51 protein-coding genes are annotated in these 56,753 nt (G+C 71.1%); 18 read left to right on the forward strand and 33 right to left on the reverse strand.

Annotation, left to right across the window (positions count from 1 at the left end):
• The first annotated feature begins 33 nt into the window (after positions 1–33).
• Positions 34–1,782, forward strand: a complete 1,749-nt coding sequence (locus ACYVOM_RS26530; RefSeq protein WP_460306225.1) for an acetyl/propionyl/methylcrotonyl-CoA carboxylase subunit alpha — start codon at positions 34–36, stop codon at positions 1,780–1,782.
• 102 nt (positions 1,783–1,884) lie between these two features.
• Here ACYVOM_RS26530 and ACYVOM_RS26535 read toward each other — a convergent pair whose 3' ends face one another.
• From ACYVOM_RS26535 to ACYVOM_RS26545, 3 genes are read right to left on the reverse strand one after another with little or no spacing between them, the layout of a single operon-like run.
• The gene (locus ACYVOM_RS26535; RefSeq protein ID WP_460306226.1) at positions 1,885–2,835 is read right to left on the reverse strand and encodes an SDR family oxidoreductase; all 951 of its coding nucleotides are present in this window, start codon (positions 2,833–2,835) and stop codon (positions 1,885–1,887) included.
• Positions 2,832–3,752, reverse strand: a complete 921-nt coding sequence (locus tag ACYVOM_RS26540; protein ID WP_460306227.1) for a bile acid:sodium symporter family protein — start codon at positions 3,750–3,752, stop codon at positions 2,832–2,834. Before ACYVOM_RS26540 ends, ACYVOM_RS26535 begins: the two co-directional genes overlap by 4 nt.
• Complete coding sequence (locus tag ACYVOM_RS26545) at positions 3,752–5,050, reverse strand: flavin-containing monooxygenase (RefSeq protein ID WP_460306228.1); 1,299 nt, start codon at positions 5,048–5,050, stop codon at positions 3,752–3,754. Before ACYVOM_RS26545 ends, ACYVOM_RS26540 begins: the two co-directional genes overlap by 1 nt.
• A gap of 139 nt (positions 5,051–5,189) precedes the next feature.
• Here ACYVOM_RS26545 and ACYVOM_RS26550 point away from each other — a divergent pair, with 139 nt between their 5' ends.
• From ACYVOM_RS26550 to ACYVOM_RS26565, 4 genes are all read left to right on the forward strand, one after another.
• Positions 5,190–6,575 (forward strand): hypothetical protein, encoded by a 1,386-nt coding sequence (locus ACYVOM_RS26550; RefSeq protein WP_460306229.1) that lies wholly within the window; start codon positions 5,190–5,192, stop codon positions 6,573–6,575.
• 185 nt (positions 6,576–6,760) lie between these two features.
• Positions 6,761–7,651 (forward strand): immunity 49 family protein, encoded by an 891-nt coding sequence (locus tag ACYVOM_RS26555; protein WP_460306230.1) that lies wholly within the window; start codon positions 6,761–6,763, stop codon positions 7,649–7,651.
• A gap of 80 nt (positions 7,652–7,731) precedes the next feature.
• Entirely contained in the window at positions 7,732–8,283 is a 552-nt protein-coding gene (locus ACYVOM_RS26560; protein WP_460306231.1) for a TetR/AcrR family transcriptional regulator, read from the forward strand.
• Positions 8,284–8,402: 119 nt separating this feature from the next.
• Positions 8,403–9,812 carry a DHA2 family efflux MFS transporter permease subunit gene (locus tag ACYVOM_RS26565; protein ID WP_460306232.1) on the forward strand — a complete coding sequence of 470 codons (1,410 nt, stop codon included), beginning with the start codon at positions 8,403–8,405 and terminating at the stop codon, positions 9,810–9,812.
• Positions 9,813–9,816: 4 nt separating this feature from the next.
• Here the strand turns inward: ACYVOM_RS26565 and ACYVOM_RS26570 are convergent, their stop codons facing one another.
• From ACYVOM_RS26570 to ACYVOM_RS26580, 3 genes are all read right to left on the reverse strand, one after another.
• Complete coding sequence (locus tag ACYVOM_RS26570; protein WP_460306233.1) at positions 9,817–11,508, reverse strand: phospho-sugar mutase; 1,692 nt, start codon at positions 11,506–11,508, stop codon at positions 9,817–9,819.
• Positions 11,505–12,302: a purine-nucleoside phosphorylase gene (locus tag ACYVOM_RS26575; protein WP_460306234.1), complete on the reverse strand. Its 798-nt coding sequence runs from the start codon at positions 12,300–12,302 to the stop codon at positions 11,505–11,507. Before ACYVOM_RS26575 ends, ACYVOM_RS26570 begins: the two co-directional genes overlap by 4 nt.
• A 103-nt stretch (positions 12,303–12,405) precedes the next feature.
• Positions 12,406–12,864 (reverse strand): gamma-glutamylcyclotransferase, encoded by a 459-nt coding sequence (locus ACYVOM_RS26580; protein WP_460306235.1) that lies wholly within the window; start codon positions 12,862–12,864, stop codon positions 12,406–12,408.
• A 54-nt stretch (positions 12,865–12,918) separates the two neighbouring features.
• Between ACYVOM_RS26580 and ACYVOM_RS26585 the strand changes: the two genes are divergently transcribed.
• The gene (locus ACYVOM_RS26585) at positions 12,919–14,307 is read left to right on the forward strand and encodes an NAD(P)H-quinone dehydrogenase (protein WP_460306236.1); all 1,389 of its coding nucleotides are present in this window, start codon (positions 12,919–12,921) and stop codon (positions 14,305–14,307) included.
• 136 nt (positions 14,308–14,443) lie between these two features.
• On the opposite strand, the gene ACYVOM_RS26590 is transcribed toward ACYVOM_RS26585, so the two are convergent.
• Both ACYVOM_RS26590 and ACYVOM_RS26595 read right to left on the reverse strand, forming a co-directional pair.
• Positions 14,444–14,596, reverse strand: a complete 153-nt coding sequence (locus ACYVOM_RS26590) for a hypothetical protein (protein WP_460306237.1) — start codon at positions 14,594–14,596, stop codon at positions 14,444–14,446.
• Positions 14,590–14,808: a hypothetical protein gene (locus ACYVOM_RS26595; RefSeq protein WP_460306238.1), complete on the reverse strand. Its 219-nt coding sequence runs from the start codon at positions 14,806–14,808 to the stop codon at positions 14,590–14,592. Before ACYVOM_RS26595 ends, ACYVOM_RS26590 begins: the two co-directional genes overlap by 7 nt.
• A gap of 314 nt (positions 14,809–15,122) precedes the next feature.
• Between ACYVOM_RS26595 and ACYVOM_RS26600 the strand changes: the two genes are divergently transcribed.
• A complete protein-coding gene (locus ACYVOM_RS26600; protein ID WP_460306239.1) occupies positions 15,123–15,929 on the forward strand; it encodes a helix-turn-helix domain-containing protein in 807 nt (268 codons plus the stop codon).
• Positions 15,926–16,114, forward strand: a complete 189-nt coding sequence (locus tag ACYVOM_RS26605) for a DUF397 domain-containing protein (RefSeq protein WP_460306240.1) — start codon at positions 15,926–15,928, stop codon at positions 16,112–16,114. Before ACYVOM_RS26600 ends, ACYVOM_RS26605 begins: the two co-directional genes overlap by 4 nt.
• Before the next feature lie 48 nt (positions 16,115–16,162).
• Here ACYVOM_RS26605 and ACYVOM_RS26610 read toward each other — a convergent pair whose 3' ends face one another.
• The 6 genes from ACYVOM_RS26610 to ACYVOM_RS26635 form a co-directional block, all read right to left on the reverse strand.
• Positions 16,163–16,693, reverse strand: a complete 531-nt coding sequence (locus ACYVOM_RS26610) for a PH domain-containing protein (RefSeq protein ID WP_460306241.1) — start codon at positions 16,691–16,693, stop codon at positions 16,163–16,165.
• Between the two features lie 136 nt (positions 16,694–16,829).
• Positions 16,830–17,438, reverse strand: a complete 609-nt coding sequence (locus ACYVOM_RS26615) for a hypothetical protein (RefSeq protein WP_460306242.1) — start codon at positions 17,436–17,438, stop codon at positions 16,830–16,832.
• 177 nt (positions 17,439–17,615) lie between these two features.
• Positions 17,616–18,917 (reverse strand): ABC transporter permease, encoded by a 1,302-nt coding sequence (locus ACYVOM_RS26620; RefSeq protein WP_460306243.1) that lies wholly within the window; start codon positions 18,915–18,917, stop codon positions 17,616–17,618.
• A complete protein-coding gene (locus ACYVOM_RS26625) occupies positions 18,905–20,161 on the reverse strand; it encodes an ABC transporter permease (RefSeq protein WP_460306244.1) in 1,257 nt (418 codons plus the stop codon). The genes ACYVOM_RS26620 and ACYVOM_RS26625 overlap by 13 nt, the downstream gene beginning before the upstream one ends.
• On the reverse strand, positions 20,154–21,701 hold the full coding sequence (locus ACYVOM_RS26630) for an ABC transporter ATP-binding protein (protein WP_460306245.1): 1,548 nt from the start codon (positions 21,699–21,701) through the stop codon (positions 20,154–20,156). The genes ACYVOM_RS26625 and ACYVOM_RS26630 overlap by 8 nt, the downstream gene beginning before the upstream one ends.
• Positions 21,702–21,793: 92 nt before the next feature.
• Positions 21,794–22,867, reverse strand: coding sequence for a BMP family lipoprotein (locus tag ACYVOM_RS26635; protein WP_460306246.1), 1,074 nt, complete (start codon positions 22,865–22,867; stop codon positions 21,794–21,796).
• A 236-nt stretch (positions 22,868–23,103) separates the two neighbouring features.
• On the opposite strand from ACYVOM_RS26635, the gene ACYVOM_RS26640 reads away from it, so the two are divergent.
• From ACYVOM_RS26640 to ACYVOM_RS26655, 4 genes are all read left to right on the forward strand, one after another.
• A complete protein-coding gene (locus ACYVOM_RS26640; protein WP_460306247.1) occupies positions 23,104–23,517 on the forward strand; it encodes a cytidine deaminase in 414 nt (137 codons plus the stop codon).
• A gap of 133 nt (positions 23,518–23,650) precedes the next feature.
• Positions 23,651–24,928, forward strand: coding sequence for a thymidine phosphorylase (locus tag ACYVOM_RS26645; protein WP_460306248.1), 1,278 nt, complete (start codon positions 23,651–23,653; stop codon positions 24,926–24,928).
• Positions 24,925–25,998 carry an adenosine deaminase gene (locus tag ACYVOM_RS26650; RefSeq protein ID WP_460306249.1) on the forward strand — a complete coding sequence of 358 codons (1,074 nt, stop codon included), beginning with the start codon at positions 24,925–24,927 and terminating at the stop codon, positions 25,996–25,998. The genes ACYVOM_RS26645 and ACYVOM_RS26650 overlap by 4 nt, the downstream gene beginning before the upstream one ends.
• A gap of 47 nt (positions 25,999–26,045) precedes the next feature.
• Positions 26,046–28,268, forward strand: coding sequence for a carbohydrate binding domain-containing protein (locus ACYVOM_RS26655; RefSeq protein WP_460306250.1), 2,223 nt, complete (start codon positions 26,046–26,048; stop codon positions 28,266–28,268).
• Between the two features lie 33 nt (positions 28,269–28,301).
• Here ACYVOM_RS26655 and ACYVOM_RS26660 read toward each other — a convergent pair whose 3' ends face one another.
• The 9 genes from ACYVOM_RS26660 to ACYVOM_RS26700 all read right to left on the reverse strand — a co-directional run bounded on the left by ACYVOM_RS26660 (position 28,302) and on the right by ACYVOM_RS26700 (position 38,278).
• Positions 28,302–29,582, reverse strand: a complete 1,281-nt coding sequence (locus ACYVOM_RS26660; RefSeq protein ID WP_460306332.1) for an amidohydrolase — start codon at positions 29,580–29,582, stop codon at positions 28,302–28,304.
• Between the two features lie 61 nt (positions 29,583–29,643).
• Positions 29,644–30,810, reverse strand: a complete 1,167-nt coding sequence (locus ACYVOM_RS26665) for a glutamate--cysteine ligase (RefSeq protein WP_460306251.1) — start codon at positions 30,808–30,810, stop codon at positions 29,644–29,646.
• Positions 30,811–30,938: 128 nt separating this feature from the next.
• Positions 30,939–31,097, reverse strand: a complete 159-nt coding sequence (locus tag ACYVOM_RS26670; RefSeq protein WP_460306252.1) for a hypothetical protein — start codon at positions 31,095–31,097, stop codon at positions 30,939–30,941.
• A gap of 184 nt (positions 31,098–31,281) precedes the next feature.
• Complete coding sequence (locus ACYVOM_RS26675) at positions 31,282–32,058, reverse strand: hypothetical protein (RefSeq protein ID WP_460306253.1); 777 nt, start codon at positions 32,056–32,058, stop codon at positions 31,282–31,284.
• A 43-nt stretch (positions 32,059–32,101) separates the two neighbouring features.
• The gene (locus tag ACYVOM_RS26680) at positions 32,102–33,028 is read right to left on the reverse strand and encodes a DNA-processing protein DprA (protein WP_460306254.1); all 927 of its coding nucleotides are present in this window, start codon (positions 33,026–33,028) and stop codon (positions 32,102–32,104) included.
• Positions 33,029–33,115: 87 nt separating this feature from the next.
• Positions 33,116–34,099: a methylmalonyl Co-A mutase-associated GTPase MeaB gene (gene meaB, locus ACYVOM_RS26685; protein WP_460306255.1), complete on the reverse strand. Its 984-nt coding sequence runs from the start codon at positions 34,097–34,099 to the stop codon at positions 33,116–33,118.
• A gap of 5 nt (positions 34,100–34,104) precedes the next feature.
• Positions 34,105–36,282 (reverse strand): methylmalonyl-CoA mutase, encoded by a 2,178-nt coding sequence (gene scpA, locus ACYVOM_RS26690; RefSeq protein ID WP_460306256.1) that lies wholly within the window; start codon positions 36,280–36,282, stop codon positions 34,105–34,107.
• On the reverse strand, positions 36,279–38,024 hold the full coding sequence (locus ACYVOM_RS26695) for a methylmalonyl-CoA mutase family protein (RefSeq protein WP_460306257.1): 1,746 nt from the start codon (positions 38,022–38,024) through the stop codon (positions 36,279–36,281). The genes scpA and ACYVOM_RS26695 overlap by 4 nt, the downstream gene beginning before the upstream one ends.
• Before the next feature lie 47 nt (positions 38,025–38,071).
• Positions 38,072–38,278 carry an SCO4848 family membrane protein gene (locus ACYVOM_RS26700; RefSeq protein WP_460306258.1) on the reverse strand — a complete coding sequence of 69 codons (207 nt, stop codon included), beginning with the start codon at positions 38,276–38,278 and terminating at the stop codon, positions 38,072–38,074.
• Between the two features lie 51 nt (positions 38,279–38,329).
• On the opposite strand from ACYVOM_RS26700, the gene ACYVOM_RS26705 reads away from it, so the two are divergent.
• Entirely contained in the window at positions 38,330–39,457 is a 1,128-nt protein-coding gene (locus ACYVOM_RS26705) for a D-alanyl-D-alanine carboxypeptidase family protein (RefSeq protein ID WP_460306259.1), read from the forward strand.
• A 3-nt stretch (positions 39,458–39,460) separates the two neighbouring features.
• Here the strand turns inward: ACYVOM_RS26705 and ACYVOM_RS26710 are convergent, their stop codons facing one another.
• Positions 39,461–39,904 carry a hypothetical protein gene (locus ACYVOM_RS26710; protein WP_460306260.1) on the reverse strand — a complete coding sequence of 148 codons (444 nt, stop codon included), beginning with the start codon at positions 39,902–39,904 and terminating at the stop codon, positions 39,461–39,463.
• 152 nt (positions 39,905–40,056) lie between these two features.
• Here ACYVOM_RS26710 and ACYVOM_RS26715 point away from each other — a divergent pair, with 152 nt between their 5' ends.
• Complete coding sequence (locus ACYVOM_RS26715; protein WP_460306261.1) at positions 40,057–40,989, forward strand: YihY/virulence factor BrkB family protein; 933 nt, start codon at positions 40,057–40,059, stop codon at positions 40,987–40,989.
• A gap of 9 nt (positions 40,990–40,998) precedes the next feature.
• Here the strand turns inward: ACYVOM_RS26715 and ACYVOM_RS26720 are convergent, their stop codons facing one another.
• From ACYVOM_RS26720 to galE, 3 genes are all read right to left on the reverse strand, one after another.
• Positions 40,999–42,366: a glutamate decarboxylase gene (locus ACYVOM_RS26720; protein ID WP_460306262.1), complete on the reverse strand. Its 1,368-nt coding sequence runs from the start codon at positions 42,364–42,366 to the stop codon at positions 40,999–41,001.
• Positions 42,367–42,440: 74 nt separating this feature from the next.
• The gene (gene galK, locus ACYVOM_RS26725; RefSeq protein ID WP_460306263.1) at positions 42,441–43,571 is read right to left on the reverse strand and encodes a galactokinase; all 1,131 of its coding nucleotides are present in this window, start codon (positions 43,569–43,571) and stop codon (positions 42,441–42,443) included.
• Positions 43,568–44,515: a UDP-glucose 4-epimerase GalE gene (gene galE / locus ACYVOM_RS26730; protein ID WP_460306264.1), complete on the reverse strand. Its 948-nt coding sequence runs from the start codon at positions 44,513–44,515 to the stop codon at positions 43,568–43,570. The genes galK and galE overlap by 4 nt, the downstream gene beginning before the upstream one ends.
• 296 nt (positions 44,516–44,811) lie before the next feature.
• Here galE and trpS point away from each other — a divergent pair, with 296 nt between their 5' ends.
• Together trpS and ACYVOM_RS26740 are read left to right on the forward strand one after the other, a co-directional pair.
• Positions 44,812–45,846 carry a tryptophan--tRNA ligase gene (trpS, locus tag ACYVOM_RS26735; protein ID WP_460306265.1) on the forward strand — a complete coding sequence of 345 codons (1,035 nt, stop codon included), beginning with the start codon at positions 44,812–44,814 and terminating at the stop codon, positions 45,844–45,846.
• Entirely contained in the window at positions 45,836–46,381 is a 546-nt protein-coding gene (locus ACYVOM_RS26740; RefSeq protein WP_460306266.1) for a 2'-5' RNA ligase family protein, read from the forward strand. Before trpS ends, ACYVOM_RS26740 begins: the two co-directional genes overlap by 11 nt.
• A gap of 108 nt (positions 46,382–46,489) precedes the next feature.
• Here the strand turns inward: ACYVOM_RS26740 and ACYVOM_RS26745 are convergent, their stop codons facing one another.
• Positions 46,490–46,882: an ArsR/SmtB family transcription factor gene (locus tag ACYVOM_RS26745; RefSeq protein WP_460306267.1), complete on the reverse strand. Its 393-nt coding sequence runs from the start codon at positions 46,880–46,882 to the stop codon at positions 46,490–46,492.
• An 82-nt stretch (positions 46,883–46,964) separates the two neighbouring features.
• Here ACYVOM_RS26745 and ACYVOM_RS26750 point away from each other — a divergent pair, with 82 nt between their 5' ends.
• Positions 46,965–48,209 (forward strand): MFS transporter, encoded by a 1,245-nt coding sequence (locus ACYVOM_RS26750; protein WP_460306268.1) that lies wholly within the window; start codon positions 46,965–46,967, stop codon positions 48,207–48,209.
• 39 nt (positions 48,210–48,248) lie between these two features.
• Here the strand turns inward: ACYVOM_RS26750 and dnaE are convergent, their stop codons facing one another.
• The 3 genes from dnaE to ACYVOM_RS26765 all read right to left on the reverse strand — a co-directional run bounded on the left by dnaE (position 48,249) and on the right by ACYVOM_RS26765 (position 54,147).
• Entirely contained in the window at positions 48,249–51,839 is a 3,591-nt protein-coding gene (dnaE, locus tag ACYVOM_RS26755; protein ID WP_460306269.1) for a DNA polymerase III subunit alpha, read from the reverse strand.
• 220 nt (positions 51,840–52,059) lie between these two features.
• A complete protein-coding gene (locus ACYVOM_RS26760; RefSeq protein WP_460306270.1) occupies positions 52,060–53,259 on the reverse strand; it encodes a GH25 family lysozyme in 1,200 nt (399 codons plus the stop codon).
• A 78-nt stretch (positions 53,260–53,337) separates the two neighbouring features.
• The gene (locus tag ACYVOM_RS26765; protein WP_460306271.1) at positions 53,338–54,147 is read right to left on the reverse strand and encodes a hypothetical protein; all 810 of its coding nucleotides are present in this window, start codon (positions 54,145–54,147) and stop codon (positions 53,338–53,340) included.
• A 130-nt stretch (positions 54,148–54,277) separates the two neighbouring features.
• On the opposite strand from ACYVOM_RS26765, the gene ACYVOM_RS26770 reads away from it, so the two are divergent.
• Complete coding sequence (locus ACYVOM_RS26770; protein WP_460306272.1) at positions 54,278–55,453, forward strand: amidase family protein; 1,176 nt, start codon at positions 54,278–54,280, stop codon at positions 55,451–55,453.
• Between the two features lie 7 nt (positions 55,454–55,460).
• On the opposite strand, the gene ACYVOM_RS26775 is transcribed toward ACYVOM_RS26770, so the two are convergent.
• A complete protein-coding gene (locus ACYVOM_RS26775) occupies positions 55,461–55,655 on the reverse strand; it encodes a DUF397 domain-containing protein (RefSeq protein WP_460306273.1) in 195 nt (64 codons plus the stop codon).
• Positions 55,652–56,464 (reverse strand): helix-turn-helix domain-containing protein, encoded by an 813-nt coding sequence (locus tag ACYVOM_RS26780; protein WP_460306274.1) that lies wholly within the window; start codon positions 56,462–56,464, stop codon positions 55,652–55,654. The genes ACYVOM_RS26775 and ACYVOM_RS26780 overlap by 4 nt, the downstream gene beginning before the upstream one ends.
• Positions 56,465–56,753: the final 289 nt, after the last annotated feature.

Raw genomic sequence — 56,753 nt, forward strand, 5'->3', positions numbered from 1 at the left:
CCCTCAGACGGTTCTCACGGACGGAGTCGTACGTTGCGGAAAGTTCTCATCGCCAACCGGGGCGAGATCGCGGTGCGGGTCGCGCGTGCCTGCCGGGACGCGGGGCTCGGCAGCGTCGCGGTCTACAGCGAGCAGGACCTCGACGCGCTGCACGTGCGCGTAGCCGACGAGGCGTACGCGCTGGGCGGCCAGACCGCCGCCGAGTCGTACCTGAATGTCGAGAAGCTGCTCAAGATCGCCTCAGACTCGGGCGCCGACGCGGTCCATCCGGGCTACGGCTTCCTCTCCGAGAACGCCGATTTCGCCCAGGCCGTCACCGACGCCGGGCTCGTCTGGATCGGCCCGCCGCCGGCCGCGATCACCTCGCTCGGCGACAAGGTCCAGGCCCGGCACATCGCCCAGAAGGTCGGCGCGCCGCTCGTCGCGGGCACCGCCGACCCCGTCTCGGGCGCCGAAGAGGTCGTCGAGTTCGCCAAGGAGCACGGCCTCCCCATCGCGATCAAGGCGGCGTTCGGCGGCGGCGGGCGCGGCCTGAAGGTCGCCCGCACCCTCGAAGAGGTCCCCGAGCTGTACGAGTCGGCGGTCCGCGAGGCCGTCGGCGCGTTCGGCCGCGGCGAGTGCTTCGTCGAGCGCTACCTCGACAAGCCTCGCCACGTCGAGACCCAGTGCCTCGCCGACAAGCACGGGAACGTCGTCGTCGTCTCCACCCGCGACTGCTCGCTGCAGCGCCGCCACCAGAAGCTCGTCGAGGAGGCCCCCGCGCCGTTCCTCAGCGACGCCCAGATGGAGCTGCTGTACTCCTCCTCCAAGGCGATCCTGAAGGAGGCCGGGTACGTCGGCGCGGGCACCTGCGAGTTCCTCGTCGGCCAGGACGGCACCATCTCCTTCCTCGAGGTGAACACCCGCCTCCAGGTCGAGCACCCGGTCAGCGAGGAGGTCACCGGCATCGACCTCGTCCGTGAGATGTTCCGCATCGCCGACGGCGAGGAGCTCGGCTACGGCGACCCGGAGATCCGCGGCCACTCGATCGAGTTCCGGATCAACGCCGAGGACGCCGGGCGCGGCTTCCTCCCCGCTCCGGGCACCATCTCCGGCATGGAGATCCCGACCGGGCCGGGCGTCCGCCTCGACTCCGGCTACGTCTCGGGCCAGACCGTCCCGCAGTCGTTCGACTCGCTCGTCGCGAAGCTGATCGTCACCGGCGCGTCGCGCGAGCAGGCGATCGAGCGGGGCCGCCGGGCGCTCGCGGAGTTCTCCATCGACGGCATGCCGACGGTGATCCCGTTCCACCGGGACATCCTCACCCAGCCCGCCTACACGAGCGCGCCGTTCTCCGTGCACACCCGGTGGATCGAGACCGAGTACGACAACACGATCTCCCCCTACGGCGGCGACCAGGCCGCGGGCGAGGAGCCCGAGGAGCGGCAGAAGGTCGTCGTCGAGGTCGGCGGCAAGCGCCTTGAGGTCGTCCTCCCGGCGGGTCTCGGCGCGGGCGCGGCCCCGGCCGCCTCCGGCAAGGCCGCCCCGAAGCGCTCCGCCAAGAAGGGCGCCGCCAAGGCCGCCTCCGGCGACTCCCTCGTCTCCCCCATGCAGGGCACGATCGTCAAGATCCTCGTCGAGGACGGCGCGACCGTCGCCGAGGGCGAGACCGTCGTCGTCCTGGAGGCCATGAAGATGGAGCAGCCCCTCACCGCCCACAAGGCCGGCACCATCACCGGCCTCACCTCCGAGGTCGGCCAGACCGTCACCGCCGGAGCCCCCATCTGCGAGATCAAGGACTGACCCCTCGCACGACGTGACAAGGGCGGCCCGCTCGCATACGGGCCGCCCTTCGCGTTCCCGGGCCGGATCAGCGGACCGGACAGCTGATCCTCAGGCCGCCGTTCACGGCCGAGCGGTGCGGGTGCGCCAGGACTCGAAGGCCTCGGCGGAGGTCTTGGCGGGGGTGTAGCCGAAGACGGTTCTGAGGCGGGCGTTGTCGAGCACCGGGCGGTACTGGAGGAAGCGGGTCTGTTCCGGGCCGTAGGGGACCAGACCCAGGGGCTTGGCGACGGCCAGGGCCAGGCGGAGCACGGGTTCGGGGATGGAGAGCGTCTTCTTGCCCAGCGCGGCGGCGATCTCGTCGATGGTCAGGGTGCCGTCTCCGGCGACGTTGTAGGTGCCGGCGGGGGCGGACGTCGCGGCGCGTTCGATGATGGCGACGACGTCGGTGTCCCAGATGAAGACGAAGGGGGAGGCCGAGCCGCGGATCTTGAGGAGGCGGGGGCGGTCGAAGAGGGCGGTGATCTGGTTGTTCACGCGGTCGCCGAGGATGGTGCCGATGCGCAGGACCACCTGCTCCAACGCGGGGTGGCTCGCGCGGAGGTCGGCGAGCATGCCTTCGACGAGGGCCTTGTGGTGGCTGTAGGCGAACTCGGGGTTGCCACGGACGGGCTGGTCCTCGGTGATCCACTCCGGGTTGTCGGGGTGGTAGCCGTAGGCGGCGCCGCTGGAGGAGACGACGACGCGGCGGACCTTGTGCGTCAGGCAGGCGTCCAGGACGTGCCGGGACCCTTCGACGTCGACCCTGTACTCCAGTTCGCGCGAGGAGTCCTTGCCGGGCGTGACGATCGACGCAAGGTGCACCACCACCTCGGGGGCGGCCTCGCCGATGACGCGGTCGACGGCGGCCGCGTCCGTCACGTCCATGACGGTGTGGCTCAGCCCGGGAACCGCCGCCCCGGAGGCGTCCGGGACGCGCAGGTCGGTCCCGATGACCTCGTGGCCGGAGGCGGCGAGCCCCCGCACGACGGACGAGCCGAGGAACCCGAGGGCTCCGGTGACGAGGATCTTCACGCTTCCTCCAGGCGGGGTGCGGCGGCGGTGCGGCGGGTCCGCCAGAACTGGGCGAGCGCGAGGCCCGCGATGATGTCCCAGATCCCCCACCAGGCGGCGGCCAGGGCCATCCCGCCGAGCCCGCCGAAGTAGGTGAAGACCAGGAGCAGGCCGAGGCCCGCGTTGCGGATGCCGACCTCGAACGACATCGCCTTCGTGCCGCCTTCCGGCAGCCGGGCGAGGCGGCCGATCCCGTAGCCGAGGGCGAGGGCGAGCGCGTCGTGCAGGAAGACCGCGACGAGCACCGTGCCGATGTGCTCGGTGAAGACGTCCCAGTTCTTGGCGAGGCCGACCGCGATGACGGCGCCGAGCCCGAGGAACGACAACGGGCCGACGACCTTGTGGGCGCCCGCGGCGAAGCGCGGGAGGAAGTGCGCGATGGTGATGCCCGCGGCGAACGGCAGCGCGATGACGAGGGCGATCTCGCCGAGCATGTCGAGCGCGGACACGTCGATCTCGGTGAGCAGTTCCTTGCCGGTCGGGTGCAGGCCACCCCAGAAGGCGACGTTCAGAGGCATCAGGACGATGGCGAGGACGTTGCTCACGGCGGTCATCGACACCGACAGGGCGACGTCGCCTCCGGCCCTGTGGGTGAGGATGTTGGAGACGTTCCCAGGCGGACAGCAGGCTACGAGGATCAGCCCTAGGGCGACTGAGCCGCGCAGGTCGAGGGCGAGCGTCAGCAGGAAGGTGACGGCGGGCAGCAGCAGGAACTGGGCGAGGACGCCGACGGCGATGGCCCCGGGCCTGCGGGCCGCGGCGGCGAAGTCGGCGGGTCTGGTGTCGAGGGCGATGCCGAAGAGGATCGCGCCGACGACGATCTTGAGCGTGGTGAGGGAGCCCTCGCTGAAGGCGATGCTGATCGAGTCGACGTCCATCAGCGGCGCCCCTTCAGTTCGGCGGCGGCGGCGCGGACGGCGCCGCGGTAGGCGTCCTTGTTGACGTAGTAGGCCATCCGGTCGAGGCCGAGGTACTTGTAGCCGCCGCTGAGGTCGGGCCGGGGGCCGCTGATCTTCGCGGCGAACGCGGCGGCCCGCTCGGGCGCGTCGGTCTGCGCCCTGAGGTAGGCGGCGACGAGGTCGGCCTGCTCCGCGCGGCCCTGCCAGCCGATCCCCGACGCCTCGATCATGCCGAGGACGAACAGTCCGGGGGCTTTGTCGCTGAAGATGTTGAGGTGCAGGTCGGGGGCGGCGCCGGTCCAGCCCAGCAGGGCCGGGTCGAGGAACGGGTAGTGCAGCCGGTAGCCGGTGGCGAGGATGACGAGGTCGTAGTCGGTGCGGCTCCCGTCGCGGAACTCGACGGCGCCGCCGTCGAACCTGGCGATGTCGGGCCGGACGGACAGGTCGCCGTGGCCGAGGTGGTGCAGGATCAGCGAGTTGACGATCGGGTGCGACTCGTAGATGCGGTGGTCGGGCGCGGGGAACCCGAACCGGACGGGGTCGCCGGTGAACAGTTTGAGCAGCCGCCCGTCGATGGCCTGCTTGAGGCGCGGGGGCAGCGGCTTGCCTTGGTTGAGGGTGTCGGCGGGCTTGCCCAGCACGTATTTCGGGACGAAGTGGTAGCCGCGCCGGACGCTGATGTCGACGGAGGCGGCGTGGTGTACGGCGTCGACGGCGATGTCGCAGCCGGAGTTCCCCGCCCCGATGATGAGCACCCGCCTGCCTGCGAGCTGCTCCGCGCGCTTGTAAGCGCTGGTGTGGATGAGCTCGCCGTCGAACGCGCCAGGGAACTCCGGGAGGTTGGGCTCGCTGAGCGTCCCGTTGGCGAGGACTACGCCCGCGTGCCGCCTGGTGACGGTGCCTTCGGGCGTGTTGACGGTGACGTCCCAGCCACCGCCGTTGACGGGTTCGGCTTTCACGACTTCGCTGTGGAAGGAGAACCCCTCGCGAAGGCCGTACTCCGAGGCGTAGGCGCGAAAGTAACTCAGGAGCTCTCGGTGCCCCGGGTAGTCGGGCGCGGAGTCCGGCATGGGGAACTCGGCGAACTGGGTCGTGGTCTTGGACGAGATCAGGTGGGCCGACTCGTACACGGTGCTGCGCGGGCCGTCGACGTTCCAGAGGCCGCCGACGTCCCCGGCGAGCTCGTAGCCCGACCAGGGGAGGCCGTGCCGCTGGAGGGCGCGCGCCGCGGCGAGCCCGGACGGCCCGGCTCCGATCACCGCATAGGTCTCCGTCATGTCCGGCATTGTCCTCTAAACATACTTGGAATACGAAATTACCCCAGAAGTGGCGCAGGCCACAGTAGAGGAAAGGGCGGTGCTGAGGCTTAACAGCGACTTTGCCAGCAGGTGGAAGGGGTTCCAGCAGGATGGAGGCATGAGATCACTGCGACTGCTGATCCTGGTGTTCGTCCTGCTCGTGGCAGGCGGCATCGGGTCGGCGGGCGCCCTCGCGGGCCCGTCCTCACGGGAGACGGCCGCGCGGACGGAGACGGTGCGGACGGAGACCGTGCGGACCGAGACGGTGCCGGCGGAGACCCCGTCCCCCGAGGTGATCTCCGCGCTGCGCGCCGACCGCTTCTACGCCGCCCCCGACCAGACCTCCCTGGACGCCGCGGGGGTCGCCCGGGTGAAGGCCGCGGTGCGCGACGCGTCCTCGCCGGTCTACATGATGGTCACCAAGGATCTCGGGACGGCGCAGGAGAGCAACCAGTACCTCTCGGCGGCCGCCAACGCCGTGGGCAGCACCGGCGTGTACGCGCTGCTGTCCGGGCGGCACTTCACCGCGGGATCCCTCGGCCAGACAGGGCTGCGCCGCGGACAGGCCGCCACCCTTGCCTCCCAGGCCGCGAGCGAGCACCGCGGCGACCCGGCGGCCGGCCTCGTCGCCTTCGTGAACGACGTGGACGTCGCGACCGGCAGCAGGCCGTCGACCACGAGCAGCGTCGCCACCTACGCGTTCCTCGGGCTGATCGTCGTGCTCGGCGTCGGCGGGCTCTTCTTCGTGCGCGCCTCCCGCAAGCGCAGGCGGATCGAGGACGCGCGGCAGATGGCCGAGCTGAAGAACGGCGTGGACGAGGACGTGACCCGCCTCGGCGAGGACATCGCGGGCCTCGACCTCGATCTGTCCGATCCGAAGGTCTCGGGGGAGGCCAAGACGGACTACACCCATGCCCTGGACGCCTACGACCGCGCCAAGTCCGCCGTGGAGACCGCCGCGAGGCCGGCCGACATGCAGCGGGTCACCGAAGCCCTGGAAGACGGCCGCTACTCCATGACGGCCGTGCGCGCCCGCCTGAACGGGGAGCCCGTCCCCGAGCGCCGCGCGCCCTGCTTCTTCAACCCCCAGCACGGCCCGTCCGTCCGGGACGTCATGTGGGCGCCTCTGGGCGGGCAGCCCCGGGAGGTCCCCGCGTGCGCGGCCGACGCCGAGCGCGTGGAGCGCGGCGACGATCCCGAGGCGCGCATGGTCGAGGTCGCCGGCCAGCGCCGCCCGTACTGGGAGGCGGGCCCCCAGTGGGCGCCTTACGCGGGCGGCTACTACGCCGGGTACGGCGGGCTCGGCATGCTCAACAGCATCCTCATCGGCACCGCCATCGGCTCCATGTGGGGCGGCGGGTTCGGCGGCGGCTACGGCCACGACGGCGGCGATTGGGGCAGCGGGGGCGGAGGCGACTTCGGCGGCGGCGACTTCGGCGGGTTCGGCGGTGGCGGCGGGTTCGGCGGCGGCGGCGATTTCGGCGGCGGTGGCGGCGACTTCTGATCGCGTCGTCGGCGGCGCGTTGCAGAATGATCATTCGGGACGATGTCCAAGACGAGCCGATGTCCAGGCGACCGGTTCGACGCGTCCCCTACCGAGATCTAACCCTGACCTTTCTGACGCGGCGTTGCGCGATGATCCTTCCGGGCGCCGTTCATCACGACCCCTCTCGACGAGCAGGAGGAGCCATGACGCAGCCTGCGGTGGTCATCGAACGCCATCCCCTTCCCGCGCAGGAGCCCGACGGCGTCCAGGCCGAGCTGGAAGCGATCCTGGACTCCCTGCACCGCTACCCCGGGGACCTGCCCTTGGCGTTCGGGATCGCCCAGTCCGTCCTGGCCGCCCGGCTCGTCGGCGATCCGCGGGGCGGAGGGCTCGAGTCGTGGCAGGCGTGCGTCACGGCGATGCAGCTCGGCCATGCCCTCTTCGACGTGGCCTCGGCGGCGGGGCCGGGCGGCGACCGGCGGCCGGTCACGCATCTGATCGCCGGCCGCGAGATCACGCTGCGCGCCGACGAGCCCCTGGCCTTCGGCCCCTCCCAGTGGGTCGAGGCGCTCTGGTACGCCGTCATCTGCCGCGAGAACGACCGGATCGCGGCCCTGTGCGCGGTCTCCGAGGAGACCCTGCGCAGCGGCGGCGCGGACCCCGACGCCTACGTCTGGGAGTGGGTCGGCACCCTCAAGATCCTCTTCCAGGGCGGGCCGGGGCTGATCCCGAAGCTGACCGCGACCATGAAGGCCACCGAGCCCGAGCTGCTGCGCGAGGCGACCCGCTGGCGCGCGCTGCGCGTCGACTACCCGCCCATCGACCTCCTCCACCGCATGCTGCGCGGCGACGCCGACAGGTTCAACGAGACCCTCGGCTGGGCTCTGGAGACGCATCGCGAGCACTGGACCGACACCTCAGAAGACGCCGGCCGCCCCTCGTCGCCCCGGGGCTCCTTCGCGCTCGGCCTGCTGGCCGTGGCCTGCCTGGCGCGAGGCTCGGACATCCCGGTCACCGTCGAGTCCGGCTACCTCACGCACTACTTCCTCCAGGCCACCTGGTACGGCGAGTTCCCGACGTCGATCCGCCGCTGAGCGAGGCGTGGCCGGATCCGGCCGGGCCGGGCGGTCCGGCGGCGTTGCGAAGTTAGTTATCAGCCACTAACTTTGCCCCTATGAGCCCGAGGATGAGCGCCGACGAGCGGCGGGAGAGCGTCGTGAACGCCGCACTGACGGAGTTCGCCCGCACCGGGTACGAGGGCACGTCGACGGAGACGATCGCCCAGCGGGTCGGGGTCTCGCAGCCCTACCTGTTCCGGCTCTTCCCCAACAAGCGCGCCATCTTCCTCGCGGCCGCCCTGCGGTGCGCCGAGAGGGTGCGTGACAGGTTCGTGGCGGCGGCCGAGGGCCTGGGCCCGGACCTCGACATCGAGGGCGTCAAGGACGCGCTCGGGGCCGTCTACGTGGATCTCATCGCCGACGGCGAGCTCGTCATGATGCAGATGCAGACCCAGGTCGCGGCCTTCCAGGCCACCCAGGCCGGCGACGCCGAGTTCGGCGAGGCGATCCGCGCCGGCTGGACCGACCTCATCGACACGGTCCGCGTGATCCTCGCCGGCGACGACGCCGCCACCGGCGCGTTCATGGCCCACGGCATGCTCATCAACACCCTGTTCGCCCTGGGCTACCCCCAGGACGACCGCATCTGGTCCTGCACCGAGTACTGACCCTCCGCACTTCACATCAAGTCCCAGCACATCAAGTCCCAGCAAGACCCCCCGAAGAGGACTGAAGCGCCCTCTGACGGCCCAGAAAGTTAGTGACTGATCACTATCTAGGAGCTGAGATGCGCAGCGAACGCGCGACCCTCGTCTGGACCCTCGTCATCACCGGCCTCGCGGGCTTCATGGCCTCGCTCGACAACCTCGTCGTCACCACGGCCCTCCCCTCCATCCGCACCGACCTCGGCGGCGGCCTCGAGGACCTGGAGTGGACCGTCAACTCCTACACGCTGACCTTCGCCGTCCTGCTGCTGTTCGGCTCCGCGCTCGGCGACAGGTTCGGCCGCCGCCGGGTCTTCGGCGCGGGCGTCGCCCTGTTCACCGCGGCCTCCGCGGCGGCCGCCCTCGCCCCCGGCATCGAGGCGCTCATCGCCGCCCGGGCCGTCCAGGGCGTCGGCGCGGCGGTCATGATGCCGCTGACGCTCACCCTGCTCACCGCGGTCACCCCGGAGAACCGCCGGGGCGTCGTCTTCGGGATCTGGGGCGCGATCAACGGCCTCGCCGTGGCCTGCGGGCCGCTCGTCGGCGGCGTCCTCACCGAGCACCTGTCCTGGCAGTGGATCTTCTGGCTCAACGTCCCCGTGGGCGTCGCCCTCGTCCCGCTCGCGATCCTGCGGCTGCGCGAGTCCCGCGAACCGGCGGGCCGGCTCGACATCACCGGCACGCTCCTCGCCAGCGCCGCGCTCTTCGCCCTCGTGTACGCCCTCATCCGCGGCAACGCCGACGGCTGGACCAGCGCGGCCGTCCTCGCCGGGCTCATCTGCGGGCCGCTTCTCCTCGCCGTCTTCGTCGCGTGGGAGTTGCGCACCCCGCACCCGATGCTCCCGATGCGCCTCTTCCGGTCGCGCGCCTTCAGCGCCATGAACGCGGCGAGCCTTCTGATGTTCGTCGGGATGTTCGGCTCGATCTTCCTGCTCAGCCAGTTCCTCCAGACCGTCCTCGGGCACTCGCCCACCGAGGCGGGCCTGCGGATGCTGCCCTGGACCGCGATGCCCCTGATCGCCGCGCCCATCGCGGGGATCCTGTCGGACCGGATCGGCGGGCGGCCCGTCGTCGCGGCGGGGCTCGCCCTCCAGGCCCTCGGGCTCGCCCTGTTCGCCCTGGTCGCGGCCCCGGACGTCTCCTACGCGGCCCAGCTCCCCTCGCTGATCATCAGCGGCATCGGCATGGGCCTGTACTTCGCGCCCGCCGCCGGGATCGTCATGGCCGCGGTCCGGCCCGAGGAGCAGGGCATGGCGTCCGGCGCGAACAACGCGCTGCGCGAACTCGGCGGCGCGATCGGCGTCGCGAGCCTCGCCGCGATCTTCGCCGGGCAGGGCGGCTACACCTCCGGCCAGGCCTTCACCGACGGCCTGATCCCTGCCCTGTGGGCGGGCGCCGCGATCGTCGCCGTTGGCGCGGCGGCGGCGCTGGTGATCCCGCGCCGCAGCCGCACCCCGCAGGCCGAGCCCACCGAACTCATGGTCGCCGCCTGAGCCGCTAGGGCAGGAGCGCCGCCAGGTCCGTCCGCAGGGACACCAGGGACTCGGCGGCGCTTTCGCGTGCTCCGGCGACGTCTCCCTCGGTGACGGGCACGACGACCTCAAGGTAGGACTTCAGCTTCGGCTCCGTTCCGGAGGGCCGGATGACGACCCGGGCGCCTCCGGCAAGGGTGAGCCGCAGCCCATCCGTCGGGGGAAGGCCCCCGACCCCTTCGGCGAGGTTCTCCACCGCCAAGACGGCCCGTCCGCCCAGCGCGGTGGGCGGCGACTTGAGCAGGACCGCGACGGCGCCGTCGATGAGCGCCCGGTCCAGGACGCGGACCGAGAGCTGGCTCGTCGCGTGCACCCCGTAGCGGCGCGCCTGGTCGTCCAAGAGGTCGAGCAGCGTACGGCCCTCGGCCTTCGCCTCGGCCGCGAGAGACGCGACGGCCAGGGCCGCGCCGATCCCGTCCTTGTCCCGCACCACGAGGCCGCCGGGCCCGCCGACGCTGTAGCCCAGCGCCTCCTCGTAGCCGTAGACGAGGTTCCGCCCTGGCCCTGCCGTCTCCGCGCCATCGGCGCGCATGATCCACTTGAAGCCCGTGAGGGTCTCGGCGGAGTCCACGCCGTGGGCCTCGGCGATCTTCGCCAGCAGCGCGGACGACACGATCGTGGTCGCGACCAGCCGGTCCTCGGACCCGCCCTGCGGCGGCGGGAACGCGTTCAGCACGTACTCGGCGAGGAGGCCGCCGACCTCGTCGCCGGTGAGCGCCCGCCAGCCGCCGCCCGGGAGCGGGACCGCCACGGCGCAGCGGTCGGCGTCGGGGTCGTTGGCGATCGCCAGGTCCGCGCCGGTCCGCTCGGCGAGCGCGACCAGCAGGTCCATCGCGCCCGGCTCCTCCGGATTGGGGAAGGCGACGGTCGGGAAGTCCGGATCCGGCAGGCACTGCTCGGGCACCGTGTACGGGGCCGCGAAACCGGCCCGGAGGAACGCCCGGATCAAGGTCTCCGCACCCACCCCGTGCAGGGGCGTGTAAGCGATCGAGACGTCACGGGAGCGTCCCAGCGGCAAGCCTTGCAGCCCGGCCAGGTAGGCCTCCTCGGCGTCCGGGCCGAGGATCTCCCATGTCGGGTCTCCTTCGCGGGCCTGCTCGGGCGGCACCCCTAGCGGGAGTTCGTCGACCCGTCCCACGGCGGCGATGGCGGCGGCGATCTCTGCGTCCACCGGCGGCACGATCTGGGAGCCGTCCGACCAGTAGACCTTGTAGCCGTTGTCCTGCGGCGGGTTGTGGCTCGCCGTCACCATCACCCCGGCGTCCGCGCCCAGATGACGCACGAGGAACGCCAGCACGGGCGTCGGCAGAGGCCGCGGGAGCACTCGGCAGCGCAACCCCCTCCCGGAAAGGACCGCGGCGGTGTCGGCGGCGAACCTCGCCGAGTTGTGCCGCGCGTCGTACCCGACGACGACCCCTCCGCCCCCGCGCGGGAGCACCGCGCCGAGGCCCGCCGCCGCGCGCATGACCGTCACCCGGTTCATCCGGTTCGGGCCCGCGCCGAGCGCGCCGCGCAGCCCCGCCGTCCCGAACTCCAGGACCGCGCCGAAGCGGTCGGCGAGGGCCGCGTCGTCGTCCAGAAGCGCTTCGAGCTCGGCCCGCGTCACCGGATCGGGGTCCTGGGCCAGCCACAGCAGGGCCCGCTCGCGCAGGGTCACAGCCGCTCCACCACGGTCTTCAGCAGCACGCCCATCCGGCCCGCCGCGGCCCGGCCCGCCTCCAGCACCTCGGCGTGGTCGAGCAGCGCGTCCGACAGGCCCGCCGCGACGTTCGTCACCAGGGAGACGCCCAGGACCTCCGCGCCGCCCTCGCGGGCCGCGATGGCCTCCAGGACCGTGGACATGCCGATCAGGTCGGCGCCCAGGGTGCGCAGCATCCGGATCTCGGCGGGGGTCTCGTACGTGGGGCCGCGGAAAGCCGCGTAGACGCCTTCGGCGAGCGAGGGGTCGGCCTCCAAGGCGAGGGCGCGCAGCCGCTTCGAGTAGACCTCCGTGAGGTCCAGGAAGGACGTGCCCGTGAGCGGGTTCGCCCCGCTGAGGTTGAGGTGGTCGGCGATGAGCACCGGGTCGCCTACGGACTGCGTCTCGGGGCGCAGCCCTCCGGCCGCGTTGGTGAGCACCACCGTCGTGACGCCCGCGGCCAGCGCCGTGCGGACGCCGTGGACGACCGGGTCCACGCCCCGCCCCTCGTACAGATGGGTGCGGCCGAGGAACACCAGGACGTTCTTGTCCCCCACCCGCAGCGCCCTGACCTTGCCGCCGTGGCCCGCGACGGCCGGCGCGGCGAAGCCCGGCAGCTCGGTGAACGCGATCTCGTGCTCGGGCTCGCCGAGCGCGTCGGCGGCCGGGACCCAGCCCGAACCCGTCACCAGGGCGACGTCGAACTTCGGGTAGGTCCGCGCGGTCAGTTCGGCGGCGGCACGGGCGGCGAGCGCATAGGGGTTGTTCTCCACCCGCCCAGCCTAGGGGCGGGATCGGAACCGCACGCGGCCAGCTCGGGGGGTCTGCCCGAACCTCCCAAATTCCCCCGACCGGGGATGCCTGGTTTGTTCCGTCCTACAGCTCGGTGCCCAGCGTGTCGCAGGGCCTTTCGCGTAGTTCCTTCACATAGATCTCCGGGGCGCCGGCCTTCTCGGCCGCGTCCGCGATGAATCCGATGAAGCGCGCCGACGGAAGGCCGCCTTCGTAGGCGTCGAGCACGTAGATCCAGGCGAGCTCCTCGCCGAAGAGGGTCTGCACCCGCACCCGGATCTTCGTGTAGAGGCCCTGCTCGTGCCCCTCCCACGTGTCGAGCGCCTGCTCGTCGAGTTCCGGGACGTCGTAGAGGGCCACGAAGACCTGGGAGGTGTGATCCTCGACAACCGTCGCCAAGGCCCCGTCCCAGCCGATCTCCTCACCCCCGAACGTGAGGCGCCAGCCCTGGAGCCAGCCCGTGTCGCGCAGCGGCGAATGCGGGGCCCGCAAGGCCATCTGCTCGGGATCCATGTTGGATGCGTATGCCGCGTACAGAGCCACGCTGACCAAGACTACCGGCCCATCCATCGACGACCTTAGGAAAGAATGGGCGATGTGAGCACGCGTATCGTAATTCTGGGTGGAGGGCCGGGCGGCTACGAGGCCGCGCTGGTCGCGGCGCGACTCGGCGCCGACGTGACCGTGATCGAGAAGGACGGGCCCGGCGGAGCCAGCGTGCTCTACGACTGCGTCCCGTCCAAGACGCTGATCGCGACGTCCGTGCGGATGTCGGTGCTGAGCGAGTCGGGCGCCCTCGGGGTGAACTTCGACGGCGGCGGCGACGGCGAGGTCGGCGGCGTCAAGGCGGACCTCGCGCTGATCAACAAGCGGGTGAAGGACCTCGCCCGTGCCCAGTCCTTCGACGTGGCCGACCGCCTCGGCTACGAGGAGGTCAAGATCGTCCGCGGCGAGGGCAGGCTCGACGGGCCCCGCACCGTCGTCGTCGGCGACCGCCGCATCGAGGCCGACGTGATCATCGTCGCCACCGGCGCGACCCCCCGCGTCCTGCCCGGCGCCGAGCCCGACGGCGAGCGCATCCTCACCTGGCGCCAGCTCTACGACCTGCCGGAACTGCCCGAGGAGCTGATCGTGGTCGGCTCCGGCGTCACCGGAGCGGAGTTCGCGGGCGCCTACCTCAGCCTCGGCTCGAAGGTGACTTTGGTCTCTTCTCGCGACCGCATCCTCCCGTCGCAGGACGCCGAGGCCGCCTCGGTGCTCGAAGAGGTCTACCGGCGGCGCGGCATGAACGTCATGGGCCGCTCGCGCGCGGGCGCGGTGGAGCGTTCCGGCGACGGCGTGATCGTCACCCTTGAGGACGGCCGCAAGGTGCACGGCTCGCACTGCCTGATGACGGTCGGCATGGTGCCCAACACCCGCGGGATCGGCCTTGAGGCCGCCGGGGTGAAGCTCGGGCGCGGCGGCTACGTCGAGACCGACAAGGTCTCGCGCACCTCGGTGCCGAACATCTACGCGGCCGGCGACTGCACGGGCATCCTCGCGCTCGCGTCCGTCGCGGCGATGCAGGGCCGCATCGCGGTCTGGCACGCGCTCGGCGAGGCGGTCCAGCCGCTGAAGCTCGGCTGGGTCAGCTCCAACATCTTCACCGACCCCGAGGTCGCCGCGGTCGGCGTCACCCAGGCGATGGTCGACAACTGCGAGGTCGACGCCCGCACCGTGATGCTCCCCCTCGACACGAACGCCCGCGCCAAGATGCAGGGCTTCGAGGACGGCTTCATCAAGCTCTTCTGCCGCCGCTCCACGGGCATCGTCCTCGGCGGCGTCATCGTCGCCCCCCGCGCCAGCGAACTGATCATGACCCTCGCGGTCGCCGTCCAGCAGCACCTGACGGTCGACCAGCTCGCCCACACCTTCACCGTCTACCCGTCCCTCTCGGGCAGCATCCAGGAGGCGGCGAACCGCCTCACGGTCGACTCGGCGTACTGACCCGACGGGCGGCAAGTCCGACCGGCGCGGCCACGGCCTGCTCCGCCCCACACGCGCGGTGGGCCGATGAGCGGCGGGTGCGCGTGAGCGGGAAGGGCACCGCGGGTACCGCACGGTACGCCCGTCCGAGACGCGGTCAAAGGCGGTGGTGGCGGCCCTTGGGCTGGAAGTCCTCGTAAAGGACGGTCGCCAGGGCTGCGAAAACGCCCAAGGCCATCGTCGTGAGGGCGACGGTTCCGGCCAGCGCGCCGGGAGTCGCCGTGAGGGTGTCGTACAGGGCTCTCAGCATGTCCGCCGCTCGATCCGGGATTGGGCGGCGAGAGACGCGGCAAGGGCTTCGGGGGTCTCCTCGATGAGGGTCATGGCGAGCCCCGCCCCGAGTTCGTGCGCGGTGAGGTGGTAGCGGTCGCGCCGGGTGGCGATGACGAGCGCGCTCCGGGGATTGGGACGGATCATCCAGTCGGGGTGGCGCTGCTGGAGTTCGGTGAGATCGGGCGTCATGCCTGCTCCTCGGCGTTTATCGGCGGTTTCGGTGACGACATTGACATGACGGGGTTACTGTCGGCTACGCACCTTGGTACTACCGGATGCACCCGTCGACGCACCCACACCGGCACCCAGAAACAAGGTGCATCCGATTTGGGGGCCTTTCGCGCCGCCGTCCGACCGCGCCGACAGATCGCGAAAAGGACGTCAGGCGAACAAACGGACGATCATCGGGCTCGCGGCGCTGCGGGAACGGGCACGGAAAATGCCCTGCACCCAAAGGCACCTCGGCCCGCACCCAGCGCTGACCTGCAGGGGAAGGAGCGGCGGTGAGCAGCAACGCCGAGGCAGCGAGCTTTCAGCGTGCTTTCGTGAACGAACTGAGGGCCCGGCGCGAGAACGCCGGGCTGTCACGCGCCAAACTGGCCGACGCGCTCGGCTGCACCCGCCAGTGGCTCGACAAGGTCGAGACCCTGGAACGCCCGCCCTCCGAGCCCCTCGCAGGCGACCTAGACAGCTTCTTCCCGACAGAAGGCACCTTTCACCGCCTCTGGACGGAGATGACGGACGCTCGTCGGCGCAGTCTCATCCCACGCGGTGTCCTTCCACTCATCGAGGCAGAGCCGGACGCCCGGAAGATCTGGATTTACGAGCCGATGCTGATCACAGCGCTTTTCCAGACGGAGGCGTATGCGAGGCTGGTCATCGAGGCCGGACCACGAGCCGACCGCGTGGACGAACTCGTCTCCATACGAATGGAACGCCAGAAACTGTTCGAGAAGGAAGAACCGCCCGTCGTGATCCTCGTGATCAGGGAGGCGGTGATCCGCGATCTGCCCGCGGCCGTCCGAGTGGAACAGTGCGAGCGGCTGCTCGCCTTGGGCGGTCGCGCGAACATCTGCGTTCAAGTGCTACCCCGCGACGCGCTGGTCTTCCACCCGGCAGGTTTCCAGATTCTCCACTTTGACAGCAAGCCGAGCACCGCCTATATGGAGGGAAGCGCGGGCAAGGGGCAGTCCTTCACCTCGCCCGACGAGGTTCGGGATCTCAGCGTGCTCCACGATCTCGCCAGAGGCGAAGCGCTCTCGACCCGTGAGTCCGCTGCACTGATACGCAAGATCATGGAGGCGGGATGAACAGCGAACCCGAGCCGGCACCGTGGCGTAAGAGCTCAAGGAGCGACTCCATCGGCAACTGCGTGGAGCTCATGGGCTTGGGCGATTCGGTCGGTGTGCGGGACTCGAAGAATCCTGGGGCGGGTCTTCTCGTCGTGCGGAAGGGCGCGTTGCGGCGGCTGGTGTGGGGCGCGCGTTCGCGCTGAACGTTCTGGGCGACGTGGGCGTGCGCTGCGCCCGGGGGCGATCGGGTGTCAGACGAGGGCGGTGATCACCAGGAGGGCGAGGGGGGCGAGGACGGCGGCCAGGGCCGGGACGGACCAGGTGGAGCGGGCTTCGGTCCCGGGAATGGCGGGGGCCGCGGCACGGAGTTCTTCGAGCTCCTGCGCGGCGAAGGTGACCGGGGTGCGGGAGGCGAGGTCCTCGGGCTTGGCGCGGGAGGCCGCGGCGGCCTTGCGGGCGGACACCTGGACCGCCCAGGACTCGACGCGGGCTTCGCCGTACTCGAAGAACAGCGTGCGGCCGGTGCCGATCCTGCGCACGGCCCGCCACGGGATGGCGGTGGTCCTGAAGGGATTGTCCACGGTGACGCCGGTCTCGTCGCCGCGCACGCGGGGGCGCAGGCCGACCACGTAGGCGATGCCGCAGGTCAGCAGCAGGACCGCCGTGACCACGAGGGACGCCTTGTCGCGGCCGCGCAGCGCCAGGTCCACGAAGTTGACCGCCGCGAACACCAGCCACACCCAGCCGAGCACCCGACCGGTCCGGGACCTGAACACCTTCATCGCACCAGGCTATCGACGGCCGGGCGCGATCCGGCCCCGCCCGGCCCCGGGAGCCCGAGCGGACAGAGCCCGGCCGGGCGGGACCCGGTCAGAACGACGCCCGGCCCCGGACGAGGCCGGGCCCTGGGCCGAGCCGTCAGGCGCGGGCGAAGGTGTAGTTGAAGGTGCCCGTGTGGACGAAGCCGCCCGAGTCGCCGCTGGTCCTGCGGGTGATCTTGAACGTCTTCTTGGAGCAGGTGTAGTCGCCCCTGGTGACCGCGAGGGAGTCCCAGTAGCGGCTGGGCTTCGTGGCGGTCCTGAGCGGCTCGTCGACGTCGTAGGTGATGCCCTCGGCCATCGCGGGCGTGGTCTGGGTGTAGGTGGCCGTGGCGTCGCCCTTGGCGGTCCTGTTCGCGATGGTGAACTTGCCCTTGGTGTTGCCGGTGCGCGTCAGGCCCGCCGTGAAGGAGCCCCGGTAGATCTCGTACCCGCCCGACCCGTCGTATCCGAACGAGATGTTCTGCCTCGTCGCCTTCGCGAAGTCGAGCGTCACGGTCTTCGGCCCAATGATCATCCGGGTCCCGGTGGAACCCTCGTGCGTCGTCGTGACCTCCTTCTCCTCGAACGTCCCCTCGAAGACGACGCTCTGCGCCGTCATCGTCCAGGTCCCGACGGCACACGGCGCCGCGGCCCCCGCCGCCCCGCCTCCGGCGGCCGCCAACCCCGCGACCGCCATCCCGAAAGCCATCGCACCGGCTCGGAACATGAACCCTCCCCGTCACTCGCAGTAGTCAGGAGCACCCTGCTTACACCCCTGCTCCGCGGCCTTCGGGGCCGTCGCCGAATCGGGCACCGGAGGTTCGCCCGGCATCAACGGGAATGCCGACGCATCTTTGCGTCGGCATTCCCCTGCCTTGGGCCGCCCCGGAAGGCTCCCGCGCGGCTACGACTTCACATACGGCTGGCCGTCTGCGGCGGGAGCCCGGACGTAGCCGACGAGGCCCGCGACGGCGAAGATCGTGGCCAGGTAGGGGAGCATGCGGAGGAAGTCGGTGGGGACGGGGATCTGGGTGAGCTGGATGGCGTCGGAGAAGCCGCCGGCGAAGCCGAAGAGGAGGGCGGCCCAGAGGGCGCCGATCGGGGACCAGCGGCCGAAGATGACGGCGGCGAGGGCGATGAAGCCCTTGCCGGAGGCCATGTCCTTGTTGAAGGAGATGTTCGTGCCGATGGTCAGCCAGACGCCGCCGAGGCCCGCGATGAGGCCGCCGGCGAACATGTTGAGGTAGCGGGTCCGAATGACGTTGACGCCGACGGTGTCGGCCGCCGTCGGGTGCTCGCCGACGGCCCGGGTGCGCAGCCCCCACCGGGTCCGGAACAGCACGACGTGGACGGCGGCGATCAGCACGATCGTCGCGTAGAACAGGACGTTCTGGTGGAACAGGACGGGCCCGATCACCGGCAGTTCCGCCAGCAGCGGGATCTTGACCGGTGGGAAGGCCATCGCCTTGTTGTACTTCTCCGGGTTCGTCTGCATGACGCGCTCGTAGAAGAACCCGGTCAGGCCGGTCGCCAGCATCGTCAGGACGACGCCGAGGACGACCTGTTCGACGAGGTAGCGCTGCGCGAACACCGCGAGGAGCAGCCCGAACAGCCCGCCGATGAGCACGCCCGCGACGAGCCCCCACAGCAGCGACCCGGAGACCGACGCGACGAACACCGCGAGGCACGCGCCCAGCAGGAACTGCCCTTCGATGGCGACGTTGATGACGCCGGACCGCTCGCCGAGCACGCCCGCGAGCGCGCCCAGCACGAGCGGCACCGCGGCGATGACCGTCGCGTCGAGCACGGAGGCGATGTTGATGCTCTTGGCCGCCGCCGACCACGTGATGAACGCGGTGATGTAGAGCAGGAAGAACAGCCCGAGCACTACCGCGTTCCACCGCTTCGGCAGGTCCACCGCGATCCGCGCCACCCCGCACAGCGCGGCGAGGACGCACAGCACGATCGCGACGGGCGCGGACGGGAACGTCAGGTCGGGCACGGTGAGCCCGGTGGCGTCCGACAGGTTGAGGACGAACGTCGTGTCCGTCCCGTCCGTCCGGCTCCCGAGCCCGAAGGCCCAGAGCCCGTACAGCGCGACCGCGATCATCGCGACCCCGCCGACCAGCCTCCCCCGCCGGGCCCGGGCGTCCGCGACAGGCGCGAGGTTCTCTGGAGCAAGAACTGTGGCGGTCAACCGTTCCATCCCTTCGATGCGAGGGCTGCCTCGGGGGCGGTGCCGCCGCGGAGGCGGAAGAGGCCGCGGACCAGGGGCGGGGCGGCGACGAACAGGACGATGAGGGCCTGGATGACGCCGACGATCTCGATGGAGACGCCCGCCTGGCCCTGCATGGCGCGGCCTCCGGCCTGGAGGGCGCCGAAGAGGAGTGCGGCGAAGACCGTGCCCACGGGCGAGGCGCGGCCCAGGAGGGCGACGGTGATCGCGGTGAAGCCGAGGCCCGCGTCGATCTGCGCGGTGAGCGCGTGCGAGGCGTTGGTGGTGCCGAGGACCTGGGTGGCGCCGACGACGCCCATGAGCCCGCCGGAGATCACCATCGCGAGGATCTGGGCCTTGCCGACGCTCATGCCCGCGGTGCGCGCCGCCGCGGCGTTCGAGCCGACCGCGCGCAGCTCGAACCCGAGGGTCGAGCGGTTCAGCAGCCACCAGCAGAAGAGGACGGCGGCGGCGGCGAGGAACAGGCCGAAGTTGACGCGCATGCCCGCCCCGTCCGGCAGCCAGGACAGGAGCCGGGGCAGCAGCGCGTTGTCCGACACCGACCGGGACACCGCGTCGTTGCGGTCGGGGTTGCGGAAGAGCTCGGTGGTGATGGTCCAGACGAGGAAGGCCGCGGCGATGTGGTTGAGCATGATCGTCACGATCACCTCGTGCGCGCCGGTCCGGGCCTTGAGGAGTCCGACGATCCCGCCGTACAGCGCGCCGCCGAAGACGCCCGCGATGACCGCCGTGACGATCGCGACGCCGGGCGGCCCGGTGACGGTGAAGCCGACGTAGTTCGCGCAGATCGCGCCGATGATGAGCTGGCCCTGGCCGCCGATGTTGAACAGCCCCGCCTTGAACGCGAGACCGATCGCGAGGCCGCCGAGCAGCAGCGGGGTCGCCTCGGTGAGGGTCTCGCTGAGCGGGCCGAGCGCGGTCGCGGCGTTCCAGGACCGCTCGGGGTTCCAGATCGCGCCGGTGAACAGGGCCGTGTAGGCGGTCCACACCGCGTCCCACGAGGCGCTGAGCGCGTCGCCGGGGCGGGAGAAGAAGTACGTGAACGTGCCGCGCACCTCGGGGTCGGACAGGACGATGAGCACCGCGCCGCAGGCCATCGCGAGCACGACCGACAGCAGCGTGGTGAGCCAGCCGACGCCGTCGACCATCTCGTCGACGATCCTGCGCCACGGCGAGCGTCGCGCGTCCTTCGCCGGGGGTTCCTTCTCACTCATCGGCGGCCTCCCCGGGGGCTGCGGTCTCGTCGGCGGTCTCTGGGTGGGCTCCGGCCATCAGCAGGCCGATGGTCTCCGCGGACGTCTCGGGCGGCACGATCGCCATGATCCTTCCCCGGTACATGACGGCGATCCGGTCGGCCAGCGCGAAGATCTCGTCGAGTTCGGTGGAGATCACCAGGACGGGGCGGCCCTGGTCGCGTTCGCGGACGATCCGCTTGTGGATGAACTCCATCGCGCCGACGTCGACGCCGCGGGTCGGCTGGGAGACCAGCAGCATGCGCAGCGGCCGGGACATCTCCCGCGCGACGACCACCTTCTGCTGGTTACCACCGGAAAGGTGGGTGACGTGGGTGTCGATGGAGGTTGTCCGGATGTCGAACTCCTCGACCCGTTCGCGCGCGTTGCGGCGGACCGCGCCGACGTCCATGGAGCCGCGGCGGCCGAACGGGGCCCGGTCATAGAGGTCGAGCACGAGGTTCTCCGCGACGCTGGCCCCGCCGACGAGCCCGTCGTGGGAGCGGTCCTCGGGGACGAAGCCGAGCCCGGCGCGCAGCCTGTCGCGGGGCGCCTTCCCGACGAGTTCGGCCCCGTCGAGGGTGATGGACCCCGCTTCCGGTTCGAGGAGCCCGAGGACGGCCTGGGCGAGTTCGGTCTGCCCGTTGCCCTGCACTCCGGCGACGCCGAGGATCTCTCCGGGCGCGATGTCGAGGTCGATCCCGTCGACGACGGCCTGGCCCGCGGCGTTCCGGACGGTCAGGCCGCGCACGGAGAACGCGGGAGGCTCGCCGGTGTTCTGCACGGGCTCCTTGTCCACGCGGAGGCGGACCTCGCGGCCGACCATCAAGGAGGCGAGTTCGCTCTCCGAGGCCGAAGGCAGCGCGGTCCCCACGACCGCCCCGCGCCGGATCACGGTGATCCGGTCGGCGATCGCCCTGACCTCTTTGAGCTTGTGGGTGATGAAGACGATGGCCGTGCCCGCCTCGCGCAGCCTGCGCATGACGGTGAACAGCTCCTCGGTCTCCTGCGGGGTGAGGACCGCGGTCGGCTCGTCAAGGATGAGGAAGCGGGCGTCGCGGGTGAGCGCCTTGATGATCTCGACCCGCTGCTGGATGCCGACGGGCAGGTCGCCGACGATCGCGTCGGGGTCGACTTCGAGGCCGTACCTGGCCGAGACGTCGCGGACGTGGGCGCGAGCGGTCTTCCGGTCGAGCAGCCCGCCCTTGGTGCGCTCGTCGCCGAGCATGACGTTGTCGGCGACGGTGAAGACGGGGACGAGCATGAAGTGCTGGTGCACCATCCCGATCCCGGCGTTGATGGCCGAGCGGGGTCCGTCGAGGGCGAGCGGTTCGCCGTCGACGAGGATCTGGCCCTCGTCGGGCTGGTAGAGCCCGTAGAGGATGTTCATCAGGGTCGACTTGCCCGCGCCGTTCTCGCCGAGCAGGCAGTGGATCTCCCCGGGGGTGATCTCCAGGTCGATCGCGTCGTTGGCCACCAGGGAGCCGAAGCGCTTGGTGATGCCCCTGAGTTCAAGAGCCACCCTGGACACCTCTTCCGGGACTGAGGGGCGGGACGTTCAAGTGTGGCCCGACCGGGGGCGTGGTCGGCACGCCCCCGGACGGACCGGGACGGTCAGGACGCCGCGGGCTGGTTCGTCGAGGCGATCTTGATGGCGCCGGAGGCGATGTCGGCCTTGATCTGGTCGAGCTCGGCCACGACGTCGGCCGGGACCTTGCTCTCGAACTCGTGGAACGGGGCGAGACCGGTGCCGCCGTTCTCCAGGGTGCCGAGGTAGGAGCCGCTGAGCGGGCCGGCGGCCGACTCGGTGACGGCCTCTTCGACGGCGCCCGCGACGTTCTTCAGCACCGAGGTGAGGAAGACGCTGCAGTACTCGGAGGCGGACTCGCAGCCGTCGGAGTCGACCCAGATCACGCTGACCTTGCCGCCGGACTCCTTGGCCGCCGCCGCGGCGCCGAGGCCGGTGCCGCCCGCGACGGGGAAGATGACGTCCGCGCCCTGCTCGATGAAGCCGGCGGAGATGCTCTTGCCCTTGGCCTGGTCGCCGAAGTCACCGGCGATGGAGCCGCTCTTGGGGTTGGCCGGGTCCCAGCCGAGGACCTCGACCTTCTTGCCCTTCTTCTCGTTGAAGTACTTGACGCCCTCGTAGAAGCCGTCCATGAAGATGACGACGGGCGGGATGTTGAGCCCGCCGAAGGTCGCGACCTTGCCCGTCTTGGACGTGGCGGCGGCGAGGTAGCCGGCCTGGAAGGAGCTCTGCGCGGTGTTGAACTCCATGCCGAAGATCTTCTGGCCGGCGACGGACGGCGAGTCGACGATCGCGAACTGCTGGTCCGGGTTGGCCTTGGCCGCCTCGGTGGTGGCGTCGCCCATCAGGCCGCCGACGGTGACGATGGTGTCGCAGCCCTTGGTGACGAGCTGGCTGATGTTCGGGATGTAGTCGTTCTCGCTCGTGGAGGCGATGTACTCGGCCTTGCCCTTGGTGGCGGTGGCCCCGGCCTGCATGCCCTTCCAGGCCGCGGCGTTGAACGAGCGGTCGTCGATGCCGCCGGTGTCGGTGACCATGCACGAGAGCGGACCCGCGCCGGGCGCGGCGCTGTCCTTGGTCTCGTCGGGGGCCTCGCCGCAGGCCGACACCAGCAGGGCGAGACCAGCCAGACCGGCAGCGAGCCGGATCCCCTTGGACACTTATGCCTCCAGATTCGTCCGAGCCACGGCAACCGTTGCCTGGCCTTGTCGATACCCACAGGTTCACCGTCCGTGGCCGTAACAGTCGACATCCCCGTGCAACTTGTGGGCATACCGTTACGCAACAGCCGTGATCGGGTCATGGATATCGTCATACGTGTGACGGCAACGATAACCAGCAAAGCGTAAGAAAGCGAGTCCCCTCTGACCTGCCCCCACGGACTACCCTCACCCGCATGACCATGATCGACTGGCCCGCGCTGCGGGCCGCCGCCACCGCCGCGATGCACCGTGCCTACTGCCCCTACTCGCACTTCCCGGTGGGCGCCGCGGCCTTGACTTCTGACGGCAGGATCGTCACGGGCAGTAATGTCGAGAACGCTTCACTCGGGATGACCCTGTGCGCCGAATGCAGTCTGGTATCGGCTTTGTACGGCGCAGGAGCCCCTTCGGACCTCTCCTTCACCTCACCGCCCCGGTTGCTCGCCGTGAGCGTCGTCGACCGCGAGGGCGGTCCCCTGACCCCCTGTGGCCGCTGCCGTCAACTCCTGCACGAACACGGCGGCGGGTCCCTCCAGTTGGAGACGACCACAGGCGTCCGCCCGCTCTCGGACTACCTTCCGGATGCCTTCGGCCCCGAATATCTGTAACCAGAACTTAAAAAACGATTCGCGCCCACCGCACGCCCGGTGCCGCGACTCCACGGAGAGTCAGCGCGGGCGGGCTATAGTCATACGTGTGACCCCCCACGGGGGCGGGCGGACCCACTGAAGGGGGGCAGCGATGGACGTCATCGACGTGATCGTCACCAAGCGAGACGGCGGGGAGCTCAGTACGGCCCAGATCGACTGGGTGATCGGGAACTACACGTCCGGCGTCGTCGCCGACGAGCAGATGTCGGCGCTGAACATGGCGGTCCTGCTCAACGGGATGAACCGGCGCGAGATCTCCGACTGGACCAAGGCCATGATCCGCAGCGGCGAGCGCATGGACTGGAGCGCCCTCGACCGGCCGACCACCGACAAGCACTCCACCGGGGGCGTCGGCGACAAGATCACGCTGCCGCTGTCGCCTGCCGTCGCCGCCTGCGGAGCCGCCGTGCCGCAGCTCTCCGGCCGGGGCCTCGGGCACACCGGCGGAACGCTGGACAAGCTGGAGTCCATCCCCGGCTGGAGGGCCCGGCTGTCCAACGCCGAGATGCTCACCGTGCTGCGCGAGGCGGGAGCCGTCATCTGCGCCGCCGGCGAGGGCCTCGCACCCGCCGACCGGAAGCTGTACGCGCTGCGCGACGTCACCGGGACCGTCGAGTCGATCCCGCTCATCGCCTCCTCGATCATGTCCAAGAAGATCGCCGAGGGGACCTCCGCGCTGGTCCTCGACGTCAAGTGCGGCTCGGGCGCGTTCATGAAGACCCCCGAGCAGGCGCGCGAGCTGGCCCGCACGATGGTGGAGCTCGGCGCGGACGCCGGAGTCGACACCGTCGCGCTGCTCACCGCGATGGACCGGCCGCTCGGCCGCACCGCGGGCAACGCCCTCGAGGTCGCCGAGTCGCTGGAGGTGCTCGCCGGAGGCGGGCCCGCCGACGTCGTCGAGCTGACCGTCGCGCTCGGCCGCGAGATGCTCGCCGCCGCGGGGATCTACGGCAAGGACCCGGCCGACGCGCTGCGCGACGGCACCGCGATGGACCACTGGCGGCGCATGATCATCGCGCAGGGCGGCGACCCCGACGCGCCCCTGCCCACCGCCCGCGAGACGCACACCGTCACCTCCCCCGCCACCGGCGTGCTGACCAGGCTCGACGCCCTGTCCGTCGGGGTCGCGGCGTGGCGGCTGGGCGCGGGACGGGCCCGCAAGGAGGATCCGGTCAGCGCGGGAGCCGGGATCACGTGGCACGCGGTCCCCGGCGACCGCGTCGACGCGGGGACTCCGCTGTTCACCCTGCACGCCGACGAGCCCGCGCGCTTCGAACGCGCGCTCCAGGCCCTGGACGACGCCTGCGAGATCGTCCCGGACGGCGTGCCGCGGCTGCTGCCGCTGATCATCGAGAGGATCGTGCCGTGACCACCACCGTGCTGCCGACGCTCGCGGAGATCCGCCGCGTGCCCAAGGTCCTCCTGCACGACCACCTCGACGGCGGCCTGCGCCCCGCGACGGTCGTCGAACTCGCCGACCGCTACGGCTACACCGGGCTGCCCGAGCAGGACCCCGAGGCGCTGCGCGCCTGGTTCCGCGCCTCCGCCGACAGCGGCTCCCTGGAGCGCTACCTGGAGACGTTCTCGCACACCGTCGCGGTGATGCAGACGGCCGACGCCCTCCACCGGGTCGCCTACGAGTGCGCCGAGGACCTCGCGAACGACGGGATCGTCTACGCCGAGGTCCGGTACGCGCCCGAACAGCACCTCCTCGGCGGGCTCTCGCTGGACGAGGTGGTCGAGGCCGTCAGCGCGGGCTTCGCCGACGGCGGCCGCGACCACGGGATCCGGATGCGGTCCCTGCTCACCGCCATGCGCCATCAGGCCCGCAGCCGCGAGATCGCCGAACTCGCCGTGCGGTACCGCGACAGGGGCGTCGCCGGGTTCGACATCGCCGGGGCCGAGGCGGGCAACCCGCCGACCCGGCACCTCGACGCGTTCGAGTACCTCCAGCGGGAGAACGCCCATTTCACCATCCACGCCGGGGAGGCGTTCGGGCTCCCCTCGATCTGGCAGGCCATCCAGTGGTGCGGGGCCGACAGGCTGGGCCACGGAGTCCGGATCATCGACGACATCATGACGTCCGGGGAGAAGACCGAACTGGGGAGGCTCGCCCACTACGTCCGGGACAAGCGGATCCCGTTGGAGATGTGCCCCACGTCCAATCTCCAGACCGGGGCCGCCGCCTCGCTCGCCGAACACCCCATCGGGCTGCTCAGCCGGCTCCGTTTCCGTGTGACGGTGAACACAGACAACCGGCTGATGAGCGGCACGACCCTCTCGGAGGAGTTCCTGAAGCTCAGCGAGGCCTTCGGCTACGGTTGGGAGGACATTCGCTGGTTCACGCTCAACGCCGTGAAATCGGCGTTCATCGACTTCGACGGCCGGTTGGAGATCATCAACGGGATCGTCAAGCCCGGTTATCCCGATCTGCGCTAGGTTGGGGCGACCTAGATCGTGTTGCTGCCCCCCGAGGTGAATCTCCCATGCGACCCTTCGAACCCGGCGATCCTGGGCTCGTCGGCGGGCTCTGGCTGAGCGGGCGGCTCGGCTCGGGCCCCCGCGGCGTCGTCTTCCTCGGCCGCAGGCAGGACGGCGGAGAGGTCGCCGTCAAGCTCCTGCACGCGCACCTGACGGAGGACCCTGCCGTCTGGGAGGGCTTCCAGCGGGCCATGGAGGCACTCGTCGCCGTCGACGTCCCGCACACGGCCAAGGCCCGCGCGACGGGCCTGGTCGGCGCGCGGCCGTACCTGATGTCCGACTACGTCGAGGGCACCCTCCTCGCCGAGGCCGAGCTCCCGCTCGGCGCGCCCGACGTGGAGCGGCTGGCCGCCGAGACCGCCACCGCGCTGGCCGGGCTGCACGCGCACGGCATCGCGCACGGCGCGCTCACCCCGGCCAACGTCTTCCTGACCGGCTCGGGCGCCGTCGTCACCGACTTCGGCATGACCCCCGCGGACGGCGCGGCCTTCGCCGCCGACCTCCGGGCGTGGGCCGCGCTGGTCGTCTTCGCCGCGGGTTCCGCCGAGGCGCTCACGCCCCGGCTGGCCGCCCAGGTCGAGGCCTGTGCGGGGGACACTCCCCCGGCCGCCGCGGCCCTCCTGCAGCCCGTCAGCCCGCCGACCCTGCCGCCCGCGCCCCCGTCGGCCTTCGGCTCCTCCCCGCTCACCGAGCCCGTCGCCGCCGCCCAGCCCCCTGCCGCCATGCAGGCCCCGTTCGCGGCGCAGGCCCCGGCGTCCCCGTTCGCCGCACAGTCCCCGTTCGCCGCGCAGGGCACGTTCTCTGCCGCGGCCCCCGTCGCCGCAGAGAACCCTTACGCCGCACAGCCCCCGCTCGCCGCGCCGGGTGGGCCCGAACCCGAGGCGCCCGCGCAGCCCGCGGCGTTCGGCGCCGGCGAGGCCGTCGAGCGGCCCTCGCTCATGAAGGCCGCCGCCGCGCCGCACCAGAGCGGGGACCCTCTGACGGCGCCGCCCGCACCGCAGGCTCCCGCCGAACCGGGGCCGTCCCTGGTGAAGGCCGCCAAGACGGAGCAACCGGGCGTCGTCACCGCGGCCGCACTGCTCGCCGAGGCCGCCGCGCCGCGCGAGCAGGCCGCGCCCAGCACCGACGACCTCGCCGCGGCTGCCGCCGCCGCCCGCAACGCGCAGGAGGCGACCGGGCTCCCGCCCGCCGAGGGCCCCGCGAGCTTCGCCGCCGAACCCGCCGCGACGACCGTCCAGCCCCTGCCGGAGGCCGCCGCGACCACGGTTCAGCAGCTGCCCGAGGCCGCCGCGACGACCGTGCAGCCGCTGCCCGCGTTCGCCGGCCCCACCGACCCGTTCGCCACCACGACAGACCCGTTCGCCACCACCGCCGACCCGTTCGCCACTCGGGCCGAACCGCAGGCCGCGACCGCCGCCTACGCGACGGTGAGCGACCCCGCGGCGTTCCAGGCCGCGCCCGCGCACCCCTTGCCGCCCGCTGCTCCCGCACCTTCCGGGGAGGCGTGGCAGCCGTGGGACGCGGGCCTGATCGTCGCGGGCCCTGAGCCGCGCAGGAAGCGGCGCGGCGCGCTCGTCGCCGTCGCCGCCTCCGCCGCCGTGGTCGCCGCGCTCGCCGGAGTGATCGCGGCGACCCAGCTCGGCGACGACTCCGCCGACGCGACGGTCGCCAAGCCCGGCGTCCCCGCCACGCCCAGCCCGGTGGTCGAGCCGACCACCGCGTCCCCCACCCTCGCCGCGGGCGAGGAGGCCGAGAACGGCGGCTCGCCCGGACCGAAGCCCAAACCGACGGTGCAGGCGCCCGCGCCCAAGCCGAAGCCCAAGCCGAAGAAGAACCTCATCGGCAACGGCGGCTTCGAGAACGGCTTCGGCCAGTGGCAGCCGCGCGCGGTGGACTTCCTCGGTCCGAAGAAGTCCCACTCGGGCGGCAAGGCAGTCCTGCTCAAGCCCGGGGCAGGCTATGACGCCGCCGTCGAACTCGTCGTGACGGGCCTCAAGCCGAACACCGCCTACACCGTCGCCGGATGGGTGACGGCCAACGGCGGCCGGACCTACGTCGGTGCCAAGGACTACGGCGGCGACCCGAAGGCCGGCAGCTCCGGCCACAAGGGCTGGACCCGGGTGAGCGCCACGTTCAAGACCGGGAACCAGACCACCGCCCGCCTCTACTGCTGGCGGGTCCTCCCCGGCACCGGAGGCTGCGACGACATAACGCTCTACCGCAGCTGAGCGCCGCCCCTTGAGGGCGGCGCAACCGGGCGGTCAGGCCCCGGCCGACTCCAGGTCGTCGGGGACCGTGGCGCGCGGGACATCGCACAGGGCCGTCAGCACCGTGGAGACGAGGATGCGGACGCCGACCGGGATACAGCCCTCGTCGACGTCGAAGTCACCCCGGTGCAGGTCGTACTCGGGCTTGCCGGGAGTGCGGACGCCGAGGCGGCCGTACGCGCCGGGCACCGCCTCCACGTAGTAGCCGAAGTCGTCGCCGCCGAGGCTCTGCGGGGCCGTCACGACCTTGTCGTGGCCGAGCACCGCCGAGCCCGCGTCCCGGAACATCTGCACGCTCGCCTGGTCGTTGACGGTCGGCGGGACGCCGCGCACGTACTCCAGCGAGGCCTCGACGTCGTACGCGCCGGCCACGGAGTCGAGCAGCGCGCGCATGAGATCAGGGGCGCGGTGCCAGGCCTCGTCGTCGAGGCAGCGGACGGTCCCCTCGGCCAGGCCCTGGTCGGGGATGGCGTTGGCGACCGAGCCCGCGTTCATCCTGCCCCACACGAGGCTGAGGCTGGAGCGCGGGTCCACCCGGCGCGACAGCGCCGCGGGCAGCTCCGTGACGATCTTGGCGAGCGCGTACACGAGGTCGGCCGTCAGGTGCGGCCGGGCGGTGTGCCCGCCGGGGCCGGTGACCTTGACGAACACCTTGTCGCAGGCCGCGGTGATCGGACCCGGCCGGACACCGAGCTCGCCCACCTCGAACCGCGGCTCGCAGTGCAGGCCGAAGATCCGGTCCACGCCGACGAGCCCGCCCGCGGCGATCACGTCGAGCGCGCCCCCGGGGTTCTCCTCGGCGGGCTGGAACAGCAGCCGCACCCGGCCGGGCAGCAGACCCCGCGCGGCCTGTTCGGCGAGGAAGAGCCCCGCGCCGAGCACGACCGTGGTGTGCACGTCATGGCCGCACGCGTGGCTGATACCGGGCACCGTCGATGCGTAGGGGACGGTCTTCTCGTCCGGCAGCGGCAGGGCGTCGATGTCGGCGCGCAGCGCGATGGTCGGCCCGTCGGCCGGCCCGATGTCGCAGATCACGCCGGTGCCCTTGGGCAGCACGCGGGGCTCCAGCCCCGCCTCCTTCAGCTGCTCGACGAGGCGGGCGGTGGTGCGGTACTCGGTGAATCCGAGCTCGGGGTGCATGTGCAGGTCGCGGCGGAAGCCGACGAGGGCGTCGGCGTGCCGGTCGAGGTAGGCCTCCAGGTGACCGCTCAGGTCGGGGCCTTCGTTGACCGGTCGTTCCAGGGACGGCATCACCCCTGGATGAAGCTGCGTCATGTGCTCCCCCTCAGGCATGACGGAGTCGACGGAGTCGTCGTCGGGCCCGGAGGGCTCCTCGTCAGGTCGTCCCTGCATGGACGACCTCCCGAGGCCCGACGAACCTGTTCTCGTCGAACTCCATGATCGTGGCTGTCACGACGTCCTCCAGGCTGCCGCCCTCGTCGCGGATCGCGCGCTGGCGCTCGTAGGAGGCGCCGTGTTCGAGGACTTCGCCGACCACCTTCAGCTGCTCTGTGCATCCGAGGCGTTCGGCCACGGGCGCCAGCTCTGAGGCGAGTTCGTAGAGGTCGTCACGTAGCGGCGCGGTACGTCCGTAGTCATCAGTGATGATGATGGCGTCGAGCCCGTATCGGGTCGCTCGCCATTTATTATCACGGACAACCCAGGCCGCCGGGCGCGGAAGCGCATATCCGCGATCGATTTGCTGCTCGAAAAGCGTGACGAGGGCCTGGCAGAGCGCCGTGACCATCGCTACCTCCCGCATTGTCGGGATTCCATCGAACATGCGGATCTCAACAGTGCCGAAGTCGGGATGGGGCCTGATATCCCACCAGACTTCCTTGATCGACCTGATCGTCCCGGCGCGCAGCAAGGTGTCCATGTAGCCCTCGAACTCCGGCCAGTCGCTCAGCGAGTGCGGCGGCCCGGCCGTCGGGAGGTCGCCGAAGATGATCGAGCGGGCGGAGGCCAGGCCCGTGTCGTCGGCGTTCCAGAAGGGGCTGGAAGCGGTCAGCGCAAGGAAATGCGGGAGATACCGGGACAGCGCGTTGATGATCGGGATCGCCTTGTCCTGATCGGTGACCCCCACGTGCACGTGCACGCCGAACGTCTGGATCCGCCGGACCAACCACTGCATCTCCTCGACCAGCTCGTGGTAGCGGGCGATCGGCGCCATCACCGCGTCCCGCCAGTCGCTGATCGCGTGGCTGCCCGTGCACGCCAGCTCGATCCCCCGGGGCTTGGCCGCCTCCTTGAGCCGCCCGATCGTCGCCCCGAGGTCGGCGGTGATCTCCTGGACGGTGAAGCACGGGTCCGTGACGATCTCGACCGTCGACTCCATCAGCTCATGCCGGACCTTCGTGAACTTCCCCTCGCTCAACTCCGGCACGTCCCCCAGCAGCTCCCCCGCGTCCTGCCGCAAAAGCCGCGAACCGCCGTCGACAAGCTGAAGCTCCCACTCGACCCCCAAGGTGGCCCCACGGGATGGGTTGAACCGAATGCCCACGACTCCTCCAGATCAACACGACAAGAGCCGGAAGGTCCGGCCCATCCCCAAGATCTGCCCGTTATCCCGATACTCCTACCCGCCCGACCGGCAAGACGACCATCACCTCCCCCAACGAACCCCCGGGCCTACCGGATGATGTGCTCGGCCACGACCCATACCATCAACCGCACCTCGCCGGGCTCCGAGATCGCGTTGGCGGCCGACCCCACGTACTTGATCGCCAGCTCCCGGAAGATCTCGTCAGCCCCCTCCGTTTCCAGTACCGCCGCCCCCGAGACGCTCACCAGGGGAAACGGATCCTCCGGATCCAGCACCCCCACCGACACCCGCGGGTCATGGTGAAGAACACGTCCCGCGCATCATCACTCAACTCCACCATCTCTCCCCGATTTCCCCGGTTATCCCGAACCTTCCCTTCCCTCCCGCCCTTGATGCGCCAGCGCCACCCCGCCCGAGGGGCGGGCGGGCTTAGAAGGGTGGCGCTTCCTCCGGCGCTCGCCGCGGCGCGGGGACCGCTTCTCCCGGGCAGGCGCCGCCCGTCCACGGGCAGCGCCGCGGATCGTGGTCCGGGAGGGCGTCGAGGAACTCCCGGTGGGCGCGATCGGGCTTGATCCAGCGCGCGGCGACCATGATGGACACCTGCCCGGCCCCTGCCGCGCGCAGGGCGAGCGCCGCGGACTGCGCGTGCCCGCCGCTCACCCAGGTGTCGTCCACCAGCAGGACGTGCGCGCCGCCGGTCAGCCGTCCGGCCACCCGGAAATGCGCCGCGGAGAGGGCCCGTGCCCCCTCTCCGCCCACTTCCGCCGCCTCCAGCGCGGCCTCCCGGCCGGGCGCGGCAGCGCGCACGATGGCGTGCAGTGGGTGCTCGCCCGGCTTGGCCGGCAGGGAGGGCACTGACGCCCAGTGCGTGACGGGATGGCCGACCAGCCGGCCAGGGCAGGAGCCGTGCGCGTGCAGTCCGGCCCGCAGCAGGCCGGCGACGACCGAGTAGTGCGCCCCCACCGGGCTCGGCGCCTTGTATCCGCGCATCACGTAGCCCGATTGCTCCCCCGCGACCGCGTAGGTCAGCGGCGCGACGAGGTCGGCTGTCCCCTCGGTCTCCCGGTGGCGGGCGCATCTGAAGCACCGGTCGTATCCCTCGCTCGGGGTGGCGCAGATCGCGCAGGTGACTCCGGGCAGGCGCACCGGGTTGCGCAGATAACCGGCGCCTGAGGCGGCCGGGCGGAACTTCAGCTGATCTTCCACGGCGGCTCCGGGGGGAAGGTCCGAGATGGAGTGATCCGGTCGATCAGAGCGAGACGAGGGCGCGGAAGGCCTCCTGGGCGCGAGCCTCCTCCGCCATGAAACCTTCGACCAGGGACATCGTGTCCGCCATGCCGGAGACCACGTAGACCCCCGGCCTTCCGACGAGATCACGGGCCCACTGGTTCCGGTCGGCGACCAGATCAGTGAAGATCACCGGACGGCCGTGCGCGACCGCGCTGCGCGCCTGGATCCGGGCGCCGCTCTGCTCGCCGGCCTCGACGACGACGGTGGCCAGGCCGAATCCCGACATCGTGGCGTTGCGCAGCGGAAAGGTGTGCTTCTGCGCCGCAGCAGACGGCCAGAACTGCGAGAGCAGCAGGCCCCGCGAGGCGATCTCCGCATGCAGTTCCCGGTGGGCGGCCGGGTACACCCGCTCGATCCCGGTGCCGATGACGGCGACCGTTCGCCCTCCTGCGTCGAGCGCGGCGCGGTGGGCCGCGGCATCCACGCCGAGGGCCAGGCCGGAGACCACGGTGACCCCGCGTGCCGTGAGCTCCCGCGCGACGCCGGCCGCGATCTCCAGGCCGCGCGGTGACGCGGCCCGCGACCCGACGACCGACACCGCGGGTTCGCGGGGCAGCAGAGTGCCCCGGACGAAGAGCACGGCGGGGGCCTCGTGCACGCCGCGCAGCCGCTCGGGGTACACCCGGTCGAGAACCGTGACCATGGTGTGCCCGCGCGCCTCCCAGTCGGCCAGATCCGCCGCGGCCTCCGCCAGCGGATCCGGCTCTCCCGGCGCGGCGATGAGGGTGAGCGGCGCGTGTTCGTCCCAGACGGCGCGCGCGCTTCCCGCCGCCACGACCTCCGCCGTCACGTCCGCCTTGCGCAGGCCGCCGGGCCGGACGCGCAGCAGCGCGACGAGCGCGGCGCGCTCCTGCGCGCTCGCCCTCTCCGGCACGTCCCGTTCCACATCCACACCTTACGAGAGCCGTCCGGCCCCTGCCACCACATGCGGAAAGTTCTTCGAACTGCTCTTCGATCCGGGCGGGCGGTGCGGTCAGCGGTCTTCGGGGGTGGTGAAGGCCCGGAGGAGGAGGTCGGCGGCGGTGGCGGGGGTGGTCTCGCCGGAGGCGACCTGGGATTCGAGGGTCGGGGCGATGGCGCGGACGGCGGGATGGGTGTGGAGGGCGTGCAGGAGGCGGTCCTCGACCATGGACCAGGTCCAGCGGACCTGCTGGGCGTGGCGGCGGCGGGACAGCTCGCCGGACGCCACCAGGGACTCCTGGTGGGCGACGATCTGGTCCCAGACGTCGGCCAGGCCGGTGCCTTCCAGCGCGCTGCAGGTGAGCACGGGGACGATGCGGTCGCCCGAGGCGCGCAGCAGCCGGAGGGCGCCGGAGAGTTCGCGGGCCGCCTTCTTGGCCTCCAGCTCGTGGGGGCCGTCCGCCTTGTTCACGGCGATCACGTCGGCGAGTTCCAGGACGCCCTTCTTGATGCCCTGGAGCTGGTCGCCGGTCCGGGCGATCGTGAGGAACAGGAAGGAGTCCGTCATCTCCGCGACGGTCGTCTCGGACTGGCCGACCCCGACCGTCTCCACGAGGACGACGTCGTAGCCCGCCGCCTCCATGACGACCATCGCCTCACGGGTCGCCTTGGCCACCCCGCCGAGGGTCCCCGCTGTGGGCGACGGACGGATGAAGGCCTCGGAACTTGCCGAGAGCCGGACCATCCGGGTCTTGTCACCGAGGATCGAGCCGCCGTGGCGGGTCGACGAGGGGTCCACGGCCAGCACGGCGACCCGGTGCCCGCGGTCGATGAGGTGCATGCCGAGCGCGTCGATCGTGGTGGACTTGCCGACCCCGGGCACCCCGGTGATCCCGACACGACGGGCGTTCCCGGCGAACGGCGTCAGTTCGGCCAGCACGGCCTGGGCGAGCTCCCGGTGATCGGGCCGGGTGGACTCCACGAGCGTGATCGCGCGGGCGATCCACGCCCGGGAGCCCTCCCGGACACCGGTCACGTAGTCCTTGACTTCGGGCATGTCGGTCAGGCGTGCCCGAGGCTCGCCGACAGCTCCTTCAGCAGGTCCAGCGCGGCCTCGGCGATGACCGTCCCGGGCGGGAAGATCGCCGACGCCCCGGCGGCGCGCAGCTCGTCGAAGTCCTGCGGCGGGATGACGCCGCCCACGACGATCATGATGTCGGGGCGGTCCAGCTCCGCGAGCGCGGCCTTGAGAGCGGGCACCAGGGTGAGGTGGCCGGCGGCCAGGGAGTTGACGCCGACGATGTGCACGTCGGCCTCGACGGCCTGGCGGGCCACCTCCTCCGGGGTCTGGAACAGCGGGCCGACATCGACGTCGAAGCCGAGGTCGGCGAAGCCGGAGGAGATCACCTTCTGGCCGCGGTCGTGCCCGTCCTGGCCCATCTTGGCCACCAGGATGCGGGGGCGGCGGCCCTCGGCCTCGGCGAACTCGTCGGTGGCCGCGCGGGCCTCCTCGATGACGGACACGGCGCCGGCCTCCTCGCGGTAGACGCCCGAGATGGTGCGGATGGTCGCGGAGTGCCTGCCGTACACCTTCTCCAGCGCGTCGGAGATCTCCCCGACTGTGGCCTTGGCGCGGGCCGCGTCGATCGCCAGCTTGAGCAGGTTGTGCTCCAGGTCGCCGACGGCGTCGGCGCCGGCGGCCGCGGTGAGCGCGGCCAGCGCCGTCTCGACGGCGCGCGGGTCGCGCTCGGCGCGCAGCCGCTCCAGCTTGGCGATCTGCTGGGTCCGGACCGAGGCATTGTCGACCTTGAGGACGTCGATCATCTCGTCCACGTCGGGCCGGTACTTGTTGACGCCGATGACGGGCTGGCGGCCGGAGTCGATGCGGGCCTGGGTGCGGGCCGCGGCCTCCTCGATGCGCAGCTTCGGCAGGCCCTCGTCGATGGCCTTGGCCATGCCGCCGTACTTCTCGACCTCCTGGATGTGCTCCCACGCGCGCGCGGCGAGGTCGTGGGTGAGCTTCTCCAGGTAGTACGAGCCGCCCCACGGGTCGATGACCTGCGTGGTGCCCGACTCCTGCTGGAGCAGGAGCTGGGTGTTGCGGGCGATGCGGGCGGAGAAGTCCGTCGGCAGCGCGAGCGCTTCGTCGAGGGCGTTGGTGTGCAGCGACTGGGTGTGGCCCTGGGTCGCGGCCATCGCCTCGATGCAGGTCCGAGCGACGTTGTTGAAGACGTCCTGGGCGGTGAGGCTCCAGCCGGAGGTCTGCGAGTGGGTGCGCAGCGAAAGGGACTTGTCGCTCTTGGGGTCGAACTCCTTCACGAGCTTCGCCCACAGCAGGCGCCCGGCCCGCATCTTGGCGACCTCCATGAAGAAGTTCATGCCGATCGCCCAGAAGAAGGACAGGCGCGGCGCGAACGCGTCGATGTCGAGGCCCGCGTCGCGGCCGGCCCGGATGTACTCGACGCCGTCGGCCAGCGTGTACGCCAGCTCCAGGTCGGCCGTGGCCCCGGCCTCCTGGATGTGGTAGCCCGAGATGGAGATCGAGTTGTACTTCGGCATCTTCTGCGACGTGTAGGCGAAGATGTCGGAGATGATGCGCATCGAGGGCGCGGGCGGATAGATGTAGGTGTTCCGGACCATGAACTCCTTGAGGATGTCGTTCTGGATCGTCCCCTGGAGCTGCTCCGGCGTCACCCCCTGCTCCTCGGCCGCGACCACGTAGAGGGCCAGGACGGGCAGGACCGCGCCGTTCATGGTCATCGACACCGACATCTTGTCCAGCGGGATGCCGTCGAAGAGCTGGCGCATGTCGTAGATGGAGTCGATCGCCACGCCCGCCATGCCGACGTCGCCCGCGACGCGCGGGTGGTCGGAGTCGTAGCCGCGGTGGGTGGCGAGGTCGAACGCGACCGACAGGCCCTTCTGCCCTGCCGCGAGGTTGCGGCGGTAGAAGGCGTTGGACTCCTCGGCGGTGGAGAAGCCCGCGTACTGCCGGATCGTCCAGGGCTGCGTCGCGTACATCGGGGCGTACGGGCCGCGCAGGAACGGCTTGATGCCCGGGAAGGTCCCGAGGAAGTCGAGCCCGTCGAGGTCGGACGCGTCGTAGAGCGGCTTGACGCCGATGCCCTCGGGCGTGTCCCAGGACGGGCGCTCGCCCGCGGCGGCCCGCCAGCGGGCCTCGGTCGCGGCCGGGGCCTCGGGGTCGCCGAGCGTCAGGTGCGAGAAGTCGGGGATGCTCATACCGTCACTCCCAGGTCCCGGAGGGTCTCCTCGAGGACGTCGATCGCGTTGCACCCGGCGAAGACGCCGCCGTCCACTCCGGTGTACTCGCCCTTGCCCGCGAGCAGCACCTTGACGGCGCCGCGCGCGCGCAGCGCCTTGGCGGTCTCCTCGGCCTGCTCGGCGTACAGCTTGTCGCTGGAGCAGATGACGGCGACGCCGCCCTCGAACTCGTCGGCGGTGCCGGTGACGGTCTCGATGCCGCCCGCCTGGAACAGGTTGGCCGCGAAGCTCGCGCGCGCGGTGTGCACGGCGACGGGGCCGAGGGTGGCGAGGAACACCTTGGGCCGGACGGCCTGGGCGTCGGCGAGGTCGCGGAGCGCCTCGAAGTCCTGCCCGTAGGTGTGCCGGGGCAGGCCGCCGCTGAGCGGCTCGGGCGCGGCGGGGCGCTCGGGCAGCTTCTCGGCGAGGTTGGGGAACTCGCTGACGCCGGTGAGCGGGGCCTTGCGGCGCGCGATGTCCTTGCGCCGCGCCTCCCAGGTGGCGGCGAGCGCGCTCTCCACGAATCCGGATTCGAGGGCCGCGGCGAGCCCGCCGGCCTGCTCGATCTCGGTGAAGAACGCCCAGGCGGCCTGCGCGAGCTCCTCGGTGAGGGACTCGACGTACCAGGACCCGCCCGCCGGGTCGACGACCCTGGCCAGCGACGACTCCTCCAGCAGGAGCATCTGGTCGTTGCGGGCGATTCTGCGCGAGAACGTGTCGGGCAGGCCGAGGCGCGCGTCGAACGGCTGGACCGTGACGGAGTCCGCGCCGCCCACGCCCGCCGCGAAGCAGGCCACGGTGGTGCGCAGCATGTTCACCCACGGGTCGCGCCTGGTCATCATCGCGCTGGAGGTGACCGCGTGGATCGTCGCGGTGGTGTCGGCGACGCCCGACAGGGACGCGACGCGGGTCCACAGGCGGCGCGCGGCGCGCAGCTTCGCGATGGTCGCGAACTGCCCGGCGTGCGCGGCGTAGCGGAACTCGATCTGCCCCGCGGCCTCATCGACGCCGAGGCCGGCCGCGGTCAGCTCGCGCAGGTAGGCGACGGCGGCGGCGAGGACCGCGCCGAGCTCCTGCGCGTCGGAGCCGCCCGCGTCGTGGTAGACGGTGCCGTCGACGGCGAAGGTGCGGACGCCGGGGAACTCGGCGACGGCCTTCTGCGCGAGGTCGACGGGCACGGGCACGAGGAAGCCGGTGCGGGCGGCGAGGCCCAGCGGGTCGGCGCCCAGGTTGCCGCGCGTGGTCGGCTTGGCGATCTTGAAGAACGCCTCGGCCGCCTGGCGGGTCTGCGGTCCTGCGTCCAGGACGACGGGGGCGAGGTCGGTGTGGACCTCCTTCAGCACCTCGGCGAGCGCGGTGACGGGGAGGCCCGCCGCGCCGACCGTCAGCCAGACGGAGGTCGCGCCGTTCTCCAGGTCGTCGAGGATCGCGGCCTTGGTGACGGCGGGGTCGGGATCGTCGTGGCGCTGGCGCACGTCCCAGCCGAACGGGGTCTCCTCGCCCTGACGCGGCGCGGTCGCGAAGGGGCGGGAAGGGACTGCCTCGTCCGCGGTGTACAGCGGAGAGATCGGGACCCCGTCGTACGACTGCCTTGTGAGCAGCCCTTCGACGGCGTCGAGTGGGGTGTCTTCGGTGGCGGCTCCGGACTTGCGGAGTACGCCCTTCAATTGCTCCCGCCAACGCTCGCGCTCAGCTGGGGGGAAGGCAGATGCCAACTCCATGGAAGGGATGGTAGGCGAGCGCTTATCTGGTGTGGGTGACCGGGGTGTCAAGAGGCGCTCTTCCATGCTTTCCATCCGATCCGCGCGAGGATCACCGCCAGGACGACGTTGACGGCGCACAGGATGTAGTGGATGACGTAGAACGCGTCGGAGCGCCGGGGCCCGCTGCCGAGGTTCTTCGCCAGCATGAGCCACTCAAAGACCATGAAAGCGGCCAGCCCCATGAGGAACAGGCCGGTCGGACGAGATTTCACCCTCGCAGACTATGGGTCCCGCACCGCCGGGCGGTTTAGGCTCTGGTCTTCATGGGACTTCCATTGCGCGCCGCGTCGGCGCTCACCGCCGTCTGCATGGCCGCGCTGCTGGCCCCCGGCACCGCCGGCGCCGCCGCACCGCCCGGCCTGGGCAAGCTGAAGAAGATCAAGGCGCGGTCCTGGATCGTGGCCGACGCGACCACCGGCGAGGTCCTCGCGGCCAAGAACCCGCATCTGCACCTGCTCCCGGCGAGCACGCAGAAGGTCCTCACCGCGGTGACGCTGATCCCGCGGCTGGGCGCCGACACGCCGATCAAGCCGACCGAGGAGACGTCCTATCCCGAGGGCACGAAGGTCGGCATGACGCCGAAGCTGACGTACACGTCGGCCGACCTGTTCCGGGCACTGCTCATGGTCTCGGCGAACGACGCGGCGATGTCGCTGACGATCCCGCAGGGCGGCATGGCCGAGACCCTCGCCCTGATGAACGCCGAGGCCGCGCGGCTGGGCGCGAAGGACACCCTCGCGGGCTCGCCCAACGGCCTCGACGTCGACCTCGGCCTCAGCGTCAAGACGCAGTACACGACGACCTACGACCTCGCGACGATCCTCCGGCAGGGCCTGACGATCCCGGAGTTCGTCGAGTACGCCCAGACGAACGACGCGACCTTCCCGGCGCTGCGGCCGGCCAGGAAGGACAAGAAGACCGGCAAGAAGATCAAGGCCAAGAAGTACCAGATGCCGATCTACTCCCACATCAGGATGCTGCCGACCCAGTCGGCGGCCTATGACGGGTTCCTCGCGGGCAAGAACGGCTACACCAACGCCGCCAAGCAGACGTTCGTCGGCGCGGCCGAGCGGAACGGCCACAAGATCATCATCGCGCTGATGGCCGCCGACAGCCTGTGGGACAACGCCGAGGCCCTCTTCGACTACGGCTTCGCGAACACGGGCAAGGTGCAGGCCACCGAGTCGCTGCCCGCGCCGCCCTCCGACGATCCGACCACGCTCGCCGCCCCCGGCGCGTCGTCGGCGTCGGCTCCCTCGGGCGGCGCCGAGCCGAAGCCGTCCCTCAACCTGGTCCTCGCCGGCATCGGCGGCGGCTTCATCGTCGCGGGCGGCGCGATCCTCCTCGTCCGCCGCCGCCGCAGGCCCCTCGAAGAGGTCCCCGACGAGTGACGGCTACCGGGCGCGGGCCTCGTTGTCGGCGGGGGCCCGGTCGGGGACCTCGGTGACGGCCCGGACGCGGACCGGGCCGTCCTCGTCGCGCAGCGTCACGGTGAGCGCGCCGCCCGGGAGCAGGCCGCCCGGCCAGACGCAGACGCCGCAGTCGGCGGGCGCGCGGTGCCGCGCGCGGAACTCCAGCCGCAGCAGTCCGGTCTGCGCCCCGCTGACGTTCTCGACCCTGACCCGCCGGTGGTCGACCGTGACGCGCACGTCGGTCCCGTCGGCGGGCACCCGCACGACCGGCGGCGTGAGCGTGTCGGCGGCCCGATCCGCCTGCCGCGGGGGCCGCGGCAGAGCCAGCACGACCCCGCACACGATCCCGCCCGCCAGGACCCCGATCCCGAACGTCAGCACGGCCCCGAGCACGCTCTTGGGCTGGCGCTGCTCCTCCTCGAACACAATCCGCACCCTTCCGCTCACAGACCGCAAGAACCTAGCGCGCCACGCGCGCCGGCCGAAGACGGACCGTGTCTCCGCCCGTACTCGCGGGGCCACCATTCGTCACATGACGGTGACCGGAAGCCGACCTCTTCCCCTGTAGGGTCCGCAGAATGGGACTCCTCGCACGGGTGAAGGAACAGTTCTCGCCTGACGTGTGGAAGTCCCGGGCGCGCGCGGCGCGGGCGAAGCGGCCCTGGCTCGACCACCTCGGGCGGACGTGGGCCTGCTACACCTCCCGCGGCGGCGACGACATGGCCGCGGCGCTCACCTTCTACTCGTTCCTCTCCTTCTTCCCGATGCTGGCGCTCGCCTACGCGCTCCTCGGATACTCGCTGCACTTCAGCGAGACCTTCCAGAGCTGGCTGATCACCGCGATGAACGAGTACCTCCCGGGCCTGGCGACCCGCCTGGACGTCGAGCGGATCGCCGGGGCACGGGTCGGCGCGAGCGTCGTCGGCCTCGTCGGCCTCGCCTGGGCGGGCCTCAGCTGGGCCGGGAACCTGCGCAAGTCCATCCGGGTCCTGTGGGGGCTGGAGCCGAAGACCGAGGGCAACTTCGTCCTGCTGAAGCTGCGCGACCTGTGGGTGCTGGCCTTCCTCGGCCTCATGCTGATCTGCTCGGTCGCCGCGACCACCCTCGCCACCAGCCTGACCGGCCTCGCGCTGGACTTCACCGGCATCGGCGGCATCTGGGCGACGCTGACCCTCCGGCCCGTCTCGATCGCCGTCGCGCTGGTGTTCAACACGCTCATCTACCTCGTGCTGTTCACCCGGCTCTCGGGCACCAAGGCGCGCTGGCGGCACGTGTTCAAGGGCGCCCTGCTGGCCGCGGCGCTGTTCGAACTGCTGAAGACGCTCGCCGCGCTGCTGCTCGGCAGAATCGCCGCCAACCCGATCTACGCCTCGTTCGCGGTCCTCGTCGGCGCGCTCATCTGGATGAACATCGTCAGCCGGATGACCTTCCTTGCCGTCTCCTGGACGTCGACCCGGCGGAAGGTCCACCGGGCCGACCACCCGACCCGCTCCGATCCCGACGCCGCCTGACGCGTCAGCTCAGTGGTGGAAGCCCGGCTTGTGCGGCGCGCCCGTCCCGCCGGCGGGGATCCGCTTCAGCGCCCTTTCCATGTCGTCGGCGAGCAGCGAGATCTCGTCCGTGCCGATGCCGTGCCGGACCAGGACCCGCTGGATCGTCGTGTCGTCGCGGTCGGGCGGCAGCGGGTAGGACGGCACCTGCCAACCGCGCGTCCGCAGTTGCTCGCTCAGGTCGTACAGCGAGAACCCGGCGCCCTCGCGCAGCGTGTAGCTGACCGCGGGAAGCGCGCCCTGGCCGTCGTAGAGCAGCTCGAACGGGCCCATCTCCCTGATCCGCCCGGCCAGGTAGCGCGCCGTGTCGGCGTTGGTCTGGGCGATCTTGCGGTAGCCCTCGCGGCCCAGCCTGAGCAGCGTGTAGTACTGCGCGACGACCTCACCGCCCGGACGGGAGAAGTTGAGCGCGAACGTCGGCATGTCCCCGCCTAGATAGCTGACGTCGAACACCAACTCCCGCGGCAGGTGGTCGGCCGACGCCCACACCGCCCAGCCGACCCCGAGCGGGGCCATCCCGTACTTGTGGCCCGAGGCGTTGATCGACGCGACCCGGTTCACCCGGAAGTCCCACACGAGGTTCGGCTGGAGGAACGGGGCGATGAACCCGCCGCTCGCCGCGTCCACGTGGATGGGGACGTCGAGGCCGGTCTGCGCCTCGATCCTGTCGAGTTCCGCGGCGATCTCCGCGATCGGCTCGTAGTCGCAGGTGTAGGTGACGCCGAGGATCGCGACGACCCCGATGGTGTTCTCGTCGACGTGGTCGGCGAGCTGGTGCGGGCGCAGCCCCGTCGCGCCCCGCTCCAGCGGGACCTGCCGCAGCTCCACGTCGAAGTAGCGGCAGAACTTCTCCCAGCACACCTGGACCGGCCCGCACACCAGGTTCGGCCGGTCCGCGGGCTTCCCCGCGGCCTGGCGCGCCTTGCGCCACCGCCACTTCAGCGCCATCCCGCCGAGCATCGCAGCCTCGCTCGACCCGGTCGTGGAGCACCCGACGGTGTCGTCGGACGCGCAGTTCCACAGGTCGGCCAGCATCCGCACGCACCGCGCCTCGATCTCGGCGGTCTGCGGGTACTCGTCCTTGTCGATCATGTTCTTGTCGAGGCACAGCGCCATCAGCTCGCGCACCTCGGCGCTGCTGTAGGTCGTGCAGAACGTCGCGAGGTTCTGCGCCGACTCCCCGTCGAGCCGCAACTCCGCCCGAACCGCCTCGAACGCCGCCCGGGGATCGCTCTCCCCCTCCGGCACCCGCCGCTTCGGCAGCACCCGCTGACTCAGCGGCATGCTGAACACGTCGTCCAGCGGATCATTCTTCACCCGCACCCGATGCAGCCCCATACCGACCGAATACCCCGGCCTGTCCGAGGCGACCGCGGCGGCGGCCCCCTTGACCAGATCTTTCCCGGACCCCGTCAGGAGAGGCGGCGGGTGCCGGGGGCGGCGGTGGCGATGAGGTATTCGGGGGTCTTCCAGCCGGCGGCGGCGAAGCGGGCGGTGATGGCGTCCTGGACGGTGTCGAGGGCGTCGGCGCGGACGAGGACGATGACGGAGCCGCCGAAGCCGCCACCGACCATGCGGCCGCCTCGGGCGCCGGCGCGGACGGCGGCCTCGACCGTGGCGTCGGCCTCGGGCCAGGAGACCTCGTAGTCGTCGCGCAGCGACAGGTGGGAGGCGCTGAGCAGGGCGCCCACCTCGGCGATCGCGCCCGCCCGCAGGAGGCCGACGGTCGCCTCGACGCGGTGGTTCTCGGTGACGACGTGCTTGACGCGGCGGCGCAGCACCGGGTCCTTCAGCCTGCCCAGCGCCTCGGCGAGGTTCTTCACGTCCCGCAGCGCGGGCACCCCGAGCTGCCGGGCCGCCTCCTCGCACTGGGCGCGGCGCTCGCCGTACTTGCCGTCGCCGAGCGCGTGGTGCACCCGCGTGTCGGCGATGAGGATGCGGAAGCCGCCCAACTCCAGCGGGATCTGCGAGGACAGGCCGGAGCGGACGTCGAGGAGCAGCGCGTGGTCCGGCGTGCACAGCAGCGACGCCGACTGGTCGAGGACGCCCGTCGGCACCCCCGCGTAGGCGTTCTCGGCCCGCTGCGCGAGCGGCACCAGTTCCCGGGGAGACAGACCGAGCCCGTACATGTCGTTCAGGGCGAGGGCGGTGACGCATTCCAGCGCCGCCGACGACGACAGGCCGGAGCCCGCCGGAAGGTCGGAGGTGAACCGCAGCGTCGCCCCGCCGACCGGGTGGCCCGCCTCGCGCATCGCGCCCGCGACGCCCGCGACGTAGGCGGCCCAGCCCTGGACGGAGCCGGGCGCCAGGCCGTCCAGCGGAACGGTCTCGGACCGCCCGCCCGAGTGCAGCTCGAGGAGGCCGTCGTCGCGCCGGGACGCCTCGGCGGTGATCCCCTGCGGCAGCGCGAACGGTAGGACGAGGCCGTCGTTGTAGTCGGTGTGCTCGCCGATCAGGTTGACCCGGCCCGGCCCGTGCCAGACGCCCGAGGCGGGTGCGGTGGAGGTGTTCACGGTGATCCCCTCTTCGTTCGCTGCGCTCACTGCGCGAACTCCCAGGCGTCGCGGACCATCGCGTGCAGGTCCCGTTCGGGCTTCCAGCCGAGCTCGGCCTGGATCTTCTCCGACGACGCCACCAGCACGGCGGGGTCGCCCGGACGGCGCGGCTCGACCATCGTGGGGATCGGGTGCCCGGTGACCTCCCGGCAGACGTCGATCACCTCCTGGACGGAGTAGCCGCGCCCGCTGCCGAGGTTGTAGATCCGGTGCGCGCCCGGGTCGGTGACGTTCAGCGCGCGCAGGTGCGCGTTGCCGAGGTCGACCACGTGGATGTAGTCGCGGACGCAGGTGCCGTCGGGCGTGGCGTAGTCGTCGCCGTAGACGCTGACCTGGGCGATCTCCCCGGACGGGACCCGCAGGATGTTCGGGATCAGATGGGTCTCGGGGTCGTGCCGCTCCCCGAACCTGCCGTGCGCGCCGGCCACGTTGAAGTACCTGAGCGACACCGCGCCGAACCCGTGCATGCGGGCGAACTCGGTGAGGACCTTGTCGATCGCGAGCTTCGTCTGGCCGTAGGGGTTGGTGGGCCGGGTGGGCGCGTCCTCCGGGATCGGCACCTGCTCCGGCTCGCCGTACGTCGCGGCGGTCGAGGAGAAGACGATCCTGTGCACGCCGTGCGCGCGCATCGCCTCGAACAGCGCGAGGGACTCGCCGAGGTTGCGGTCCCAGTACAGCGCGGGCTCCCGCACCGACTCGCCGACCTGCGACTTGGCGGCGAAGTGCAGCACCCCTTCGTAGTCGCCTTCGGCGAGGACCTCCGACGCCTTCTCGCGCAGGGACCCCTCGACGAACCGGGCGGCTTCGGGCACCGCGTCGGCGTGTCCCACCGAGAGGTCGTCGAGCACGGTGATCTCGTGCCCCGCCTCGATCAGGAGGGCGGCGACGACGCTGCCGATGTATCCAGCACCACCCGTGACCAGGAGCTTCACCGTAGAGGACCCTTCATCGACGACAGACCGGGCAGTAGATTGGCCTACAGAAGCCTAGCCATACGGGCCGCGTACCGTCGCACGACCGCACCGCGCGTGACCCCGGGAGAACACCGGGTGCGCATCCGGCGGGGCCGTTTACCGGGGCCGCGGCCGGGAGATCACGGTAAAGATCACCGCCCGTCTCCGCGGCGGCGCACACCGTCCCGATTGCGGGTGCCCTCCGCCGGTCCGGTCTGGGAGAATCGAAGCGGCAGGGGGCGGGACAGACCGCGCCGTCCCCTTGGGAGAGAGAGATGACCATGAACACGCGCCCCCGGGTCCTGTCCGGGATCCAGCCGACCGCCGAGTCCTTCCACCTCGGCAACTTCCTCGGCGCGGTGCGGCAGTGGGTTCCGCTCCAGGACAGCCACGAGGCCTTCTACTTCCTCGCCGATCTGCACGCGATCACCGTCGAGCACGATCCGGAGGTCCTGCGCCGGCGCACCCGCGCCTCGGCCGCGCAGCTGTTCGCGGCGGGCCTCGACCCCGAGCGCTCCACGGTCTTCGCGCAGAGCCAGGTCTTCGAGCACGCCGAGCTCCAGTGGATCCTCAGCTGCCTGACGGGCTTCGGCGAGGCGTCCCGGATGACCCAGTTCAAGGACAAGTCGGCCAAGGAGGGCACGTCCGCGGCGAGCGTCGGGCTGTTCACCTACCCGATCCTGCAGGCCGCCGACATCCTGCTGTACACCCCGCACCTCGGCGAGAAGGACTTCCAGGTCCCCGTCGGCGAGGACCAGCGCCAGCACCTTGAGCTCACCCGCACCCTCGCGGGCCGGTTCAACCACAGGTTCGGCGAGACGTTCGTGGAGCCCAACGCCTACATCCTCAAGGCCACCGCGAAGATCACCGATCTTCAGGAGCCGTCGAAGAAGATGTCGAAGTCGTCCTCGTCGCCGCAGGGCATCATCAACGTCCTGGACGAGCCGTCCGCGATGCGCAAGAAGATCATGCGGGCGGTCACCGACACCGGCTCGGAGATCACCTACGACCCGGAGAACAAGCCGGGCGTGTCGAACCTGCTGACGATCATGTCGGCGCTCACCGGCACCCCGGTCATCGAGCTGGAGAACCACTTCCAGGGCCAGGGCTACGGCCAGCTCAAGAAGGAGCTCGCGGAGGTCGCCCTCGGCGTGTTCACCCCCGTCCGGGACCGCACGCTCGAACTGCTGGGCGACCCTGCCGAGCTGGACCGCATCCTGGAGAAGGGCGCGGACCGGGCGGCGGAGGTCGCCTCCGGCACGATGCGCGTCGTGCGCGAGCGCGTGGGACTGCTGAGGCGTGGCGCCTGACACGGTCATCGGGGTCTCGATCCAGGTCCCCGAACCCTACGCGGAGACGCTGACCCGGGCGAGGGAGTCCTTCGGGGACCCTCTCGCCCGGCTCGTCCCTCCGCACATCACCCTGGTCCCGCCGATGCCGGTCGACGCCTCCGAGATGCCGGGGATCATCGAGCACCTGGCCCGCGCGGCGACCATGATCGACCCGTTCCGGGTGCGGTTGCGCGGCACCGGCACGTTCCGCCCGGTGACGCCCGTGGTGTTCCTCCAGGTGGCCGAGGGCATCGGCCCGTGCTCGCTGCTGGAGGAGAAGCTGCGCCGCCCGCCGCTGGAGCGGGAGCTGTTCTTCCCCTACCACCCGCACGTGACGGTCGCCCACAACCTCGACGACGAGGGCCTGGACCGGGCGTTCAAGGATCTCGCCGAGTTCCACGCCGTCTTCGAGTGCGTGTCCTTCCAGCTGTCCGAGCACGGCGGCGACGAGGACTGGCGCCTCGTCCGCACCTTCCCCCTCGGCCCCCGCACCCTCCCGGCCCGTCTCAGCTGACCCGGCCCCGCCTCGGCCGGCCCCGCCTCGGCTGATCCCGGCCCCGCCTCCCGCCCACCACTCCGCCTCCGGCGTCCGCCCGCGGGTCCCCCTGGGGCTCACCGACCGCTAGTCCGCCTCCGGCTCCCAGTTGACGAGGAGGTCGACCAGGCCGGGGAAGCGGGCGTCGAGGTCCTCGACGCGGACGTGGCTGCGCCGCTCCAGCCCGTACTGCCGCTGCCGGATCACGCCGGCTTCGCGCAGCGCCCGGAAATGGTGGGTGAGCGAGGATTTCGGCCGGTCGAAGCCGAACCAGCCGCAGGAGTGGTCGTAGGCCTCCCGTTCGACCAGCAACCGGTGCGCGATCTCCAGTCGCAGCGGGTCGCTGAGTGCACCCAGCACCTTCTCCAGCCGCAGTTCCGCGCGCGACGGCTCGGACAACGGCGCGGGCAGGTCCGCCGGAGCGGCAGGTTCCGGCAGCCCCCGACCGACGGACCGCGGGGACGGAGCCGTGGACGCCATGCGGATTCCCCCTTGACGGATGACCAGTACGAGTTACATCGTACTGTAGGTAAGTTCGAAAAAACTCGTACAGGGGGTACGCATGGCGACGACCTCGGCCGCGACAGGCCGGAGCGGATCCGCGCGCCGGGCGGGCGCGGAGCGGCCCGCACCGGGCGTGGGCTGGATGTGGCTCGCGGCCTGGCCGGTGACCGCGGTGTTCGTGCTGTCCAACGCGGCGACACCGCTCTACGTCCTCTGGCAGCGCGACCTCGGCTTCGCCAAGGGCACGCTCACGGTGGTCTTCGCCTGCTACATCGCGGGCCTGCTGGGCGCGCTGCTCGTCGCCGGGGTCGCCGCCGACCGCGTCGGCAGGAAACCGGTGCTGGTGCCCGCGCTGGTGCTGGCCCTCGCGGCCTGCGCCCTGTTCGCGACCGCGGGAGGCGTGGCCGCCCTGATGGCCGCGCGGCTGCTCACCGGCGCGGCGGTCGGCGCGGTCGTCTCGGCGGGCATGGCCGCGGTGACCGACGTGGCGGGGCCGCAGCGGCGGCGGCCCGCGGCGCTGATCGCCTCGACCGCGATGGTCTTCGGCGCGGGCCTCGGCCCGCTCCTGGCCGGAGTGCTGTCGGAGACCCTGCCGCACCCGACCCGGCTGGTCTTCGGCGTCGAGGCCGTGCTGCTCGTGAGCGCGCTCGCCGTGGTCGCCCGGCTGCCCCTCGCCCGGCCGGAGCGCGCGAGGGCGTCCGGCGGCTCGTGGGTGCGGCTGCCCTCTGTGCCGCCCGCGCACCGGTGGCGGCTGCTGCTCGGCGTCGCGGTGTTCGCGCCCGGCATCACCGCGACCTCGTTCGTCCTGTCGCTGGGCCCGTCGCTGCTCTCCGGCCTGCTGCACACCGACAGCCGGATCCTGGCGGGCGCGACGGCGTTCGTGATGTTCCTCGCGGCGACCGGCGTCCAGTTCGCGGCGGGCCGCCTGCCGCGCCGCACGGTCCTGCTGGCGGGGGCCGCGGCGACGGCGGCGAGCATGGCCGTGCTGATCGGCGCCGTCTCCTGGAACGCCGCGGCCCCGCTGGTCGGCGCCGCGGTCCTGGCCGGAGCCGGTCAGGGCCTCGGCCAGCTCGGCGGCCTGTCCCTGCTCAACTCGGGCCTGCCGCCGGAGCGCCTCGCCGAGGGCAACGCCGCCCTGAACACGGGCGGCTACGTCTTCGCCGGAACCCTCCCGGTCGCCGCGGGCTACCTCAGCGACGCCGTGGGCCTCGCCGCCGGGACCGCGGTCTTCGCCTCCGTGCTGCTGGCGCTCGCCGGGGCGGGCGGCCTCATCGTCCTCGCGCGGGGCGGCTTCGCCGAGTGAGCGTTCGGCGGCCCGGCCATCGCCGGGCCGCCGGACGGATCAGACCTCGACCAGCGCGGTAGGACCGAGCAGCACCTTCAGGTCGCCCGCGAAGGCCCCGTACTCCAGGCTCACCTCGTAGTCCGGCAGGTTGATCATCAGGACCTTGCGGTTCAGCATCTCCAGCCGCAGGTGCACCGGGTTGCTCCCCGGATGCGCCTTCAGGATGCGCTTCAGCTCGTCGATGAGGTCGGGGTTCACCCGCTCCTCGCGCAGACCGATGACGATCGGGGTCTTGCCGTCGGCGCGGGCCGTGGAGATGTCGAGGAACTCGATGCCGGTCGCGGTGAACGAGACCGTCGCCTCCTCGCCGCTGTCGCGGGTCTTGATCCGGCCCGTCACCGCGACGACGAGGTCGGGCGCGAGGTTGGGCCCGTAGAGCTGGTAGGTCTGCGGGAAGCACGGGACCTCGATCGAGGCGTCGTGGTCCTCGATCTTGAGGATCGCCCAGACGTTGCCCTGCTTGGTGACCTTCTTGTCGACGCCCGAGATGATCCCGGCGATCCGGAACTCGCCCCGCGTGTCGACCTGTCCGTCGAGGATCTGGACGATCGTGTAGTCCCGGTTCTTCTCCAGGATCCGCTCGGCCCCGTTCAGCGGGTGGTCCGACACGTACAGGCCGAGCATCTCCCGCTCGAAGGCCAGCTTGGTCTTCTTGTCCCACTCGACGTCCGGCACGATGACGGTGAAGGCGTCGGCGGCCCCGTCGTCGGCGTCCTCGAAGGCGCCGAACAGGGAGTCCTGCCCCATCGCCTCCTTCTTCTTGACGTCGATGACGGAGTCGATCGCGGTGTCGTGCACCTGGATCAGGCCGAAGCGGGGATGGCCCAGGTCGTCGAACGCGCCGGCCTTGATCAGTGATTCGATCGTCCTCTTGTTGCAGACGATCTGCGGGACCTTCTTCAGGAAGTCGTTGAAATCGCTGAACTTGCCCTGTTCCGTCCGCGCGGTGATGATCCCGTTGATCGCGTTCTCACCGACGTTCTGGACCGCGCCGAGCCCGAACCTGACGTCGTCGCCGACGGCCGCGAAGCGCAGCAGCGACTCGTTGACGTCCGGCGGCAGCACCTTCAGCTTCATCCGGCGGCACTCGGCCAGATAGATCGCCATCCGGTCCTTGTTCGTGCCGACGGACGTCAGCAGCGCCGCCATGTACTCGGCCGGGTAGTTCGCCTTCAGGTAGGCCGTCCAGTAGGAGACGAGCCCGTATCCGGCGGTGTGGGACTTGTTGAAGCCGTAGGACGAGAACGGTTCGAGGACGTCCCAGACGGCCTTCGCCATCTCCTCGGTGTAGCCGTTGTCGACCATGCCGGAGGAGAAGGTGGCCCACTGCTTGTCCATCTCCTCCTTCTTCTTCTTGCCCATCGCGCGGCGGAGGATGTCGGCGCCGCCGAGCGTGTAGCCCGCGAGCTGCTGCGCGATCGCCATGACCTGCTCCTGGTACACCACCAGGTGGTAGGTGGTCCCGAGGATCGGCTCCAGCGCGTCCTTCAGGCCCGGGTGGATCGGCACGATGTCCTGCTGCCCGGCCTTGCGCAGCGCGTAGTTGACGTGCGCGTTCGCGCCCATCGGGCCGGGTCGGCCCAGCGCCAGGACCGACGAGATGTCCTCGAACCGGGCGGGCGCGATCAGCTTCGTCAGGTCCCGCATCATCGACGAGTCGAGCTGGAAGACGCCGAGGGTCTCACCGCGGGCGAGCAGCTCGTAGGTCTTCTTGTCGTCGAGTGACAGCGACAGCATGTCGACGTCGACGCCGCGGTTCTTCTTGATGTTCTCGACGGCGTCACCGAGCACGGTGAGGTTGCGCAGGCCCAGGAAGTCCATCTTCAGGGCGCCCATGTTCTCGCTGGACGGCCCGTCGAAGCCGGTGATGCGGGCTCCGTCGTCCGGGCGCATGACGACCGGCATGACGTCCACGAGCGGCTGCGAGGAGATGATGACGCCGGCCGCGTGCACGCCGGTGGTGCGGGTCAGGCCCTCCAGGCCGAGGGCGGTGTCCATGACGCGCTTGACGTCCTGGTCGTCCTCGTAGAGGGAGCGCAGCTCGGACGCCTCTGCGTACCTGTCGTGCTTGGGGTCGAAGACGCCCGTGAGCGGGATCTCCTTGCCCATCACCGCGGGCGGGAACGCCTTGGTGATCTTCTCGCCGACCGCGAAGGGGTAGCCGAGCACCCGCGCGGAGTCCTTGACCGCCTGCTTCGACTTGATCGTCATGAACGTCACGATCAGCGCGACGTTCTCCTCGCCGTACCGCTCGGTGACGTACCGGATCATGTCGCCGCGCCGACGCTCGTCGAAGTCCAGGTCGACGTCGGGAGGGGAGATGCGCTCGGGGTTCAGGAACCGCTCGAACAGCAGCGAGTGCTCGATCGGGTCGAGCTCGGTGATGCGGGTGACGTAGGCGACCATCGAACCCGTCGCCGAGCCACGGCCCGGACCCACCCAGATGCCGTTGTCGCGGGCGTACCGGCAGATGTCGGCGACGACGAGGAAGTAGCCGGGGAAGCCCATGTTCTCGATGACGCCGAGCTCGTACTCGATCCGCTCGGTGATGTGCGCCGGGACCGGCTCGCCGTACCGCTCGGCAGCCCCCCGGTGCGACTCCTTGCGCAGCCAGCTCATCTCGGTCTCGCCCTCGGGCACCGGGAACTTGGCGTACAGGTCGCGGAAGGCGAAGACGTCGTCGTAGGACTCGACGCGCTCGGCGATCAGAAGGGTGTTCTTGCACCCGTCCTGCCAGACGTCCGAGGTCGGGTTGATGCCGCGCATCTCGTCGGCCGAGCGCACGTAGTAGCCGCCGCCGGAGAAGCGGAACCTGTCGGGCGCGCTGATCAGGGAGTTCGTGCCGACGCACAGCAGCGCGTCGTGCGCGGTCGCCTGGTCCTCGGTGACGTAGTGCGAGTCGTTCGTGACCAGCGGCGGGATGCCCAGCTCCTTGCCGAGCCTGAGCAGGTCGTCGCGGACGCCCCGCTCGATCGGGATGCCGCCGTGGTCCATCAGCTCAAGGAAGTAGTTCTCCTTGCCGAAGATGTCCTGGTACTTCGCCGCGTGCTCGCGGGCCTTGTCGTACTGGCCGAGCCGCAGCCGCGTCTGGACGGCCCCCGACGGGCAGCCCGTCGTCGCGATGATCCCCTCGTGGTAGAGGTCGAACAGCTCGTCGTCCATCCGGGGGTACTTCTTCATCCGGCCCTCGAAGTTGGCCAGGGAGGAGATCCGGAAGAGGTTGCGCAGGCCCTGCGCGGTGTAGGCCCACATCGTCTTGTGGAGATAGGTGCCCGAAGCGGACACGTCGCCGCCGAGGCCCGTCTGCTCGTTCGACTTGCGCTGGTGCGGCTCGCCCCAGAACACCGGCTGCTTGTGGAACCGGGACTCCGGGCTCACATAGCCCTCGATGCCGATGATCGGCTTGACGCCCGAGCCCTTGGCCTTCTTGTGGAACTCATAGGCCCCGTGCAGGTTCCCGTGGTCGCTCATCGCGATCGCCGGCATGCCGAGCTCGGCCGCGCGATCCGTGAGCTTCCCGACCTTCGCCGCACCGTCGAGCATCGAGTACTCGGTATGAACGTGCAGGTGGACGAAGGAATCAGCCATGATCAGCAGACCTTTCGGCGGGGTGGACGGGGGCCGTCCCACCCTAGCGGCGGCGCACCACCACCCGCGCGGCGTTCCACCTGACCGATCTGCCCCGCTTCCCCCGAACATCACGAAAGCCGTGCCCGGGAGCCCCTGCCCCACGCGGCCCGTCGGCGAGATCACAGGAAGCGGACGCGAAACGGCCCGGGCGCGGCGAACGCGTCCGGGCCGGAAGAGGTCAGCGGACGACCGGGAGGGCGATCTTCGAGGTGTTGTTGGGCTTGCCCGGGTCGAGGACCGAGGGGGTCTGGAGGCCCAGGGTCACGGTCGGCTTGCTGCCCGGCTTGAGCTGCCTGGTCACGGTGACCCACACCTTGAAGCTCTTGGCGCCCTTGGCCGGAATCGTGTTCCAGACGCACTTGAGCCCGTAGGAGGCCTTCGTGCAGGCCTTGGGGACGCTGCGGAGCTTGAGCTTCTTCGTCGGGAACTTCACGTAGACGCGGGTCGTGCCGCTCGCGTCCGGGCCCTTGTTCGTCACCTGGACCTGGAAGGACGCCTTCTTGCCGACCCGGTACTTGCCGAGCTTGGCGACCTTCACGCCGACGTTCGCGACGGGCTTGTCGGCCTTCTTCGCGAACGCCTTGAGCTGGGCCAGGGTGCCCGGGAAGAGGTTCTGGTCACCGGGGAAGAGCGGCTTGTCGTTGCCGTTCCAGAACTGCCAGAACGTGTACTTGGTGAACCCGCCCGGCATCGCGGGGTTCGGGTTCTTCACCGGGTCCTTGTAGTTGGCGACCCACAGCGGGTTCGTCAGGTCGAAGGCCGCGGTGCCGGTCGGCTCGGCCGGCGAACTCGTGCAGTTCTTCCACCAGTTCTGGTTGGAGTAGATCATCGGGTAGCGGCCCGTGCGCTTGAAGTACGTGGTGGAGAAGTCCTTGATCCACGCGATCATCTGCGGGGCCGTCAGGTTGTAGCAGTCGGTGCGCAGGCCCTCGACCTTGGGCAGCGTCGAGTACGGGTCGCTCTCCATGTCGAGGGCGGCGGGCAGCGACATGCCGTCGGGGGTCCAGCCGCCGCCGTTGTCGACGAGGAAGTTCGCCTGGGTCGCGCCGGACGACTTGTCGGGGCCGGCGAAGTGGTAGGCGCCCTGGATGACGCCGTACTTGCGGGCCTCGGCGGCGTTCCGCGCGAAGTAAGGGTCGATGTACGGGGTGGCGTTGTCCGCGGAGGACGTGCCGCGGGTGGCCCGGATGATGGCGAACTTGGCGCCGTTGTCGGCGATCTTCTTCCAGTCGACGTTCGGGCCCTGCCAGTAGCTGACGTCCAGGCCGGGAACGGTGCCCGCGGGAGCCACCGGCGCGGCGTAGGCGACGGATCCGGTGAGGACGGTCCCGGCGACGAGGGCGGTGGCGACCAGGATGCTTCCGGCGACGCGCGGCACGGTAAAGCTCCCCTGCTTGTTGACTTCGGAGTGCCAGCACCCTAGCGCATGATCTTGGTGGTAAACCGTGAGAAAGCGCTAATCCTGGGTGAACCGGACGACCGGGACGGAGGTGAAGGCCCCGTTGTCCTCCGGGAACGTCTCGCCCGCCCGCTCCGCGCCGACCGTCGCGAACACCTCCGCGGCCTCGCGACCCGGGGCCGTTCTCGCCCGGAACGCGAAGCGCACCATCGCGCCCGGGTCGAGCGCCGCCGCGTCGCAGGTCACCCGGTGCGCGCCCGACATGCAGCCCGCCGGAACGCGGGTGAACCTGGCGCCGCGCACCGCCACCGTCACGCTCACCTTGCGCGCCGGCCTCTTGCCCTTGTTGAGCGCGCGCGCCGAGAACCCGAAAGAACCCTGGGTGCCTCGCGGGACGCGAAGACGCACCGCGAGGTCCGTGCCCGGCCTCACCTTGACGGTCGTGCGCGCGCTCGCGCCGTCCGCCTCCGCGGTGAGCGTCTGGGCGCCCTTCGCCGTCGGCCTGACGATCCCCGAGACCGTCACCCTGTGGACGGCATGGGGCGCGAGGACGCCGAGCCGGCACCGGACCAGATTCCCGTCCTTGCGGTTCCCGTCCTTGCGGTTCCCGTGCTCGCGGCAGCCGGCGGGCAGCCCCACGACGTCGACCCCTCGGGGAACGGTGATGGCGAGGCGCACCTTGCGCGTCGCCGCCGCGCCCTGGTTGGCGACCGTGACGAGGTAGTCGAGCCGCCCGCCCGGCCGCGCGTCGCCCCACGTCTCGACCCGCAGGGCCAGTGCCGGGGACCCCGTCGCCACCGCCGGCGCCGCCGCGACCAGCATCCCGCCCGACACCACAAGCGCCCCGCACCACGTCACAGCCCGCACTGGCCCTCCTCGGCTCCGCCCTCGACGCGCGCGGCAGATTATCCGCGAAGCCCCCGCGCGGCCTGCCGGGACACGCTTCGTTGCCGTCCCTTGGGCGTACGGGACGCGGCCGGGACGGTAAGAAGGGGGAATGGAGGAGATCGACCCGCTGGTCCCCTGGATCGCCGACGGCCCACTCGCCCCGCCTACTGGGCCTCCCCCCTCGGGCGGGCCCCTTGAGGGCCTGCGCGTCGCCGTCAAGGACAACATCGACGTCGCGGGCTGGCCGACCGGCGCGGGGAACCCCGTCTGGCTCGCCGAGCACGCGACCCCGCAGGAGGACGCCGAGGTCGTCGCCCGGCTTCGCCGCGCCGGGGCGTCGATCGTGGGCAAAGCCCACATGGACGAGCTGGCTTACAGCCTCGCCGGAGCGAACATCCACTACGGCTCGCCTCGCAACCCGTTGGCTCCCGGCCGGTACACGGGCGGCTCCTCCAGCGGATGCGCCTCGGCCGTCGCGTCCGGGGTCGCCGACATCGGGCTGGGAACGGACACGGCAGGCTCCATCCGCGTCCCCGCCGCCTTCACCGGCCTGTACGCGCTGCGGCCTTCGCACGCGCGCATGCCCGCCACGGGTGTGCTGCCTCTGGCGCCCACCTTCGACGTCCCGTCCTTGCTGGCGAGGGACGCGGCGACCCTTGAGCGGGCCGCCCTCGCCCTCCTCGACCCGCCCGCGCAGGCGACCTGCGAGCTGGAGTGGCTGCTCCTGCCCGACGACCTGTGGGCGGAGGTCCCCGCCCCCGTCCGCGAGGCCTACGAGCCTGCCCTGGCGAGGCTGCGCGGCCTCCTCAAGGCCGACCGCACCCCGATGTTCAAGCGCCCGTCCCAATGGCACGACGCCGTGGCCGCCTTCGCCACCGTCCAAGGCGGCGAGGCATGGCGCCTCCTGGGCCCCTGGATCGCCTCCACCACCCCCGCCTTCGACCCGTCCATCGCCGCCCGCTTCACCCACGCCTCCAGACTCACCGGCCACGACCTCACCGAGGCCCGCGAGAAGACCGACCACGCCGCCGCCACCCTCCGCACCCGCCTGCGCGGCAGCGTCCTGGCCATCCCCACCGCCCCCTTCACCCCGCCCCTCCTCACCGAGGACTTCCCCCGCGCCAAACTCCTCCCCTACACCTCCCTGGCCCCCTTGGCCGCCGCCCCCGCCGTCACCCTCCCCCTCGCCACCTTTGACGACCTCCCCCTGGGCCTCACCCTCATCTCCCAACCTTCGACCGACGAGGCCCTCCTCTCCCTGACCCGCACCCTCGCAGCCCGCTGACGCCGCCTCAGCGGACGCGCAGCCCTCGGGCCAGGCGCGCGAAGACGGGCCGGCCCAGGACCAGCGGTTCGCCCTGCGGGTTCTTGGAATCGCGGACGCCCACCGCCCCGGCGAGGGCGGCGAGTTCGACGCAGTTGTCTCCGGAGCCGGTGCTGTGGCTGCTCTTGCGCCAGCGCGGGTCCGGAATCTCGCTGTACTTCACTCGTCCTCCGCGAACGCTCGGATCATGCGCTCAGATTCGCGCACGGACAGGGCCGAGCCTCTGAGCAGGTTGAAGGTTACTCCAAGCCTCTTCACCGTCTCGGCCTCTTGGATGATCCCGCCAAGACCTCCCGCCGCCTCGACGTAGGCCACGTCTTCCTTCTCCGCGAAGGACAGCAGCATGAAACCCGACCCGATGAAGGCGATTTCGTCGGCGGGGATGATCTGGATCGAGATCTTCGGGTGCCGCAGCATCTTCAGCAGATGCAGGCACTGCTCCTTGCGGAGGTCGGCGGGAAACTCACGAAGCACCGCTTCACGCATGAGGAGGAAGAACCAAGGAGCGTCGGGCTTGTCGAAGATGCGCTGACGTTCCATGCGTATCGCGACGAGTTCCTCGGCCTGGTCGGGATGTTGCCCGTGCACGTGAAGAAGGCGCGCGAAGTCCTCGGTCTGCATCAGACCGGTCATGAGCATGGGTTCGAAGGCGAGGATTCCCGTCGCCGTCTTCTCTATCTCGATGAGCGGGCGGAAGCCGCTGGGGATCAGGCCGCGCTTGCGTTCGTCGTCCAGTTCGTCCCAGGCCCGGCGGAAGGTGCCGCCGGTGGTGAAGTAGGCGTCGAGGTCGTCGGCCAGGCCGCCGGACGGAATTTTCGCGTACGTCTCGACCTTGGCGAGCCACTGCGGCGAACAGCCGAGCGCCTCAGCGAGCCTGTTGCGGGAGAGCCCCGCGCCCTCCCTTCGGCTGCGCATCTCCTTGACGAACAGGCGTTGGGGCGACAGAACTTCAAGATTTTTTTCGGTCGTCACACGCCCTCCCTCCGGTTCGTGCGCGGGTTTCCGGGCTTCCCGGGGGTGCCGCGCGGGTGTCGGCTGGGTGTCACCAGGGTGTCACCCAAGAAATCACCATCTCCCGATAAGCCCGACTTCTTAATCGGACTTTTCTTGATGAAACGGCCGCCCTCTTAACCATCTCCATACTCGACCTTGCGTCGACGCGCCGGGATGCCCGCCCGTTTCGTCCCCGCAAGGTAGTTCACGGGGTAGTCCTGAGGTAGCTCTCCGCCAAAATCTGGTAGTCCCTTGGTTCGTAGCCGAC

It is taken from the genome of Actinocorallia aurea, from assembly GCF_054783995.1.

Bases quoted from the DNA above. Each gene is read 5' to 3' on its own strand.
- ACYVOM_RS26540 (WP_460306227.1), bottom strand. From the start codon at position 3,752: ATGGACGTCGACTCGATCAGCATCGCCTTCAGCGAGGGCTCCCTCACC.
- ACYVOM_RS26545 (WP_460306228.1), bottom strand. From the start codon at position 5,050: ATGACGGAGACCTATGCGGTGATCGGAGCCGGGCCGTCCGGGCTCGCC.
- ACYVOM_RS26550 (WP_460306229.1), top strand. From the start codon at position 5,190: ATGAGATCACTGCGACTGCTGATCCTGGTGTTCGTCCTGCTCGTGGCA.
- ACYVOM_RS26555 (WP_460306230.1), top strand. From the start codon at position 6,761: ATGACGCAGCCTGCGGTGGTCATCGAACGCCATCCCCTTCCCGCGCAG.
- ACYVOM_RS26560 (WP_460306231.1), top strand. From the start codon at position 7,732: ATGAGCCCGAGGATGAGCGCCGACGAGCGGCGGGAGAGCGTCGTGAAC.
- ACYVOM_RS26565 (WP_460306232.1), top strand. From the start codon at position 8,403: ATGCGCAGCGAACGCGCGACCCTCGTCTGGACCCTCGTCATCACCGGC.
- ACYVOM_RS26590 (WP_460306237.1), bottom strand. From the start codon at position 14,596: ATGCTGAGAGCCCTGTACGACACCCTCACGGCGACTCCCGGCGCGCTG.
- ACYVOM_RS26595 (WP_460306238.1), bottom strand. From the start codon at position 14,808: ATGACGCCCGATCTCACCGAACTCCAGCAGCGCCACCCCGACTGGATG.
- ACYVOM_RS26605 (WP_460306240.1), top strand. From the start codon at position 15,926: ATGAACAGCGAACCCGAGCCGGCACCGTGGCGTAAGAGCTCAAGGAGC.
- ACYVOM_RS26610 (WP_460306241.1), bottom strand. From the start codon at position 16,693: ATGAAGGTGTTCAGGTCCCGGACCGGTCGGGTGCTCGGCTGGGTGTGG.
- ACYVOM_RS26615 (WP_460306242.1), bottom strand. From the start codon at position 17,438: ATGTTCCGAGCCGGTGCGATGGCTTTCGGGATGGCGGTCGCGGGGTTG.
- ACYVOM_RS26620 (WP_460306243.1), bottom strand. From the start codon at position 18,917: ATGGAACGGTTGACCGCCACAGTTCTTGCTCCAGAGAACCTCGCGCCT.
- ACYVOM_RS26625 (WP_460306244.1), bottom strand. From the start codon at position 20,161: ATGAGTGAGAAGGAACCCCCGGCGAAGGACGCGCGACGCTCGCCGTGG.
- ACYVOM_RS26640 (WP_460306247.1), top strand. From the start codon at position 23,104: ATGACCATGATCGACTGGCCCGCGCTGCGGGCCGCCGCCACCGCCGCG.
- ACYVOM_RS26645 (WP_460306248.1), top strand. From the start codon at position 23,651: ATGGACGTCATCGACGTGATCGTCACCAAGCGAGACGGCGGGGAGCTC.
- ACYVOM_RS26655 (WP_460306250.1), top strand. From the start codon at position 26,046: ATGCGACCCTTCGAACCCGGCGATCCTGGGCTCGTCGGCGGGCTCTGG.
- ACYVOM_RS26660 (WP_460306332.1), bottom strand. From the start codon at position 29,582: ATGACGCAGCTTCATCCAGGGGTGATGCCGTCCCTGGAACGACCGGTC.
- meaB (WP_460306255.1), bottom strand. From the start codon at position 34,099: ATGCCCGAAGTCAAGGACTACGTGACCGGTGTCCGGGAGGGCTCCCGG.
- scpA (WP_460306256.1), bottom strand. From the start codon at position 36,282: ATGAGCATCCCCGACTTCTCGCACCTGACGCTCGGCGACCCCGAGGCC.
- ACYVOM_RS26695 (WP_460306257.1), bottom strand. From the start codon at position 38,024: ATGGAGTTGGCATCTGCCTTCCCCCCAGCTGAGCGCGAGCGTTGGCGG.
- ACYVOM_RS26705 (WP_460306259.1), top strand. From the start codon at position 38,330: ATGGGACTTCCATTGCGCGCCGCGTCGGCGCTCACCGCCGTCTGCATG.
- ACYVOM_RS26715 (WP_460306261.1), top strand. From the start codon at position 40,057: ATGGGACTCCTCGCACGGGTGAAGGAACAGTTCTCGCCTGACGTGTGG.
- ACYVOM_RS26720 (WP_460306262.1), bottom strand. From the start codon at position 42,366: ATGGGGCTGCATCGGGTGCGGGTGAAGAATGATCCGCTGGACGACGTG.
- trpS (WP_460306265.1), top strand. From the start codon at position 44,812: ATGACCATGAACACGCGCCCCCGGGTCCTGTCCGGGATCCAGCCGACC.
- ACYVOM_RS26745 (WP_460306267.1), bottom strand. From the start codon at position 46,882: ATGGCGTCCACGGCTCCGTCCCCGCGGTCCGTCGGTCGGGGGCTGCCG.
- ACYVOM_RS26750 (WP_460306268.1), top strand. From the start codon at position 46,965: ATGGCGACGACCTCGGCCGCGACAGGCCGGAGCGGATCCGCGCGCCGG.
- dnaE (WP_460306269.1), bottom strand. From the start codon at position 51,839: ATGGCTGATTCCTTCGTCCACCTGCACGTTCATACCGAGTACTCGATG.
- ACYVOM_RS26770 (WP_460306272.1), top strand. From the start codon at position 54,278: ATGGAGGAGATCGACCCGCTGGTCCCCTGGATCGCCGACGGCCCACTC.